This window comes from Nonomuraea sp. NPDC002799 (assembly GCF_053592075.1).
This window is the reverse complement of record NZ_JBSFVA010000059.1, coordinates 1-41,568: the sequence shown is the minus strand read 5'-3', so window position 1 is coordinate 41,568 and position 41,568 is coordinate 1. Positions and strand designations below refer to the sequence as shown.

The following is a 41,568-nucleotide window of genomic DNA, read 5'->3' as shown; positions in this document are numbered from 1 at the left end:
CGCGGCCCCCCTCCCCCCGGGGGGCGGGGGGGGGGCCCCCCCCCCCCCACCCCGCCCCCGGTCCCGGGTGGCCCCGGTCAGCCGCCGGCCGGCCAGTGGCCGTAGCGGCGCAGGCCGTACAGCAGGGGCCGGGCCTCGGTCAGGGTGGAGATGCGGAACGGCTCGCCGAACACCATGCGCTGCGGCCCCACCGGCACACTCTGGGTCACCCGGCAGTCCGCCACCGAGTGCGCCGCCTCGTACAGATGCGGGCCGCCGTACCCGCTCTCGTGCTCCCACGCCACCAGGTCGAAGCGGTCCGGATCCCCGGAGGCGAACAGCTCCGCCGTCTCCCTGGCCCGCTCGTGCAGCAGGTTGACGGCGAAGCGACCGCTGTCGAGCAGCGCCCGCAACGTCGGGCTCGCCGCGCGGACGCCGATGATCAGCGTCGGCGGCTCGACGCTGGCGCTGCACATCGCCGAGCAGGTCATGCCCCAGTGCTTGCCCAGCCGGTCCGTGGCGGTGATGATCGCCACTCCGCTCGGGAAGCCGGCCATGAAGCCGCGGAAGCGGCCAGGGAGACGATCCGCGGCCGGGGCCGTGGCCTCACTCCGGAGTACGGTCATGCCGCGTCACCTCCTCGCGGCCGGTGTGATGTTCGGTTCCATGGGATCGTCCTTCGCGATCGGCACGTATCGGTCGGCCGCGTTCAGCAGCACACCGCTGAGCCCGGTCGTGATCAGGGCCATGAGGAGAAACGCCAGGTACAGCCCCGACGGCAGGAGACCGGCGCTGTAACCGGCCTGGAGGATGACGATCTCCGTCAGGCCCCTCGTGTTCATCAGCACGGCGAGCCGCGCGCCCGAGGCCGGCGACCGGCCCCCGGCGCGGGCCCCCGCGTAGCTGCCGCCCATCTTGGCCGCGATCGCCACGACGGTGACCACCAGCGCCGCCGGCCAGGAGAAGGCGCCACCGGGGGCCGCCGCCAGCGCGGCGCCGGTGCTGACGAAGAGCACCGGCAACATCGTGCGGCCGATCCGCCCCAGCAGCTCCGCCACCCTCGCCCACGGGCCGGGACGCTCCTCGGCGGGCAGCGCCAGGCCGACGAGCACCGCGCCGAAGACCTCGGTGAGCCCGAAGCCGCCGGTCGCGGTGGCCGCCGCCCACGCGACGGCGCCCACCACGACCGGCGCGGCCCGGGGGAACCTGCCCGCCAGCGAGCGCGGCACCAGCCGCCGCAGCAGCAGCGCGGCGCCCGCCCCCGCCACCAGCACGGCCAGCGCGGCGGCCGGGCCGCCGCCGTGCGCCGCCCCGAGAGCGATCGCGAGCAGCACCCACGTCACGACGTCGATGCCCGAGGCGCTCAGCAGCGACAGCCGCCCCTCCTCGGTGTGCTCCATGCGGCGATCCCGCAGGATCCCGGCCAGGACGGGCACCGCGGTGACCGTCAGCGCGACCGCCACCATCAGCGTGAACGCGACGGCGGGCGCGTCGCCGCGCAACATCGGGTCGCCGCCCTCGATCAGCCACCACGCCACCAGGACGCCGGCGGTCAGCGGGATGACGGCCGAGCCGATCGACAGGCCCGTGGCGGCCCGCAGGAGGCGGCGGTCGAGGCCCGCCCGCATCCCGTGCCCCGTGCCCACCAGGAACAGGGCCACGCCCAGATGGCCGGCCTGGCCGAGCAGCCCCCAGGCGGGCGGCCCGCCCCAGGGCAGGCCGCCCCACTCCACGTGCGGCAGCAGGAGCCAGCCGAAGGCCAGGCAGAGCGCGATCTCGACGACCACCGCCGGCTGGCGGGTCAGGCGGGCGAGCAGCCGCGCGACGAGGACGACGACGACGGTGGCCGCGGCCACGAGCAGGGTTGCCACGGCCATCAGCGCATCTGGGAGAGGTATTCGTACTGGCTGGGCAGGCTCTTGACCAGATCCCTGGACTGATCCCTGATCAACTGGAACTCCTTGTCGGCCGCCGTGCCGTCCATGAGCGCCAGCGCCGGCGCCGGCTTGACCGCCTGCCCGCCGAGACCGAGCAGGATCGCCAGGTAGGAGTACGCCTCGAAGCCGTGGTAGTGGGGGAAGATCGAGGACTCCGTGGGCAGCTTCGCCTTCCACTGCTCCATGCGCTCGGCGAACCCGTCCGGGACCGCCCTGGTCTTGGCGTCGCGCCAGTACCGGTTGTCGTTGCGCGCGGCGCCCCGATAGTGCAGGACGAGGAACTCGCGCACCCCCTCGATCGCCCGCGTCACCGACAGGTTGTACGCGTCCCGCAGCGCGGGATCCCAGTCGGCGGCCGGGAAGTGCTTGACGAGCTGCTCGATGCCGTTCTGGATGAAGAAGATCCCGGTGGACTCCAGGGGCTCGACGAACCCGCTGGACAGGCCGATGGCCACGCAGTTGCCCACCCAGGAGCGCCGGGTGCGGCCGATGCGCATCTTGATGTGGTTGGCCTCCATGTCGTCCGCCTCGGGCCCGACGAACTCGCGCAGCGTGCGCTCGGCCTCCTCCGGTGAGCAGTAGTCGCCGGCGTACACGTAGCCGGTGCCGATGCGGCCGTACAGCGGGATGGTCCAGATCCAGCCCGCCTCCTGGGCGGTGGCCGTGGTGCAGGGCCGCAGTCCCCGGCGTTCCATGTCCACCGGCACGCGCAGCGCGACGGCGCTGTCGTTCGGCAGGTTCTCCTGGAAGGAGATGAACGGCTCCTCCAGCGCCTGGTTGATGAGCAGGCCGCGGAAGCCGGTGCAGTCGATGAACAGGTCGCCCTCGACCTGGCCGTGCTCCCGCGTCTGCACGTGGCTGATCCAGCCGCGCTGGTCGCGGCCCACGTCCAGGACGTCGTCGAGGATCTGTACCGCGCCGCGCTCCTTGGCGTGCTCGGCCAGGAAGGCGGCCAGCAGCGCCGCGTCGAAGTGGTAGGCGTAGGGGAACTGGGTGCCCTGCTCCGACAGCGTGGTCCGGATGCCCTCGGGCTCGGGGTTCTCCACGAAGTCCTGCTCGAACAGCCGGCCGTCGAGGTAGCGCGGCGAGCGATCGGCGTCGGCGATGGCCGCCATCAGGAACGCGTCCCGGTCGAAACGGTCGCCGGGCCGCTTGTGCACCCACCAGTCCGTCAGCGGGAAGCCGTCGACGACCCGCAGCCGCTCGAACGGGTGGTAGAAGTGGTGGCCGGGCTCCCGCCAGTTCTCGAACCGGATGCCGAGCTTGTACGTCGCGTTGCAGTGCGGCATCCAATCCTGCTCACGCAGGCCGAGGAAGCCGAAGAAATGCCGAATGGTGCTGAAAGTGGCCTCGCCGACACCGATCGGCGAGATTCTCTTCGACTCGACCACCGTGACCGCGATGTTGCTCCCGAATGCCGCCCGCAAATACGCGGCCGTCATCCAGCCCGCAGTTCCGCCGCCGACGATGACAACTTTCTTGAGCATGGGAATCCATCCGTTCTCGTGAATTGACTTGCGCACCTGAGTGCATGCGTCACGCGCGCCGGTAGAAGCGCGCGACCGACATCGGGGCGAACACCACGAGAATCGCGGTGATCCAGGCGATCGCGCCGGTGATCGACTGCGGGCTGGCGTGGCCGTCGAGCAGTCCGCGCGAGGCGTCCACGACCAGCGTGATGGGGTTGAGATCGGCGAAGACGCGCAGCCACGTGGGCATGCCGTCGGTCGGCACGAGCGCGGAGCTGCCGAACTGGAAGGGCAGCACCCACAGGGAGGTCACCGTCGAGACGGTGGTGATGCTGCGGACGGAGACCCCGATGAAGACCGCGATCCACGACATGGCGATGCCGAAGCCCATGAGCAGCGCGACCGCGCCGAGCGTGCCCGCCATCCCGCCGAGCAGCCGGAACCCGATGAGCGTCGAGCAGCCGATGATGACGACGAGGCTCAGCAACATCCGCATGCTGTCGGCGATGACCCGGCCCGTCAGCACCGCCGACCTGGAGATGGGCAGCGAGCGGAACCGGTCGACGACCCCGGAGTTGAAGTCCACGGACATCCCGACGCCCGTGGTCCTGGAGATGATCATCAGGTTGATGGCCATGATGCCCGGGATGAAATACTGGGCGTAGTCCGTCACGTTGCCCGCGATGGCGGCGCCGAACACGGCGACGAAGATGACCGAGATGACCACCGGGGTCACCGTCGCGTCGAGCAGCAGGCCGGGCTCGCCCTTGATCTGGACGAGGTTGCGCCGGGTCATCACGGCGGCGTCCCTGAACGCGTCCTTCGGCGAGCGGTTCATGAGTCCTCCCTGGTCAGCGCGAGGAAGACCTCGTCGAGGCTGGGCGTGCGGGTGCCGAACCCGGTGACCGTGACATTGGCGCCGGCCAGGGCCCGCAGGGCGGTGGTCAGGTCTTCGTCGCGGGCCAGCGCCATGTGCAGCACGTTCTCCCCGGACGCGTCGGAGGGTGCGGCCACCGGGGTCAGACCGGCGCGGGCCAGCGCGGCCCTGGCCTCGGCCAGGTCTCCCAGCGCGGTCTGCGCGTACAGAAGCTGGCCGCCGACCCGGGAGCGCAGCTCCTTGGGGGTGCCGCGGGCGATGACCCGGCCGTGGTCCACCACGACCACGTCGTCGGCGAGCACCTCCGCCTCCTCCATGTGCTGGGTGGTCAGCAGCAGGGTCATGCCGTCGTCGGTCATGGTGCGGATGACGTCCCACAACTCCTTGCGGCTGCGCGGGTCGAGCCCGGTGGACGGCTCGTCGAGGTAGAGGATCCGCGGGCGGCCGATCAGGCTGGCGGCCAGGTCGAGGCGGCGGCGCATGCCGCCGGAGTAGCCCTTCGCCGTACGGGCGCCGGAGGCGCTCAGGCCGAACAGCTCCAGCATCTCGTCGGCGCGGGCCCTGGCCCGGCGCGGGCTCTCGCCGAGCAGCCGGGCCAGCATGTAGAGGTTCTCGCGGCCCGAGATGCCCTCGTCGATCGTGGCGTACTGGCCGACGACCGCGATCACCTGCCGGACGCCCTGGGGGTCGCGCATGACGTCGTGCCCGGCGACCACGGCGCGGCCCGAGTCCGGGCGCTCCAGGGTGGACAGGATCCTGACGATCGTGGTCTTGCCCGCGCCGTTGGGGCCGAGCAGGCCCAGCACGGTCCCGGCGGGCACGTCGAGGTCGACGCCCTTGAGCGCCGCCACCTCGCCGAAGCGCTTGGTCAGGCCCTCGACGACGATCCCGCCGCCGGTCATCGGGTCACCGCCGTGGGGTGGCCCATGGACACCAGGATCTCGCGCGGGCCCTCATAGGGCTCGCGGCTGTGGGCGGTGCGCAGGTTGTCGACGATCATCAGGTCGCCGTCGCGCCACGGCTCGCGTACCGTGCACGTCTCGTAGACCTTGTTGATCAGCTCGACCTCCTCGGGGCCGATCGGCTCGCCGTCGCCGTAGAAGGTGTTGAACGGCAGGCGGCCGGGGCCGTACACCTCCACGAGGTACTCGCGCACCTCCGGGCTCATCGTCCAGGCGTTCAGGAAGGCGACCTGGTTGAACCAGCAGCGCCGCCCGGTGACCGGGTGGGTGATGACGGCGGGCCTGCGCTGCCGCGTCGACAGCCCGCCGTCCCGCCACTCGGCCTCGATCCCGTGGTCGCGGCAGTACGCTTCCACGCGGGCCGGATCGGTGGTGCCGAAGGCGTCCTGCCAGGGCACCCCGATGTCGTCGTTGTAGTGCCGGGTCAGCACCCAGCCTTCGCGTTCGAACCGCTCGACCAGCTCGCCGGGCAGCCGCTCCAGCACGGCCGCGGCGTCGGCCAGCGCGGTGATCCCGCCGCTCGCGGGCGCCGTGCGGCAGCCGAACAGCAACAACCGGGGCGGCTCGGCCAGGTGGCTCAGCTCGTGGTGCATGCACATCGGCTGGTCCGGCGGCCAGAGCGAGGAGGAGTACACCCCGCCGCCGTGGTCGTGGCGCGGGGCGAAGCCCTCCCGCTCGGGCATCGGCTCGCCGAGCAGCTCGCTCGCCACCCGCCGCATGCCCGCGATCCCGTCCAGGGCGAGCCCCCGGACGAGGACCGCGCCGTGCTCGGCGGCGAGCGCCGCCGGGTCCTGCTCGCGCAGCCAGGCGGCGTCCGCCCCGGCCGGCGCGGCGAGCACGGCCGGCCGGCCAGGGGCCAGGGTCAGCGTGGGCGGGTGGTCGCGGCCGGCCGCCGGCGCGGCCGGCCGGCCGGTGGCCGAGCCCGGCCAGGGCGGCCGGTCGGAGGCGAGGGGCTCAGGAGCGGGCTGCTCGGCGGCGAGTCGTTCGGGGGCGAGTCGGTCAAGGGCGGGCCGCTCGGGGATGAGGGCGGTGTCGGGCATGTCGTGGCTACCTCCGTCGATGAATGATGCGAAGTCGGCGAGCACGGGGTACGCGGCGAGCGTCCTGGGCGTGGCCTGCGCGCCCAGCTTGGCCAGGAAGCCGATCGCCGACAGCGACGTCCCGCCCAGGGCGAAGAAGTCGTCGCCGCGCCCGACGCGGTCCTCGGGAACGCGCAGGACCCGGGCCCAGAGCGCGGCCAGGCGCCGCTCGGTCGCCGTCACGGGCGGCTCGTACGCCGACGACGCCTGCCACGACTCCCGCGCCAGCCCGGCCAGCCGCCTCTTGTCGATCTTCCCGTTCGCGGTCAGCGGCAACGACTCCATCCAGTGCGCCCGCGCGGGCACCATGTACGCCGGCAACGTCTCCGACAGCGCGGCCCGCGCCACGTCCGCTGCGAGGGCCGGGTCGGCCGTGTAGAAGGCGACGAGCTGCCGGCCGCTGTCCGTGGTCTCGGCCACGACCACCGCGCCGTCACGGATCCCCGGCACGTCCGCCAGCGCGCTCTCGACCTCGCCGAGCTCGATCCGGTGCCCGCGGATCTTGACCTGCCCGTCCCTGCGGCCGAGGAAGGCCAGCTTGCCGTCGGGCCGCCAGTATCCGAAGTCGCCCGACCGGTACAGGCGCTCGCCCGGCCGGTGCGGGTCGCCGGCGAACGCCAGCAGCGTGCGCTCCGGGTCGCCGACGTAGCAGCGCGCCACGCAGCGCCCGGAGAAGGCGATCTCGCCCGGCGAGCCGAGCGGGACCGGCCGGTCGCCCTCGTCCAGGACGTAGACGCGCGCGCCGCCGATCGGCGCCCCGATGGGCACGCCGTCCCCGTCCGGGGGCCGGCGCAGCAGCTCGTGGTTGGTGTCGTCGTGCGTCTCGGTCAGCCCGTACGCGTTGAGCACCCCGACCCCCGGGAAGCGGGCGAACCAGCGCGACAGCAGCTCCTTCTTCACCGCCTCCCCGGTCACCGACAGGAAGCGCAGGTCCGGCAGGTCACGCGGCTCGTCGTCGAGGTGGGTGAGCACGGCCTCCAGGTACGACGGGACGAGCTGCGCCACGTTGACCCGGCGCTCGGCCATCGTCGCGGCGAAGCGGCGCACGTCGAGCACGACGTCCTGCTCGACGATCAGCGTGCGCGCCCCGGCCAGCGGGGCGGCCAGGAGTTGCCAGAGCGAGATGTCGAAGCACTGCGGGGCCGTCTGCGCGACCACCTGCCCGGGGCCGATCTCCAGATCGCCGATCTTGGCGTGCAGATGGTTGAGCATGCCCGCGTGCTCGCACAAGGCCCCCTTGGGCAGGCCGGTGGAGCCGGAGGTGAAGTAGATGTAGGCGCCCTGGCCGGCCGCCACCGGGACCTCGGGGTCGTGGTCGCGGGGATGGGCCTGGCAGTCCGCGTACGTGATCGCCGCCCGGCCGCCCGCGACCGGGCCGGGGGCCAGGACGTGACGGCAGGAGGAGCGCTCCAGCATCGTGGCCACCCGCTCGGCCGGGAAGTGCGGCTCGACCGGCAGGTACACCCCGCCCGCCTTGAACACGCCGATGACCGAGGCCATCCAGTCCAGGTCACGCTCGCCGATCACGGCCACGACGTCCTCGGCGGCCAGGCCGCGGTCGAGGAGCGTCCAGGCGATCCGGTTGGCGCGGGCGTTGAGCTCGGCGTACGTCCAGGCGGCCGGACCCTGCTCGGCGGCGATGGCGGCAGGGTGGCGGCGTACCCGCTCCTCGAACAGTTCGTGGAAGCGGCGGTCCGGCAGCGCGCGCGGCGCGCCGGCGAGCACGTCGAGCTGGTGGCGCAGCTCCGCCTCCGACAGCAGGCTCCGCCCGCCGTGGGGGGCGGCCCGATCGCCGGCCAGCAGCTCCAGCGCCCGCCGGTAGTAGCCGGCGATCCTGGTGGCGTGCCCGCCATCCATCGAGTCCCGGCGGTAGCGCAGCCGGATCCGCTCCCCGGGCACGTCCACGCCCACCCGGAGCACGGCCTCGGCGTCGGCGTCGTGGCCGCCGTCAGGGCCGCCATCAGGGCCGCCGTCGTGGCCGCTGTCGGAGTCGTCAGGGCCGTCGCCGGGGCTGTTCAGGTCCAGGACGGTCTCCATGGGCCCGGTCGCCGGGGCGGTGTCCTGGCGCGCGGCGCGGGCCGCCGCGTCGATCAGCTCCGCCCACGAGCCGTCCCGCACGTCGAGGCGGCACGTCACCGCCGCGGCGGCCCCCTCGGGCCGGTAGCCGGTGACCACGCGCGTCTCGCCCGCCAGCGTCGCCAGCACCCTGGCGTGCGCGGCCAGCAGCACCGCGGGCAGCGGGCCGCCGGCCGTGGCGAGCAGGCCGGGAGGCAGCGACACCGTCACCTCGCCCGTTCCGGTCCGTACGGTCTCGCGGCTGTGCCACCGTGGCACACGCGTCGGCGCGGACGCCTCCTGCGGGTTCTCCGGGTCCACCCGAGCCACCTCCTTCGGCTTTACCCGGGAGGCTATGGACGCCGTTTATCCGCGCCATATCGCCGCCATTTCATAAACGGCTGAAAACGCCGCGATAAGGAGCGCCCCTAGCTTTTCCGCCATGGCTAGACTGACGGGCCGGATTGGCGGCGCCCCCGCGACTCTGCTGCACGAGGAAGTGCTTGAGCCGCAGTTCTCCCACGACGTGCGGCACCTGCTCCCGCACTATCTGCACATCGAGAAGGTGCTCCTGGCCGAGTACCGGCGGATGGGCATCCTGACCGCGGACGAGACCCGGGTGATCGCCCGCGTGCTCGACGGGATCGAGCCGGGGGAGCTCACGGCCGATCCGCACGAGAACATGTCCGATCTGTCGTTCGGCGTCGAACGCCTGGTGAGCCGGGCGAACCCGGCGCCCGCCTGGCATGTCGACCGCAGCAGGAACGACGCGCAGGCGTGCGCGCAGCTCATGTTCGGCCGGGAACGGATGGTGCGGATCGCCGAAGAGCTGCTCGCCTGCGCCGCCGCCGCGCACGAGCTGGCGGTCGCGCACACCGACGCGCCGATGCCCGGATACACGCATCTGCAGGCGGCGCAGGTCATCACGCCGGGCTTCTACCTCACCGCACTGGTGGAGCACCTGCTGCACGGCGCGCGCCGGCTGCTGGCGACCTACGACCACGCCGACCGCTCGCCCCTGGGGTCCGGCGCCATGGCCGGGCAGGAACTGCCCTGGGACCGGGACGCCATGGCGGAGCTGCTCGGCTTCGCCGGGCCCGTGACGCACGCCCTGGCCGGCGTCGCCTCCCGCGCGTGGCTGACGGAGCTGGCCGGTGAGTGCGCGACCTTCGCCACCGGACTGAACCGGTTCGTGACCGACCTGATGACGTGGGCGGGCGGGCGGCACGGCCTCGTCGAGCTGCCCGACGAGCTGGCCGGCATCTCCTCGGCGATGCCGCAGAAGAAGAACTATCCGATCTTCGAACGCATCCGCGGCAAGACCGCGCACCTGCTGTCCTGGTACGTCGACGTGTGCGCCGCCCAGCGCGGCACTCCGTACAGCAACACGGTCGAGGCCGCCAAGGAGGGCGGCGCGCAGCTCCTGACCGCGACGCAGTCGCTGGAGAGCGCGCTGCGGCTGCTCGCGCTGGCGCTGCGCCACATGATCTTCCCCGCCGAGCGGGGGCTGGCGGGGTGCACGGGCGAGTTCCTCGGCGGGTTCTCCCTGGCCAACCGGCTGACCCTGGAGGAGGGCGTGCCCTGGCGGACCGCCCAGGTGATCGCCGGCCTCTACATCGCCGGCTCCGGGCCTCCCGAGCAAAGCCGCAACGGTGCCACCGACGCCGGGCCTCCCGAGCAGGGCCGCAACGGTGCCGGGCATCCCGAGCAAATCAGCAACGGTGCCACCGGTGCCGGGCTGCTGGCCGGGATCGCGCGGGAGCACGGCCATCCGCTCCGGGATCCCGGCGCGCTGCTCGCGGACCTGCACGCGCCCGAGGCCGAGCTGCGGCGCAAGCGGTCCGCCGGCTCGGCCTCGCCGGAGTCGGTCCGGCGGATGCTGGCCGGCCAGGAGCTGGAGCTGGAGTCGCTGGACAAGGAGTGGGCGGCCCGCCGCCACGTCGCGCGGACCGCACCGGCCCACGTGAACGAGCTGCTCGGAGCAGGGGAGGGGACGTGATCGGCACCGGCATCGCGTACGGCACCTTCGGCGAGCTCTTGCAGGGCCGGCTGACCGGATCCGTCGACTTCCTCGTCACGCTGCCCATCCCGCGCTTCAGCCGCGCGGTCTTCCACCTCGACCTCGGCACCGACGAGGTCGAGGTCCGGCCGGCGCACAAGCTGAAGTCGCTCAGGGCCGCCAGGAGCATGCTGGAGCTGCGCGACGCGCGCTGCGGCGGCGTGCTGACGGTGGAGAGCGACCTGCCCGAGGGCAAGGGCTTCAGCAGCTCATCGGCCGACCTGGTGGCCACCGCCCGCGCGGTCGGCGAGGCCGTCGGCGCCACGCCGGACCCGGCCGAGATCGAGGCGCTGCTGCGGCCGATCGAGCCCACCGACGGCGTCATGTACGACGGCGTCGTCGCCTTCCTGCACCGCGAGGTCCGCCTGCTGGCCAGGCTGGGCCACCTGCCGCCGATGACGATCGTCAGCGTGGACGAGGGCGGCAAGGTCGACACCATCGCCTTCAACCGGTTGCCCAAGCCGTTCCTCCCGGCCGACCTGCGGGAGTACGAGCGGCTGCTGGACACGCTGGTCGTGGCCGTGTCGGCGGGCGACACCAAGGAGATCGGCCGGGTCGCCACCCGCAGCGCCGTGCTGAACCAGCGGCTCAACCCCAAGCGCACGATCGAGCCGATGCGGGCCGTCTGCGAGGCGGTCGGCGGGCTCGGCATCGCGGTCGCGCACAGCGGCACCGCCGTCGGGCTGCTGCTGGACGACGCCGATCCGCGCTTCCCCGACCAGCTCGACCGTGCCAGGCGGGCCTGCGTCCGGCTGGCCGGCCACGCCCACGTCTATCACTCGCTCGCCGTGCCCGAGGAGGTTCGATGCTTCACCAGGACATGATCGCCGCCATCGGGCACACCCCGCTGGTCAGGCTCGCCCTGCCGGGGACGGGCGCGTACGCCAAGCTGGAGCTGCAGAACCCGTTCGCCATGAAGGACCGCGTCGCGCGGCAGGTCGTCCTGGCCGCGCGCGAGAGCGGGGAGCTGGCCCCGGGCGCGCCCATCGTGGAGAGCTCGTCCGGGACGATGGCGCTGGGCGTCGCCCTGGTCGGCACCGCCCTCGGCCATCCGGTGCACATCGTCACCGACCCGCGGATCGACCCGATCACCCTGACCAAGCTGCGCGCGCTGGGCTGCTACGTGCACATCGTGGAGCGGATGACCGCGCAGGGCTGGCAGAGCGCCCGGCTGGAGCGCCTGGCCGAGCTGCGGGCCACGCTGCCCGGCTCCTTCTGGCCCCGGCAGTACAGCAACCCGGACAACCCGCGGGCCTACCGCACGCTGGCCGAGGAGCTGATCGCCGACCTCGGGCACGTGGACGTGCTGGTCGGCGCGGTGGGCAGCGGCGGGTCGCTGTGCGGCACCGCGAACGCGCTGCGCGAGCGGCTGCCGGAGTTGTGGACGGTGGGGGTGGACTGCGTCGGCAGCGTCATCTTCGGCCAGCCCGACCTGCCCGGCCGGCTGCAGGGCGGGCTGGGCAACAGCCTGGTGCCGGCGAACGTCGACCACTCCGTGATCGACGAGGTGCACTGGCTCAACGACCGCGAGGCGTTCGAGTCGACCCTGGCCCTGGCCGCCGAGCAGCAGATCTTCGGCGGCAACACCTCGGGCTCGGTCTACCGGGTGCTCAGCCACCTGGCGGCCGTCGAGCCGCCCGGAACCAAGATCGTGGCCATCATGGCCGACCGCGGCGACCGCTACGCCGCCACCGTCTACGACGAGACGCACTGGCTGGAGAAGGAACTGCACCGCCTGCCCGCCGCCGCCGCGCCCGTGGAGGTGAGCGCGTCGGAGACGGTGCGCGACTGGTCGTACTGCTTCCCAGGATCGAGACGCAGGGAGTCGAGATGCGCCGCTGCCTTGCCTTCATAGAGGCCAACACCACCGGCACCGGGATGATGGCCCTGCGGACCGCCAGGGACCTCGGGCTGGAGCCGCTGTTCTTCACCGGCCGGCCCGAGCGCTACCGGGGGCTGGCCGGCTCCGGGGCCGAGGTGGTGCGCTGCGACACCAACGACCCGGCGGAGCTGCGCGCGGCCGTGACCCGCTGGGCCGGCCGGTTGTGCGGCGTGACCACGACCAGCGACTTCTACGTGGCCGCCGCCGCCGAGCTGGCGGCCGCCCTGGGCCTGCCCGGCAATCCGCCGGAGGTCGTGCGGCTCTGCCGCGACAAGGGCAGGATGCGCCGGGAGCTGGCCGGGGCGGGGGTGCGGCAGCCCAGGTTCGAGGTGGTCACGGAGCCGGGCCAGATCCCCGCCGCGCTCGCCCGGGTCGGGCTGCCGTGCGTGGCCAAGCCGGTGGACGGCTCGGGGTCTGAGCACGTACGGCTGTGCGAGAGCGAGGAGGAGACGCTCGACCACGCCGGCCGGGTGCTGGCGGTGCGGACGAACGTGCGCGGCCAGCCGTCCGCCGGGGCGGTGCTGCTGGAGGAGTACCTGCGGGGTCCCGAGTTCAGCGTCGAGACCTTCCACGTCCGTGGGGAGCCGACCTGCGTGGGCGTCGTGGCCAAGACGCTGACCGGGCACCCGTACTTCGTGGAGTCCGGGCACGTCTACCCGGCCCCGCTCACCCCGCTGGAGGGCGAGGCGATCGTCGCGACCACGCAGGCGGCGCTCGCGGCGGTCGGCGTCCGGGACGGCCCCACCCACACGGAGGTGAAGCTGCTGCCGGACGGCGTGGCGCTCGTCGAGATCAACCCGCGCCTGGCCGGCGGCATGATCCCGGAGCTGGTCCGCCTCGTGGACGGCCTCGACCTGCTCGAACAGCAGCTCCGCGGCGCGGCCGGCATGCCGGTGACGCTCGCGACCAGGCGACGCGGGTACGCGGGCGTGCGCTTCCTGACCGCCGAACGCCCCGGCGTGCTGCGCACGGGCGCGGGCTGGCGGGAGGCCGAGCTGCTGCCCGGGGTGGAGAGCGTCGTGGTCACCGCCGAGCCGGGGACGCGCGTGTCGCCGCCGCGCAGCGCGTACGACCGGCTCGGACACGTGATCGCGCGCGGCACGACCGTCCGGGAGCTCAGCGCGCGGCTGGAGGCGGCGGTTCCCAGCCTTCTGATGGAAGCGGGTGAACGATCGTGATCAGGCACATCGTGCTCTTCAAGCTGAAGCCGCAGTTCAGCTGGCAGGACGAGTGCGTCGTCCGGGCCGAGCGGACGGCGGCCGAGGTCGGCCGGCAGGTGGGCGACCTCCTTGAATGGCGGGTCGGCAGGAACGTCTCCGACCGCGACATCGCCTACGACTTCGTCGTCATGGGCCTGGTCTCCGACGAGGAGGCCCTGCGGCGGTATCTGGTCCACCCCTTCCATCAGCAGTCCGTGCGGCAGTGGCGGGAAATCAGCGACTGGGTCGTCGCAGATCTTGAGGAGTGAGGGATAACCGATGTTCACCGTCTACCATCCGGAGCTCGCCGACCTGGCGAGATCTCTGTCCGAGCAGCACCGTGACTTCCTGGCGGGCCGCTGGGACGCCGGCCGCCTGGCCGGGCACCAGGCCGAACGGCTGCGGGCGACGCTCGCCTACGCCGGGCGGCGCTCGCCGTTCTACCGGGCCCGGCTGGACGGCCTGGCCGAGGGCGACGACTTCGCGAGTGTGCCGTTCACCACCAAACAGGACCTGCGCGACGCCGGCGTGGACATCTTGTCGCGCCCGATGCACGAGGCGTGGATCTTCTACGAGACCACCGGCACGACCGGGGTCTCCACGCCGTGCCCCCGCGACAACGTCGACACCCTGCACAACAACAGCGTGCTCACCGCCTACTACGGCACCGTGTTCGACCAGTACGGCGACCGTCAGGTGATCGGCGTCTCCGGCCCCTCCGAGCTGCACGCCACGGGCGACACCTTCGGGGACGTCTGCCGTAACCTCGGTCTGGCGGTGGCCAAGATGTGGCCGCACTCGCCGATGATCGGGTTCGGCCGGGCGCTGGAGGTCATGCGCCTGCTGCCGATCACCGGCCTGTTCTGCACACCCGGGATGGCGTTGTCGCTGGCCAAGAAGGCGGTCGAGGCCGGGCTCGACCCGCGCGCCGACTTCTCGCTCGACGTGTTCATGCTCACCGGCGAGCTCGCCTCGCCGAGCCTGCTGGCCAACATCGGCGAGTTGTGGGGCGCCCGCGCCTACAACGCGCTCTACGCCTCCCAGGAGGCGTCGGTGCTGGCCGCGTCGGGAGCCGACGGCGCGCTCTACACGGCGCCGCTGATCAACTACTACGAGGTCATCGACCCGGAGACCACGCTGCCGGCCCCGGCGGGCCCGGACGGCGTGCGGCAGGGCGAGCTGGTGATCACGAACCTGTACCAGGGGGCCAAGCCGCTGATCCGCTACCGGACCGGCGACATGGTGCGGATGAGCCCCGAGGCGCCGGGCGCGAGCGTGCCCGCGCCCCGGGTGGAGGTGCTCGGCCGCGTCGGCGACCAGCTGGAGGTCAACGGCCGCCGCATCACCGGCTACGACCTGGAGGACCTGCTGCTGCGGCACGTCCGCGGCTACCTCGACTACCAGGTCGTGCTGGCGGACGAGCACATCGGCCTGGTGCTGCACGGCGACGTCGCCCCCGGCGACCCCGGGCTGCTCCTGGCCCGCGAGGAGTGCCGCGACACCCTCGGCGCCGAGCTGGTCGTCTCCTTCGGCGACCCCGGCGCCATCACGAGCACCGGCGCCATGGTGAGCTGGAAGGCCGCCAGAGTGGTCGACCGCCGCTCCGGCCGCCGGGACTCCGCCCGGGACGAGCGTGAGGCGCGCGCCGCCCACGCCCTCGCCGCCCGGAGGCGGTGATGCGGCCCCTGCCCGGCCGCTGGGTCTACCACGACGGCGCGTTCACGCCGTTCGCGGAGGTAGGGCTGCCGCCGACGACCCAGGGCCTGCACTACGGCACCGGCGTGTTCGAGGGGATCAGGGCGTACGCCACGCCCGGGGGCGAGGACGCCCATCTGTTCCGCGCGCAGGACCACTACCGGCGCTTCCTGCGCTCGTGCCGGCTGCTGCGCATCGATCCCGGCCTGACGGCCGGCGAGCTGACGGACGTGACCGTCGAGCTGCTGCGGCGCAACGGCGACCAGGGCGACGTGTACGTCCGGCCGCTGGCGTACAAGCTGGGCCTGCTGCCGGGCACTCCGCCGGGCGTGAACCTGAGCGGCGTGTCCGGCGCCGTGACCATCGTGGCCTCCCGGCTCGGCGCCTACGCCCCGCCCGGCGGCGTGCGGTGCCTGATCAGCTCGTGGCGGCGGCCCAGCCGCGCCGCGCTGCCCGTACAGGCCAAGATCACCGGCGCGTACGTCAACAACGCGCTGGCCGTCGACGACGCCCGCGCCGCCGGCTTCGACGACGCCATCCTGCTGAACGAGGCGGGACAGGTCGCCGAGGCGAGCACGGCCAACGTGTTCGTGGTGCGGGGAGGACGGCTGGCCACCCCGCCGGCCGACGCCGACATCCTGCCCGGGATCACCAGGGACACCGTGCTCACGCTGGCCGCCGAGCTGGGGCTGCCCGCCGCGGAGTCGCCGCTGCATCCGGCGGACCTGCTGCTGGCCGATGAGGTCTTCCTCACCGGCACCGGGATCGGCGTCACCCCCGTGATCGAGATCAACGGGCGGCCCATCGGCGCCGGCGCGCCGGGGCCCGTCACCACCCACCTCGCCCGCCGGTACGGCCAGGCCGTCCGCGCCGAGCGGGAGGACACCCACGGATGGCTCACCCCGGTGCGAACCGGCGTTGCGGAAGCGGTGGCGAACGCATGAACCGGTCCGACACGGAACCACTCGGCTGGATGGACCTCGAAGCGCACGACCGCGTGACGCTTGAGGCGATCGCGACGCTCGGCCCCGCGGGCACGAGCAGCGAGACGGCGGCCACCCTGCTGTGGGACCGCCTCTCCCCGGCACCGGGGGAGCCGGAGATCCGCCTGCTCGACACCTACGAGGAGGCCGCCCAGGCCCTGCTCGACAGGCGCGTCAGCCACTTCGTCGTGGCCAACGCCTACCGGTCCGTCAACGAGTTCTACATGGACACCCGGATGGCCCTGGGCGGGGCTTTCATCATGGACACCCCGCTGTACGGGCTGGCCAAGTCCCGCGGGCACGACATGGTGCCGCCCGAGCCGACGATCGCCACGCATCCGGCCCCCGCCCCGCTCATCGCGCAGCTCCTGCCGGCGCACTACCGGCCGGGCAAGGTGCTGATCATGAACTCGACGAGCGCCGCGGCCATGGCGGTCAGCGGCGGCTCCATCGATCTCGCGCTCACCACCGCGCCGTCCGTGGAGACGTACGGCCTGGAGTTCATCTCGCGGACCCGGCCGATCCGCATGTTGTGGTCCGTGTTCGTCGCGGCCGACTAGCCCCCGCTCACCGGAAGGAGAGGACCATGTTGTTCCTCGACGGCCAGGCCGTGCGCAAGGCCCTGCCCATCGACGAGGCGATCGGCCTGATGGCCGGCGTCATGCGCGCCTACAGCGCGGGGGAGGTGACGCAACCGCTCCGCGCCGTCCTGCGGCCCGAGTCGGACGACGGTGTCTTCGCCGCGATGCCCAGCCACGTCCCCGGCTTCGGGTACGCCATCAAGGCCATCTCGTTGCGGCCCGGCAACCCCGCCAGGGGACTGCCCGCCCACGTCGGCGTGGTCATCGTGTTCGACCCGGAGACCGGCTACCCGATGGCCCTGCTGGACGCCGCCGAGCTGACCGCCGTGCGCACCGCCGCCGTGTCGGCCGCGGCCACCGACGCCCTGGCGCGGCCGGAGGCGGGCGACCTGGCCCTCATCGGCGCCGGGGTGCAGGCCCGCAGCCACCTGGAGGCCCTGGCGGCGGTGCGGCCGCTGCGCCGGGTCCGCGTGTACAGCCCCAGCACCGCGGCGGACCTGCGGAGCTGGGCCGGCACCTGGCTCGGCGTGCCGGTCGAGGTCATGCCCTCGGCCGCGGCCGCCCTGGAGGGCGCGGACCTGGTCTGCACCGTCACCTCCGCGAGCGAGCCGGTCGTGGTGGGCCGCGACCTCGCGCCCGGCGCGCACGTCAACGCGGTCGGGGCGTCCGTGCCGGGAGCCAGGGAGCTGGACTCGGCGGCGGTCGCGCGGTGCGCGGTGTTCGTCGACAGCAGGCAGTCGGCCTTCGCCGAGTCGACCGACCTGCGGGCGCCCATGGACGAGGGCCTGATCGGGCCCGATCACGTACGCGCTGAGCTGGGCGAGGTGCTGCTCGGCCGGCACCCGGGCCGCGGCGACGACCGGGAGATCACCCTCTACAAGTCCCTCGGCATGGCCGCGCAGGACGTCGTCGCGGGCTTCGCGGCGGCCAAGGCCGCGCGGGAGTCGGGGCTCGGACTCCACGTCGCCTTCCCCGCGTCATGAAGATCTTCGTGGTGGACGCCTTCGCGTCGCGGGCGTTCGGCGGCAACCCGGCGGGGGTGTGCCTGCTCGACCGGCCGCGCGACCCCCGCTGGATGCAGTCGGTGGCCTCGGAGCTGAACCTGTCGGAGACCGCGTTCGTCGACCGGTCGGCCGGCGGCGACGGCATCGGCCTGCGCTGGTTCACCCCCGGCGGGGAGGTGGACCTGTGCGGGCACGCCACCCTGGCCGCGGCCCACGTGCTCTGGGAGCGCGAAGGGGAGCCGCGGGCCCGGCTGCGCTTCCGTACCCGCAGCGGCGTGCTGGAGACCGAGCGGGGCGCGGACGGGATCAGGCTCGACCTGCCCGCCGAGCCGCCCGAGCCGATCGAGGAGCCCGCAGGGCTGGCCGCCGCGCTGGGCGCGCGGCCGGTCTGGACCGGCCGCAACCGGTTCGACTACCTCGTCGAGCTGGCCGGGGAGGCGGAGGTGGCCGCGCTGGAGCCGGACTTCGCCGCGCTCGCGGCCTTCCCGGTCCGCGGCGTCATCGTGACAGCGGGCCGGAGCAGTGGCGAGCCCGGCGGGCACGACTTCGTGTCGCGGTTCTTCGCGCCGCGCCACGGCGTGAACGAGGACCCCGTGACCGGCTCGGCGCACTGCTGCCTGGGCCCGTTCTGGGGCGCCCGGCTGGGGCGGAGCGACCTCCTCGGCCACCAGATCTCGCCCAGGGGCGGACGCGTGCGCGTGACGCTCCTCGGCGACCGCGTCGCCCTCGACGGCCGCGCGGTGATCTTCATGAGCGGCGAACTCCACGACCAGGAGGAACAATGACCACGTTCGTCATCGGCAACGTCGCCGTCATCCCCGACAAGGAGAAGATGGCGGAGTACCGCGCGAAGGTGCTGGCCACCCTCCAGGCGTACGGCGGCGGCTTCGCCATCCGCGGCGGCGCGTTCGACGTGCTCGAAGGGGACTGGCGGCCCACCCATCTGTCGGTGATGCGCTTCCCCAGCGCGGAGCAGGCCAGACGCTGGTACGACTCGCCCGAGTACGCCGAGATCGTGCCGCTGCGCGAAGGCGTCCACATGGACCTGATCCTCGTGGACGGCCCCGATGCCTGAGCTGCCCCGCGATCTGCGCGAGCTGGACCTGGCCGACCCGCGCACGTTCAGCGACCACGACCAGTACGAGATCTGGCGCCGCCTGCGCCGCGAGGCGCCCGTCTTCTGGAACGCCCCCCGCGGCGGGAACGCCGGCTTCTGGGCGCTGACCAAGTACGACGACGTCGTGGCCGTCTACAAGGACGGCGAGACCTACACCTCCGAACGCGGCAACGTGCTGACCACCCTGCTGGCGGGCGGTGACTCGGCGGTCGGGCGGATGCTGGCGGTGACGGACGGCAAACGCCACCAGGACCTGCGCAACGTCCTGCTCAAAGCGTTCTCGCCACGCGCCCTCGCGTACGTGGCCGAGCGCGTGCGGAGCAACACCCGCGACCGCGTCCGCGCCGGGCTCGAGCTGGGCACCTGCGACTTCGCCGCGGACGTGGCCGAGAAGATCCCGATCAACACGATCTCCGACCTGCTGGGCGTCCCGGACGGCGACCGCGACCTCCTGCTGCGCCTCACCAAGACGGCGCTCAGCAGCGACACCGAGAGCGACGACCCCGAGGAGGCCGCCGAGGAGTCGCTGATGGCGCGCAACGAGATCCTCCTCTACTTCGACGACCTGGTGACCGAGCGCCGCGCCAGGCCGCGCGAGGACGTCATCTCCACGCTGGTCCAGGCCGTCGTGGACGGCCGGCCGGTCTCGCCCGACGACGTCGTCTTCAACTGCTACAGCCTGATCATCGGCGGCGACGAGACCAGCCGCCTCACCATGATCGGCATGGTGCCGGCGCTGTCCGGCAACCCCGATCAGTGGGCCGCGCTCAAGAGCGGCGAGGTGAGCGTCCAGAGCGCCGTCGAGGAGATCCTGCGCTGGGTCAGCCCCGCCATGCACTTCGGCAGGGCGGCCGTGCGCGACGTCACCATCAGGGGGCAGGACATCGCCGCGGGCGACATCGTCACGCTCTGGAACTCCGCCGCCAACCGCGACGAGGACGTCTTCACCGACCCCGAGGGCCTGAACCTGGCCCGCACCCCCAACCGGCACGCCAGCTTCGGGTACGGGCCGCACTTCTGCCTCGGCGCCTACCTGGGCCGCACCGAGATCGGCGCGATGCTGGAGGCGCTGCGCGACCTCGTGGACGAGATGCACATCACCGCCGAGCCCGAGCGCCTGCGTTCCAACCTGCTGAGCGGAATAACGAGCCTGCAGGTGAAATTGACGCCCCGCTCCCGGAATTAAGCCGCCGATATCCCGGCGAAAAGTTGTCTTTCTACGCTCAGCTCGATATTTCGCCCGAAAGCATAAGGAGTCAATCGATGGCCGTCACGATGGTAGAGCGAGACCCGCTGAACGCCGCCGAAACGGGTCAGTGGCTTCCCGGGCTGATCGCCGCCCAGACGCGGCGCGCGCCGGACGCGCCCGCGGTCAGGTGCGGGGACGACGAGCTGACCTACGCCGACCTCGACCGGCGGGCCGCCCGGCTGGCCCGCCGCCTGGCCGCTCGCGGCGCCGGACCGGAGTCGATCGTCGCCGTCGCGCTGCCCCGGTCGGCCGACCTGGTGGTGGCGTTGCTGGCCGTGCTCAAGTGCGGGGCGGCGTACCTGCCGATCGACCTTGACTACCCGCGCGAGCGGATCGCGCTCATGCTGTCCGGCGCCCGGCCGGTCTGCCTGCTCACCGACGCCGCGACCGGAGCGGCGCTGGCCGGGACCGGCGTCGACCAGTTGCTCGCGCACGATGCGGACCCTGGTGCGGACTTCGAGCTGCCGGACGTCGTTCCCGGCGCGCACCCCGCCTACGTCGTCTACACCTCCGGCTCCACCGGCACGCCGAAGGGCGTGGTCGTCGAGCACCGGGCCCTCACCGACTACCTGCTCTGGTCGCTGCGGACCTACCCGGGCCTGCGCGGCGAGTCGTTGTGGCACTCGTCGGTCTCCTTCGACATGACCGTGACCTCGCTGTGGGCCGCGCTGGCGGCGGGCGGCTGCGTGCGCGTCGCCGCACTGGACGACGACCCGCAGAGCGGCTCACAGGACGACCTGCCGAACGGCTCGCATCGCGGCGCGCAGGGCGGCCCGGCGCACGGCGGCTGCACCTTCCTCAAGGCCACGCCCAGCCACCTGCCCCTTCTGGAGGTGCTGCCGGAGCGCTTCTCCCCGACCCGCGAGCTGATGTTCGGCGGCGAGGCCCTGCGCGGCGAGGCGCTGCGCGCGTGGCGGCAGCGGCATCCCGACGTCACGGTGCTCAACGTGTACGGCCCCACCGAGGCGACCGTCAACGTGGCGGAACACCGCATCGAGCCCGGGGCCGAGGTGCCCGACGGCGTCCTGCCCCTGGGACTGCCCATGGACAACACCCGCATCCACGTCCTGGACGAGGCCCTGCGCCCGCTGCCGCCGGGCGAGGTGGGCGAGCTCTACATCGCCGGCGCGGGTCTGGCCAGGGGATACCTCGGCCGGTCCGGGCTGACCGCAGAGCGGTTCGTGCCGGACCCGTCCGGTGCTCCGGGCGAGCGCATGTACCGCACGGGCGACCTCGGACGCCGCCGCCCCGACGGGGTGCTGGAGTTCGCCGGCCGCGCCGACGGCCAGGTGAAGATCCGCGGTCACCGGGTCGAACTCGGCGAGATCGAGGCCGTGCTGGGCGCCTGCCCGGAGGTCGGGCAGGTCGCGGCGGTCGTGCGGGAGGACCGGCCGGGCGACCAGCGGATCGTCGCCTACGTGACGCCCCGCTCGGTGGACCCGCCCGGCCTGCTCGCGCACGCCGGGCGGCGGCTGCCCGCGTACATGACGCCCTCCGCCGTGGTCGGGCTCGACGCCCTGCCGCTGACCGCGCACGGCAAGCTCGACCGGCGCGCACTGCCCGCGCCGGCGTGGCAGGCGACCTCCGGCGGCGCACCCCGCACCGCGCGCGAGGAGGCGCTGTGCCGCCTGTTCGCCGAGATCCTCGGCGTGCCCGGCGTCGGGATCGACGACAACTTCTTCGAGCTCGGCGGGCACTCGGTCCTCGCCACCCGCCTCATCGGCCGGGTCAGGGCCGAGCTGGGCGCCGAGCTGGCGCTGCGGGCCCTGTTCGAGTCACCCACGCCCGCCGAGCTGGCCGAGCGCTGCGCCGAAACTTTGAAAGCGGGCGTGCCCGTGTTCGCCGCCCGGCCCAGGCCGGAGCGGGTGCCGCTGTCGGCCGGGCAGCGTGGCCTGTGGTTCCTGCATCATCTCGAAGGGGCGTCCGCGACCTACAACCTGCCGCTCGCGCTGCGCCTGCGCGGCCCGCTCGACGTGGCCGCGCTGCGCCTCGCGGTGGCCGACCTGGTGGCCCGCCACGAGCCGCTGCGCACGATCTACCCCGGCATCGGCGGCGAGCCCTGCCAGCGGCCGCTCGACGCCGGCCAGGCCGCGCCCGAGTTGCGCGTCGTCGACGTCGCCCCCGCCGAGCTGGCCGCCGCGCTCGACGCCGAGGCCGCCGTCCCCTTCTCGTTCACGGTCGAGCCGCCCTTCCGCGCGACCCTCTTCCGCGCCGGGCCGGACGAGCACGTGCTGCTGCTGGTCACCCACCACATCGCCAGCGACGGCATGTCGGAGCAGCCGATGGTGGACGACCTGGCCGCCGCCTACGCCCACCGCGCCGGCGTGGGGCCGGTGCCGGCGCCGCCGGTCCTGCAGCACATCGACCACACCTTGTGGCAGCGCGAGCTGCTCGGCGACCCCGCCGACCCCGGCAGCCGGGCCGGCACGCAGGTGGCGTTCTGGCGCGAGGCGCTGGCCGGCGCCCCCGCCCTGCTCGACCTGCCGCTCGACCGGCCGCGCCCCGCCGTGCGCGCCGGCCGCGCAGGCCGCGTCGGCTTCCGCCTGGACGAGGACCTGCACCACGGCCTGGTACGCCTGGCCAGGGCGTCGGGATCCACCGTGTTCATGGTGATCCATGCCGCGCTGGCCGCCCTGCTCACCCGGCTCGGCGCGGGCACCGACATCGTCATCGGCGCCCCCACGGCCGGCCGGGGCGACCAGGCGCTCGACGGGCTCGTCGGCAAGTTCCTCAACACGCTGGCGCTGCGGGCCGACACCTCCGGCGACCCTGCCTTCGCCGGCCTCATGGCCCGGGTGACCGACGCCGACCTGGCAGCCCAGGCACACGCCGAGGTGCCGTACGAGAACGTCGTCGAGGCCGTCAACCCGGCCCGCTCGCTGACCTACCACCCGGTCTTCCAGGTCATGCTGACCTTCGAGAGCACCCTGCGCGTCCCCGACCTCGCGCCCGGGCTCGCGACCGGTACGCAGCCGGGCGTGCACACCGGCGCGGCCAAGGTGGACCTCAGCTTCTTCGTCAGGGAGCCCGCACGGTGGGGCGCGCCCGGCGAGGTGGAGTGCGCGCTTGAGTACGCCGCCGACGTGTTCGACCCCGGCACCGCCGAGGACCTGTCGGCCCGTCTCGTGCGGCTGCTGGTCCACGCCGTGCGCGAGCCGAGCCGCACGATCGCCGAGCTCGACCTGCTGGCCCCCGGCGAGCGCGAGCGGCTGCTCGGGGACGACACCGCGCGCCACGTGCCCGAGGCGACGCTGACCGAGCTGTTCGAGCGCCAGGCCCGCCGCACCCCGGGCGCGGCGGCCGTGGAGTGCGACGGCGAGGTGCTCGGTTACGCCGAGCTCGACGCCCGGGCCAACCGGCTGGCCAGGCTGCTGGCCGGCCGTGGTGTCGGACCGGAGCGGTTCGTCGCCGTGGCGCTGCCGAAGTCGGCCGCGCTGGTCGTCGCCCTGCTCGCCATCGTGAAGGCGGGCGGCGCGTACCTGCCGGTGGACCCCGGCCTGCCCGCCGAGCGGATCCGCTTCATGCTCGACGACGTCGGCCCGGTGCTGACCCTGGCCGCGCCCGAGGACCTCGCGGCCCTGGAGGCCGAGGCGGCCGTGCTGCCCGCCACCCCGCCCGAGGTCACCTGCGGCCCCGGCAACGCCGCCTTCGTCATCTACACCTCCGGCTCCACCGGCCGTCCCAAGGGCGTCGTGGTCGAGCACCGCTCGCTCAACGTCTACCTGGCCTGGGCCGCACACGCCTACGGCGGCCTGACCGGGCGTGCCCTGGTGCACTCGCCGGTCTCGTTCGACCTGACGGTCACCGGCCTGTTCGGGCCGCTGACCTGCGGCGGCTGCGTCCACCTCGCCGACCTGGACGCCGACCTGGACGCCGACCTGGAATCCGGCCGTGAGGCCGCTCTGGACGCCGGTCTGGAGTCCACCGCCCCGACAGGGCCGGAGTCGCCCGACTTCGTGAAGGCCACGCCCAGCCACCTGCCCCTGCTCGCCGTACTGCCGGACACCTGCTCGCCCACCGGCCAGCTCGTGCTCGGCGGCGAGTCCCTCATGGGCGAGGCGCTGGACGAGTGGCGCCGCCGCCACCCGGCCGCCACCGTGATCAACGAGTACGGTCCGACGGAGACCACCGTCGGCTGCACGGAGTACCGCATCGAGCCCGGCGACCAGGTGCCCGCCGGCGTGATCACCATCGGCACGCCCGTCTGGAACACCCGCGTCCACGTCCTCGACGAGCGGCTGCGGCCGCTGCCGCCCGGCGTCGTCGGCGAGTTGTACATCGCCGGCGACCTGGTGACCCGCGGTTACCACCACCGCCCCGGGCTGACCGCCGGGCGGTTCGTGGCCGACCCCTTCCGCGCGGGACAGCGGATGTACCGCTCCGGCGACCTGGCCCGGCGCCGGGCCGACGGGCTGCTGGAGTTCGCCGGCCGCGTCGACCACCAGGTGAAGGTACGCGGGTTCCGCATCGAGCTGGGCGAGATCGAGTCGGTGCTGCGCGAGCATCCCGCCGTGGAGCACGCCGCGGTGATCGTCCGCGAGGACCGGCCCGGCGACCAGCGCATCGTCGCCTACGTCACCCCCGGCTCGGCCGCCATCGGCGACGTGCTCGACCATGCGGGGCGCGCGCTGCCCGCGTACATGACGCCCTACGCCGTCGTGGCGCTCGACGTGCTGCCGCTCACCCCCAACGGCAAGCTGGACCGCGCGGCGCTGCCGGCGGCCGGACCCGTCGCCCCGGCCGACGGCTCGCGCCCGCGCACGCCGCAGGAGGAGATCGTCTGCGGGCTCTTCGCCGAGCTGCTCGGCCTCGCCGGCGTCGGGCGCGACGCCAACTTCTTCGAGCTCGGCGGCCACTCCCTGCTCGCCACCCGGCTCGTCAGCCGCCTCCGCTCGGTGTTCGGCGTCGAGGTGGGCGTGCGCGAGGCGTTCGAGGCGCCCACCCCGGCCGAGCTGGCCGGGCGCATCGACCTGGCCGGCCTCGGCCGCTCCAGGCCCGTGCCCGAGGAGCGGCCCGACCGCGTCCCCCTCTCCTACGCCCAGCGCGGCGTCTGGTTCATCAACCGGCTCGACGAGGACAACCCGCAGTACAACATCCCCTCCGTGCTCCGCCTCACCGGCCTGGTGAACAAGGACGCGCTGCGTGCCGCCGTGAACGACGTCGTGGCCAGGCACGAGGTGTTGCGGACGGTCATCAGGAGCGAGGACGGCGAGCCGTACCAGGTGGTGCTCGACGGGGCCACGGCCGAGACGACGTTCGCCGACGTCGAGCCGGAGCGGCTCAAGGAGACGCTCACCGCGTTCGGCCACCGCGCCTTCAAGCTGGCCGACGAGATCCCCATCCGGGCCGGCCTGTTCTCCACCGGCCCCGAGGAGCACGTGCTGCACCTGGTCATCCACCACGTGGCCTGCGACGGCTGGTCGTGGGCGGCGCTGCTGCGCGACCTGGCCGAGGCCTACACCGCCCGCTGCGCCGGCGCGACGCCCTCCTGGCAGCCCCTGCCCGTCCAGTACGCCGACTACACGCTCTGGCAGACGCGCATGCTCGGCGACGAGCACGACCCGGACAGCCCCCTGGCCGGGCAGCTCGCCTACTGGCGGGAACGCCTGGCCGGCATGCCCGAGCTGATCGAGCTCCCCCTCGACCGGCCGCGCCCCGCCATCGCGAGCAACCGCGGCGACATGGTCACCCTGAACCTCGACGCCGCCGCGCACCGCGAGATCGTCGCCGCCGCGCGCGAAGCGGGCGTCACGGTCTTCATGATGGCCCACGCCGCCTTCGCCGCGTTGTTGTCCCGGCTCGGCGCGGGCACCGACCTGCCCATCGGCACCGGTCTGGCCGGCCGCAGCCACGAGGCGCTGGACGATCTCGTGGGCTTCTTCGTCAACACCATGGTGCTGCGCACCGACACCTCGGGCGACCCCACGTTCCGCGAGCTGCTCGACCGGGTACGCGAGGTGGACCTGTCGGCCTACGCCAACCAGAACATCCCCTTCGAGCGGCTGGTCGACGTCGTCAACCCGGCCCGCTCCCTGGCCTACCACCCGCTGTTCCAGGTCAGCATCGTGCTGCAGAACTACGCGGGCGCCCAGGCCCGCATGCCGGGCCTCACCGTCAGCCCGCCCGAGGTGGAGCTGGAGGCGGCCAAGTTCGACCTGATGTTCTTCCTGGAGGAGGCGCACGGCGAGGGCCGCGACCCCGGCGGCATGCGGATCAACCTCAAGTACGCCACCGACATCTTCGACCGGGGCACGGCCGAGCGGATCGCGGAGTGGTTCTGCCGGTTCCTGCGCTCGGCCGCGGCGGACGCCGGCCAGCGGCTGGGCGCGGTGGAGCTGCTGTCCGGCGGTGAGCGGCACCGGATGCTGGAGCAGTGGGGCGACGGCGGCGCCGTGGACGGCCGGGCGACGTTGCCCGAGCTGTTCGAGGAGCGGGTGCGGGCGTGCCCGGACGCGGTGGCCGTGGTGGACGGGCCGGTGACCTGGTCGTACCGGGAGGTCAACGAGCGGGCCAACCGGCTGGCGCGCTCGCTCGTCGAGCGGCACGGCGCCGGGCCCGAGTCGATCGTCGCCGTCGCCCTGCCCCGGTCGGCCGACCTGGTGGTGGCGCTGCTCGGCATCGCCAAGTCGGGCGCGGCTTACCTGCCGATCGACCCCGACTACCCGGCCGAGCGCGTCACCCTCATGCTGGAGGACGCCCGGCCGCTGCTGGTCGTCGGCGACCTCGACGTGCCCGTCCCCCGGCTCGCCATCGCCGACGGCGTCCTCTCCGGCGGCCTTCCTTCCGGCGATCTGGCCGGCCCTTCCGGCGATCTGGCCGACCCTTCTGGCGATCTGACCGACGCCGAGCGGCGTGCGCCGCTCACTCCGCGGTCGCCCGCCTACGTGATCTACACCTCGGGCTCGACCGGCCGCCCCAAGGGCGTCGTGGTCACCCACCACGGGCTGGCCGCCACCGTCGCCTCCATGCGCGAGCGCCTGCGAACCGGCCCCGACTCCCGCGTGCTGCAGCTGGCCTCCCCGAGCTTCGACGTCTCCGTCATGGAGCTGCTCATGGCCTTGACCTTCGGCGGCGCGCTCGTCATCGCACCCTCGCACGTACGCGGCGGCGACGACCTGGCCACGCTGCTCGCCGAGCAGCGGATCAGCCACGCCGTCATCCCGTCCGCCACGCTGGCCAGCGTCCCCGAGACGCCGCTGCCGGACCTGCGCACCCTGCTCGTCGGCGGTGACGTGGTCGGCCCCGAGCTGGTCGAACGCTGGGGCGACGGCCGGCGCATGCTCAACGGGTACGGCCCCACCGAGGCCACCATCTGGGCCTCGGCCAGCGACGCCCTCGTCCCCGGCGAGAACCCGCCCATCGGCTCGCCGCTCCGCGGCACCCGCGTCCACGTCCTGGACGCCGGGCTGCGGCCCGTGCCGCCCGGCGTGGCCGGAGAGCTGTACGTCGCCGGCGACGGCCTGGCCCGCGGCTACCTGGGCCGCCCCGCGCTGAGCGCGGAGCGGTTCGTGGCCGACCCCTTCGGCGCTCCGGGCGAGCGCATGTACCGCACCGGCGACCTGGCCCGCTGGCGGCCCGACGGCTCGCTCGACTTCGCCGGCCGGGTCGACCACCAGGTCAAGATCCGCGGGTTCCGGATCGAGCTGGGCGAGATCGAGGCCGTGCTGGCCCGCCACCCCGACGTGGAGCGGGCGGTCGTGATCGTGCGCGAGGACCGGCCGGGCGACAAGCGCATCGTCGCCTACCTCGTGGCCGCCAAGGCCCCCGAGTCCGGCCAGGTGCGTGCCCACGTGGCCGCGCACCTGCCCGAGTACATGGTGCCCGCGGCCTTCGTGGTCCTCGACGAGCTGCCCGCGACGGCCAACGGCAAGCTCGACAGGAAGCTGCTGCCCGCCCCCGAGTTCGCCACCCGATCGGGCGGCCGCACCCCGCGCACCGCCCGCGAGGAGATCATGTGCGGGCTGTTCGCCGAGATCCTCGGCGTGCCCGTCGGGATCGACGACAACTTCTTCGAGCTCGGCGGCCACTCTCTGCTCGCCACCCGCCTGGTCGGCCGCCTGAGGTCCACCCTCGGCGCCGAGGTACGCGTGCGCGACCTGTTCCGCGCCCCCACGGTGGCCACGCTCGCCGGCCGTCTGGAGCCCGCCCGCGAGGCCCGGCCCCCGCTGGTGGCCCGCCCCAGGCCGGAGCGGATCCCGCTGTCCATGGCCCAGCAGCGCCTGTGGTTCCTGCACCGGCTCGAAGGACCGAGCCCGGCCTTCAACGTGCCGCTGGCGCTGCACCTGTCCGGCGCGCTGGACGTCGAGGCCCTGCGCCAGGCGCTCACCGACCTGGTGGACCGGCACGAGGCGCTGCGCACGGTCTACCCCGACGACGGCGGGCGGCCGTACCAGCTCATCCACCCCGAGGGCCAGGTACGGCCGGTGCTGGACGTCGTCTCCGGCGGCTCGATCGGCGACGCGCTCACCTACACCTTCGACCTGGCCGCCGAGGCGCCCATCAGGGCGACCCTGTTCACCCGGCCCGAGCCGGGCGAGTACTGCCTGCTCCTGCTGCTGCACCACATCGCCACCGACGGCGTGTCGATGAGCACGCTCAGCCGCGACCTGTCGGCCGCCTACGCCGCCCGCCTGAGCGGCCGCGCGCCCGGCTGGGAGCCGCTACCCGTCCAGTACGCCGACTTCACGCTCTGGCAGGCCGAGACGCTCGGCAGCGACGAGGACCCGGCCAGCGTGCTGTCCAGCCAGCGCGACTACTGGAAGAACCAGCTCGCCGGCGCCCCCGAGCCGCTCGAACTGCCCGCCGACCGGCCGCGCCCCGTCCGGCGCGGCAGCCTGGCCGAGCGGGTCACCTTCGACGTCGACGCCGGGCTGCACTGGGACCTCATCGGCCTGGCCAGGCGGAGCAACGCCACGCTGTTCATGGTGATGCACGCCGCGCTGGCCGGGCTGCTCACCAGGCTCGGCTCCGGCCAGGACATCCCGATCGGGACCGGCGTGGCCGGGCGCGGCGACCCCGCGCTCGACGACGTGGTCGGCTTCTTCATCAACATGGTCGTGCTGCGTGCCGACACCTCCGGCGACCCCACCTTCCGCGAGCTGCTGGGGCGGGTCCGCGAAACCGACCTGGCCGCCTACGCCAACTCCGACGTGCCCTTCGACCGGGTCGTCGACGCCGTCAACCCCGTCAGGTCGATGAGCCACGCCCCGCTGTACCAGGTCACGCTCACCGTGGACCGGGACGTCATCGACGGCAACCTGCGCCTGCCCGGCCTGTCGGTGCGCGCCGACAGCCCCGACCCCGGCTCCGCCAAGTTCGACCTGTGGGTCGGGCTGACCGAGACCTACGCCCCCGACGGCACCCCGGCGGGCATGGAAGGCGTGGTCAAGTTCGCCACCGACATCTTCGACCGGGACACGGCCGAGCGGATCGCGGGCTGGTTCTGCCGGTTGTTGCGGTCGGTGGCGGCCGACGCCGATCAGCGCCTCGGCGCGGTGGAGCTGCTGTCCGGCGGTGAACGGCGGCAGTTGCTGAGCCAATGGGGCGACGGCGGCTCGGCCGGGCCGCGCATGACGCTGCCGGCGCTGTTCGAGGAGCGGGTGCGCGAGTGCCCCGACGCGGTGGCGGTGGTGGACGGGTCCGTGTCGTGGTCGTACCGGGAGGTCAACGAGCGGGCCAACCGGCTGGCGCGGTTCCTCATCGACCGCTACGGGGCCGGGCCCGAGTCGCTGGTGGCGGTCGCGCTGCCGCGATCGGCCCAGGCGGCGGTCGCCATGCTCGGCATCGCCAAGGCCGGGGCGGCGTACCTGCCGATCGACCCGGACTACCCGGCCGAGCGCGTCAACCTCATCCTCCGCGAAAGCGACCCCCTGGTCACCGTGACCGCCGACCTCCTCGACGACCTCCTTGACGATCAAGGCCGCCTTCCTGGGCACGACGTCACCGACGGCGAGCGGAGCGCGCCTCTCACGCCCGCCGCGCCCGCGTACGTCATCTACACCTCGGGCTCGACCGGCCGTCCCAAGGGCGTCGTGGTCACCCACCAGGGGCTCGCCGCGAGCGCGGCGTCGCAGCGGCACCGGCTCGGCACCGCGCCGGGCAGCCGCGTGCTGCAGTTCGCGCCGCTCAGCACGGACACGTCCGTGTTCGAGATGTTGTACGCCTTCGGCGCCGGCGCCACCCTCGTCGTCGTGCCGCCCGGCGTGCGCGGCGGCGACGAGCTGGCCGCGCTGCTCGCCGGGCAGCGGATCACCCACGCCGTGCTGCCGCCGGCCGCGCTGGCCAGCCTGCCCGTCGTGCCGCTGCCGGACCTGCGCACCCTGCTCGTCGGCACCGACGTGCTCGGCGCCGAGCTGGTCGGACGCTGGGGCGAGGGGCGCCTCATGCTCAACGGCTACGGCCCCACCGAGGCCACCATGTGGGCCTCCGCCAGCGACGCCCTGATCGCCGGCGAGAAGCCGCCCATCGGCTCGCCCCTGTACGGCCACCGCTTCCACGTCCTCGACCACGGGTTGCGGCCGGTGCCGCCGGGTGTGGTGGGGGAGTTGTACGTGGCCGGTGACGGGGTGGCGCGCGGGTATCTGGGGCGGCCGTCGTTGACGGCGGAGCGGTTCGTGGCTTGTCCGTGGTCGGCGGGGGAGCGGATGTATCGGACGGGGGATGCGGTGCGCTGGCGTGCTGATGGCCGGCTGGATTTCGTGGGCCGGGTGGATGAGCAGGTGAAGGTGCGTGGGTTCCGGATCGAGCTGGGGGAGATCGAGGCGGTGCTGGCCCGGCATCCGGAGGTGGAGCAGGCGGTCGTCATCGTGCGGGAGGACCGGCCGGGGGATCGGCGGATCGTGGCTTACGTGGTGGGCGGCGGGGTCGAGGCGGCGCGGTTGCGGGAGTTCGTGGCGGGGGTGTTGCCGGGGTACATGGTGCCGTCGGCGTTCGTGGTGCTGGCGGCGTTGCCGTTGTCGCCGAACCGGAAGGTGGATCGGCGGGGTTTGCCCGCGCCGGTGTACACCGTCGAGCCGGGGCGGGCGGCGCGGGGGCCGCGTGAGGAGATCGTGTGTGGTCTGTTCGCGGAGGTGCTCGGGGTGGCGCGGGTGGGGGTGGACGACAACTTCTTCGAGCTCGGCGGGCACTCGCTGCTGGCCACCCAGCTCGTCAGCCGCGTCCGCGCCGTGCTCGGCGCCGAGCTCCCGCTGCGCGAGCTGTTCGACCATCCGACCGTCGCCGCCCTGGCCGCCCGGCTCGACGACGCCGCCGAGGCCCGCGTCCCCGTCAGCGTCAGGCCGCGGCCCGAGCGGATCCCGCTGTCCACCGCCCAGCAGCGGTTGTGGTTCCTGCACCGGCTGGAGGGACCCAGCCCGACCTACAACATCCCGCTGCCCATCCGCCTGTCCGGCGAGCTCGACCGCGAGGCGCTCCAGGCCGCCGTGGACGACCTGGCGGACCGGCACGAGGTGCTGCGCACGGTGTTCCGCGAAAGCGACGGGCAGGCGTACCAGCATGTCCTGCCCGCCTCGCGCATCCCCGTCGAGCTCGTCGCCACCACCGAGGAGGAGCTGCCCGACCTGCTCGCGGAGGACATCCGCGTCCCCTTCGACCTGGCCGAGGAGCCGCCCGTGCGGTGCCGGCTCTACCGCACCGGGCCCGCCGAGCACGTGCTGCTGCTGCTCGTGCACCACATCGCGGGCGACGGCATGTCGATGATGCCGCTCTCGGCCGACTTCGCCACCGCGTACGCGGCCCGTCTTGAGGGCCGGGCACCCGGCTGGGAGCCGCTGCCCGTGCAGTACGCCGACTACACGCTCTGGCAGGCCGAGAACGCCGTCGGCGAGGACCAGGTCGGCTACTGGCGCGACACCCTCGCCGGCGCCCCCGAGCTGCTCGAACTGCCGGCCGACCGGCCGCGGCCGTCGGTCGCCAGCCACCGGGGCGCGACCGTTCCGGTGGACATCCCGGCCGAGACGCACCGCCGGGTGGCCGCGCTGGCCCGCGAGCGCGGCGCCACCGTGTTCATGGTGCTGCAGGCCGCGGTCGCCGCGCTGCTGGGCCGGCTCGGCGCGGGCACCGACATCCCGCTCGGCACCGTCGTCGCCGGACGCCACGACGCCGCGCTCGACCAGCTCGTCGGCTTCTTCGTCAACTCCCTGGTCCTGCGGACCGACCTGTCCGGCGACCCCGGCTTCCACGAGCTGATCGACCGGGTCAGGGAGACGGACCTGGCCGCCTACGCCCACGCCGAGGCGCCCTTCGAGCGGGTCGTCGAGGCCGTCAACCCCGCCCGATCCCTGGGTCACACCCCCCTCTACCAGGTCATGTTCAGCCTGATGAGCGACGGTCACCCCCGGCTCGACCTGCCGGGGCTGCGGGGCTCCTTCGAGCCCGTGCGGGGCAGCGTCGCCAAGTTCGACCTGGCCTTCGGGCTGCGCGAGAACCACGGCGGCGACGGCCTGCCCGCGGGCATCTGCGGCTCGCTGGAGTACGCCACCGACCTGTTCGACCGGGACACGGCCGTCTCGCTCGCCGACCGGCTGACCCGTCTGGTGACCGTGCTCTCCGCCGACCCGGCCCTGCGGCCGGGCCAGGTGGACCTGCTGTCGCAGGACGAGCACCGCCTGCTGGCCGCCGGCAACGCGACCGGCGCGCCCATCCCCGCCCCGGCCTTCCAGGAGCTGTTCGAGGCCCAGGCCGCCCGCACGCCGCAGGCCACCGCCGTGGTGGACGACACGACCACGCTGACCTACCGGGAGCTGAACGAGCGGGCCAACCGGCTGGCTCACCTGCTCATCGAACGGCACGGCCGCGGCCGCTTCTTCGCCGTCGGGCTGCCGCCGGGCGCGGACGTCGTCGTCACCCTGCTGGCCGTGCTCAAGGCGGGCGGCGTGTACGTGCCCTTCGACCCCGCCCATCCGGCCGACCGCGTCCGCGGCACGATCCACAGCGCCCGCCCGGCCGTGCTCATCGGCTCGGCGGCGCCCGCGGAGATCCCCGGCGTGGACACCCCGTGGCTGCTCCTCGACTCCCCGCAGGTCGCCGCCGGCCTCGCGGGCCGGCCGCACGGCAACCCGCCGCCGGCCGCCGGGGCCGACCGCCTCATGTACGTGATCTACACCTCCGGCTCCACCGGCCGCCCCAAGGGCGCCATGGTGCACCAGCACGGCATGGTCAACCACCTGCTGGCCAAGGTCGAGGAGCTGGGCATCGGGGAGGGTGACGCGGTGGTGTTCAACGCGCCGCTCACGTTCGACGTCTCGGTGTGGCAGATGTTGTCGGCCCTGCTGGCCGGCGGCCGGACCCACATCGTCACCAAGGACGTCGCCAGGGACCCGCTCGAACTGTTCGCCGAGGTCGAACGGCACGGGCTCACCGTCCTGGAGGTCGTACCCTCCTTCATGCGGGCCGGGCTCGACGCCTACGACGCCGGCCTCCCGTCGCCGGACATGCCGTCGCTGCGCTGGTTCATCGTCAACGGCGAGGTGCTCTCCCCGGAGATCTGCAAGCGCTGGTACGCCCGCTTCCCGCAGGCCGGCCTGATCAACGCGTACGGGCTGACCGAGTGCTCCGACGACAACACCCACGCCTTCATCGGGCACGACATCGACGCCCAGGTCGAGCAGGGCCGGCTGCCCGTGGGCCGCCCGCTGCGCAACAACCGGCTGCACATCCTCGACGCGGGACTCCTCCCGGTGCCGCCCGGCCTGCCCGGCGACCTCTACATCGCCGGCACCGGCGTCGGTCTCGGCTACCTGGGCGACCCGTCGCGCAGCGCCGAACGGTACGTCCCCGACCCGTTCGCCCCCGAGCCCGGCGCGCGCATGTACCGCACCGGCGACCGGGTGCGGCTGCGCGCCGACGGGCAGCTCGACTTCCTGACCCGGGTGGACCACCAGGTCAAGATCCGCGGCAACCGGATCGAGCTGGGCGAGGTCGAGGCCGCGCTGCGCGCGCTGCCCGACGTCAGCGACGCCGTGGTCATCGCCGACGAGCCGGCCGGCGGCCCCAAGCGGCTCCTCGGGTACGCCGTCACCCGCCTCTCCCCGGCCGCCCTGCGGGAGCGCCTGGAGGCGGTGCTGCCGGACTACATGGTGCCCGCGGCCCTCGTACCGCTGGACGACCTGCCGCTCACCCCGAACGGCAAGGTCGACAGGAAGGCGCTGCCCGACCCGTCCTACGCCGGGGTCACCGGCGGCCGCGAGCCGCGCACCGAGCGGGAGCGCATCTTCCGCGACCTGTTCGCCGAGGTGATCGGCGTCGAGGACGTCTCCGTCGACGCCGGGTTCTTCCAGCTCGGCGGCGACAGCATCATGTCGCTCCAGCTGGTCTCGCGCGCCCGGCGCGCCGGGCTGACCATCACCGCGCGCGACGTGTTCCAGCAGCAGACCGTGGAGGCGCTCGCGGCCGTCGCGCAGGAGGCCGCGGCCGGGCCCGCGCCCGTGGACGCCGGGGTCGGCGACCTCCCGGCCACACCGATCATGCACTGGCTCCGGGAGCTGGACGGGCCGTACGCCGGGTTCAACCAGTCGATGGCGCTCACCGTGCCCTCCGGGCTGGGCGAGCACCTCGTACCCGCCGTCCAGGCGCTGCTCGACCGGCACGACATGTTGCGGGCCCGGCTGGACCCGGACACCTGGACGCTCCAGGTGCGCACGCCCGGCTCGGTGCCGGCGGGCGGCCTCGTCCGCCGGGTGGACGTCGCCGGGCTGACCGGCGGCGCGCTGGCCGGCGCCGTCGCCCGCGAGGGTGAGCGGGCCAGGTCGGAGTTGTCGCCAGGCGAGGGCGCGATGGTGCGGGCCGTCTGGTTCGACGCGGGCGCGCGGCCGGGCGTGCTGCTCCTGGTGGCGCACCACCTCGTCGTGGACGGCGTCTCCTGGCGCATCATCGTCCCCGACCTGCGCGCCGCCTGGCAGGCCCTGGCCGGCGGCGGCACGCCGGAGCTCGACCCGGTGCCCACCTCGTTCCGGGCCTGGGCGCACACGCTGGCCGCGCTCGCCCGCGAGCCCCGGCCCGACCGCGCCGTATGGGAGGCGCTGCCGGCCGGCGAGCCGCCGCTCGGCGCCCGCCCGCTCGACCCCGCCAGGGACACCGCGGCCACGGCCCGCGACCTGACCGTGACGCTGCCCGCCGGCGTCACCGAGGCGCTGCTGACGCGGGTGCCCGCCGTCTACCACGCCTCCGTCAACGACGTGCTGCTGACCGGCCTGGCCATCGCGGTCGCCCGGCAGGCGAACCGGCACGGCCTGCTGGTGGACGTCGAGGCGCACGGACGCGAGGAGCTGACCGACGGGCTCGACCTGTCGCGCACGGTCGGCTGGTTCACCAGCATGTACCCGGTCAGCCTCGACGCGGGCCCCGTGAGCGACCAGGACCTGTCCGAAGGCGGCCCCGCCGTGGGCGCCGCGCTCAAGCGGATCAAGGAGAGCCTGCGGGTGATCCCCGACAACGGCGTCGGCTTCGGCCTCTGGCGCCACCTCGCCGGCGAGCCGCGGGTGTCGCCGGTCCCGCAGATCGGCTTCAACTACCTGGGCCGGTTCGGCGGCGGGAACGACTCCGGCCACTGGGCGCCCGCCGCGAACCTGCCCACGCCGGTGGCCCGCGATCCCGAGATGCCCGCCGCGCACGCCCTGGAGGTGATCGCCACCGCCGTGGACGGCGCCGGCGGCCCGGCCCTGTCCGTCACCTGGTCCTGGCCGCGCGAGCTGTTCACCGAGCAGGAGGTCCGCGACCTCGCCGAGGGCTGGTTCGCCGCGCTGCGCGGCATCGTCCGGCACGCCGACCGGCCGGACGCGGGCGGCCACACGCCGTCGGACCTGTCGCTGGCGCTCAGCCAGGACGAGATCGACGACCTGGAGAACGAGCTGATGGAGGAGTGGGCGTGATGACCGCGATGACCACGACTACCCGGACGACCCGGACGGCCACCTCGGCCTTCGAGGATGTGCTGCCGCTGGCGCCGATGCAGGAAGGGCTGCTCTTCCACGCGCTGGCCGACCCCGACGGCGTGGACGCCTACACCGTCACGATGGTCCTGCGGCTGGAGGGCCGTCTGGACCCCGCCGCCCTGCGCTCGGCCGCGCGGGCGCTGCTGCGCCGGCACGCCGGGCTGCGGGCGGGCTTCCGCCAGCGCAAGAACGGCCAGTCCATGCAGGTCATCCACCACGACGTCGAGCTGCCCTGGAGCGAGACCGACCTGAGCGGCACAGGCGGCACAGGCGGCGTGGGCGTCGGCGAGGCCGAGCGTGAGGCCGACTTCGCCGCGTTGTTCGCGGCCGAGCAGGCGCGCCGGTTCGACCTCACCAGACCGCCCGCCCTCCGGTTCACGCTGGTCAGGATGGCCGCCGAGGATCACCGGCTGATCGTCGCCAACCACCACATCCTGTACGACGGCTGGTCGCTGCCCATCCTGCTGCGCGAACTGGTCGCGCTCTACCACTCCCGGGGCGACGCCTCGGCGCTGCCCCGCGTCACGCCCTTCCGCGACTACCTCGCCTGGCTGGGCCGGCAGGACGCCGGGGAGACGGAGGCGGAGTGGCGGCGGGCCCTCGACGGGCTGTCGCGACCGACCCGGCTGTTCCCGGACGCCCCGGAACGGGTGCCCGAGCTGCCGGGACGGCTCATCCTCGACCTGCCGGACGCGGTGGCGCGCGGTCTGGTGGAGTCCATGCGCGCCCGCGACATCACCGCGAACACCGTCGTCCAGGGCGCCTGGGCGCTGCTGCTCGGTGAGCTCACCGGCGCGCGGGACGTCGTGTTCGGGGCGGTGGTCTCCGGCCGGCCGCCCGATCTGCCCGGCGTCGAGTCCATGGTCGGGATGTTCATGAACACCGTCCCGGTCCGCGTCCGGCTCGACCCGTTGGAGCCGTACGCTGCCCTGCTCGCCCGGCTGCAGGACGAGCAGGCCGCGCTCCTGGCCCACCAGCACATGAGCCTCGGGAGCATCCACCGGATGTGCGGGCTCGGCGAGCTGTTCGACACCGTCGTCACCGTGGAGAACTACCCCTCCGGCCCGGCCACCGGCCAGGACGCCGAGCTCCGGGTGAGCGTCGGGGGGCGCGACTCCGCCCACTACCCGCTCCGGCTCATCGCGGGCCTGGCGGGCGGGCGGCTGCAGATGGAGCTGGAGTACCGGACGGACCTGCTCGACGAGGCCGCCGCCCGCGCGCTGGGCGGCTGGCTGTCCGAGGCGCTCGCCCTGCTCGCGGCCTCCCCGGAGGTCCCGGTCACCCTTCCGCCGGTCCCCTTTCCGAGCGCAGTGCCCAGCCCGTTGTCCGTGCCCGTCCCGGCGCCCGCCCGGCGGGCGGCGGGGCCCGTCGCGGAGATCCTGTGCGGGCTGTTCGCCGAGGTGCTCGGCGTGCCCGACGTGCGGCCCGACGACGACTTCTTCGCGCTCGGCGGCCGGTCGCTGACCGCCGTCAAGCTGCTGAGCAGGGTCCGGGCCGTGTTCAAGGCCGGGCTGCAGGTCCGGGCCATCTTCGACGCGCCGACTCCCGTCCTGCTGGCCCGGCGCGTCGAGGCCGCGGGAGAGGCCGGGCCGCCGCCGGCGCCGCTGCCCCGCCCGGAGCGGATCCCGCTGTCGTGGGCCCAGCATCGGTTGTGGTTCATGTTCCGCCTGGAGGGGCCGAGCGCCACGTACAACATCCCCGGCGCGCTGCGGTTGCGCGGCCCGCTCGACGCCGGCGCGCTGCGCCGGGCCCTGCACGACGTGGTGACCAGGCACGAGTCCCTGCGCACCGTCTTCCCGGAGCATGACGGCGTGCCCGAGCAGCGCGTTCTCCCGTCCGGTGCGGCCCGCGTGCCGCTGGAGGTCCGTGACGTGGACCCGGCGGAGCTGGACGCGGCGCTCACCGCCGCCTGCGGGCACGCCTTCGACCTGACCCGGGAGCCGCCCCTGCGCGTCACGCTGTTCCGGCTCGGCCCGCAGGATCACTGCCTGCTGGTGCTGCTGCACCACATCGCCGGCGACGGCTGGTCGATGGGGCCGCTGGCCAGAGACCTGTCCACCGCGTACGCCGCCCGCCTGAGCGGCGCCGCGCCCACCTGGGAGCCGCTGCCCCTCCAGTACGCCGACCACGCCCTGTGGCAGCAGCGCGCGGACCTCGGCCCGGACCTCGACCACTGGCGGCGGGCCCTGAACGGCCTGCCCGAATGCCTGGAGCTGCCCGGCGACCGGCCGCGCCCCGCCCGGGCGAGCCACCGCGGCGACCTGGTGCCCATCGACTGGGGCTCCGGCCTGCGGGACGGCGTCGCCAAGCTGGCCAGGGAGACGGGTACGACCGTGTTCATGGTGCTCCAGGCTGGTTTGGCGGCCCTGCTGACCAGGCTCGGCGCGGGCGCCGACATCCCGATCGGCACTCCGGAGGCGGGCCGTGGCGACGAGGCGCTCGACGACCTCGTCGGCTTCTTCGTCAACACCCTGGTGCTGCGTACGGACACCTCGGGCGACCCCTCCGTACGCGACCTGCTGAGCCGGGTCCGTGAGACCGACCTGGCCGCGTACGCGTACGCCGGCGTGCCGTTCGAGCGGCTCGTCGAGGTCGTCAACCCGCCGCGCTCGCTCGGCCATCACCCGTTGTTCCAGGTCATGCTCGCGATGCAGGACGCGGACGGCGAGCCGCTCGGGCTGGCCGGTCTGACGGCCGAGCCGGCGGGTGTGCGGGCCGGCGTGGCCAAGTTCGACCTGGCGTTCAGCGTGGACGCCGGGTTGCGCGGCGTCCTGGAGTATGCGACGGACCTGTTCGACCGGCGTACCGCCGAGGCGCTGGTGCGGCGGCTCGGCGGGCTGCTCGCGGCGGCCGTCGCGGACCCGGACGCACCGCTCAGCGCGCTGCCCGTGCTGCTGCCGGGGGAGGACGCATGGGGCGACGGCGGTCCGGCCACCCCGGCCGCGACCCTGACGGAGCTGTTCGAGGAGCAGGTCCTGCGCACCCCCGGCGAGCCCGCGCTCGCGCTCGGCGCGGAACGGCTCACCTACGCCGAGCTCAACGGCCGGGCCAACCGGCTGGCCCACCAGCTCATCGCGCAAGGCGTCGGCCCCGAGCGGATCGTCGCGCTGAAGCTGCCCAGGGGCGCCGACCTCGTGATCACCGGGCTCGCCGTCCTGAAGGCGGGCGGCGCCTGCCTGCCCGTCGACCCCGCCTACCCCGAGGCCCGCATCGAGGCGATGCTCGCCGACGCGCGGCCCGCCTTGGTCGTCTCCGAGCCGCTGCCGGACCCCCGCTACCCCTCGCGCAACCCCACGAACGCGGACCGCGTCGCGCCCCTGTCGGCGGCCTCACCCGCGTACGTGATCTACACCTCGGGCTCGACCGGCCGTCCCAAGGGCGTCGTGGTCACCCACCACGGCTTCGCCGCCCTGCGGGACAACCAGGCCAGCGCCTACCCGGCCGGTCCGGGTGACCGGGTGCTCCAGTACGTCTCGCCCAGTTTCGACGTCTCGGTGGCCGAGTTGTGCCTGAGCCTGCTGACCGGCGCCTGCCTGGTCGGCCCCGGCGACGGGCTGACCGGCGACGAGCTCGCCGGCCTGCTCGCCGCCGAGCGGGTCAGCCACGCGTTCCTGCCCCCGGCGGTGCTGGCCGGGCTGCCCGCGGACGGGCCCTGGCCGGGCACCGTCCTCACCGGCGGCGAGACGCTCGCCGCCGAGACGCTCGCGCGCTGGAGCGCGGGCCGCCGGCTCATCAACGAGTACGGCCCCACCGAGGTCACCGTCGCCGCCGCCGTCAGCGCGCCGCTGTCGGACGCCGAGCCGCCCCCCATCGGCCGGCCGGTGCCCGGCGCTCGGATCCACGTCCTCGACCACGGGTTGCGGCCGGTGCCGCCGGGTGTGGTGGGGGAGTTGTACGTGGCCGGTGACGGGGTGGCTCGTGGGTATCTGGGGCGGCCGTCGTTGACGGCGGAGCGGTTCGTGGCTTGTCCGTGGTCGGCGGGGGAGCGGATGTATCGGACGGGGGATGCGGTGCGCTGGCGTGCTGATGGCCGGCTGGATTTCGTGGGCCGGGTGGATGAGCAGGTGAAGGTGCGTGGGTTCCGGATCGAGCTGGGGGAGATCGAGGCGGTGCTGGCCCGGCATCCGGAGGTGGAGCAGGCGGTCGTCATCGTGCGGGAGGACCGGCCGGGGGATCGGCGGATCGTGGCTTACGTGGTGGGCGGCGGGGTCGAGGCGGCGCGGTTGCGGGAGTTCGTGGCGGGGGTGTTGCCGGGGTACATGGTGCCGTCGGCGTTCGTGGTGCTGGCGGCGTTGCCGTTGTCGCCGAACCGGAAGGTGGATCGGCGGGGTTTGCCCGCGCCGGTGTACACCGTCGAGGCGGGGCGGGCGGCGCGGGGGCCGCGTGAGGAGATCGTGTGTGGTCTGTTCGCGGAGGTGCTCGGGGTGGCGCGGGTGGGGGTGGACGACAACTTCTTCGAGCTCGGCGGGCACTCGCTGCTGGCCACCCAGCTCGTCAGCCGTATCCGCGCCGTGCTCGGCGCCGACCTGCGGGTGGGCGACGTGTTCGAACAGCCCACCCCGGCCAGGCTGAGCGCCCGGTTCGACGGCGGCTCGCGCGGCGCGTTCGACGTCCTGCTGCCGCTGCGCGAGAGCGGCGGCGCGGCGCCGCTGTTCTGCCTGCACCCCCTGGCCGGCCTGAGCTGGCGGTACGCGGGACTGCTCCGTCACCTCGGCCCCGACCGGCCGGTGTACGGCCTGCAGGCCCGCGGGCTCGACGGCCGCGACCCGCTCCCGGCCACCCTGGACGACCTCACCGCCGACTACGCCGCCCAGATCCGCAAGGTACAGCCCGAGGGCCCGTACCACCTGCTGGGCTGGTCGCTGGGCGGCAACTTCGCCCAGGCGCTCGCGGCCCGGCTGCGGGCGGAGGGCGAGCGGGTGGGCCTGCTGGCCGTGCTCGACGCGTACCCGACGCCGCCGGACGAGAAGGACTACTCCGACCGGCACGTCCTGCTCGCCGACATGTGCGAGCACTACGCGGAGGCGTACGGCGCCGGCCCGGTGGACGTCACCACGATGAGCACCGGCGAGCTGCGCGACCGGGTGATCGAGCTGCTCGGCGGCAGCCAGGGCGAGCTGGGCAGCCTCGACGCCGGGGAGCGCGGCCACGCCCTGGAGGTCATGGTCAACAGCATCCGCGTCACCGCCGGGCCCGCCCCGCGCTTCGACGGCGACCTGCTGCTCGTCACCTCCTCGAAGCCGTCCTCCCCGCCCGAGGCGTGGCACCCGTACGTCACCGGGGCCGTCGAGGTGCGCGGCGCCGGCTGCGAGCACCACCGCATGCTGGAGCCCGAGCCCCTCGCCGGGATCGCCGAGCTGATCGAGGACCGCCTGCGGTGACCGCATGACGGAACCGTCCGTGGCCGGGCAGGCCACGGACGGTTGGGTATTCGGGCAAGTCCGAGGAGGGCGGGGTGCACGGGGTGGGTGGAGTAATATTACACCGAGATAGGAATTGCGCACGTGTGTAG

20 protein-coding genes are annotated in these 41,568 nt (G+C 73.9%); 14 read left to right on the top strand and 6 right to left on the bottom strand.

Annotated features, from left to right (window positions below):
* Positions 1-77 precede the first annotated feature (77 nt).
* Genes ACWD0F_RS48730 through ACWD0F_RS48705 form a run of 6 tightly spaced genes read right to left on the bottom strand, consistent with a single transcriptional unit; the run spans position 78 to position 8,679 of the window.
* The gene (locus ACWD0F_RS48730; RefSeq protein WP_449889498.1) at positions 78-605 is read right to left on the bottom strand and encodes a flavin reductase family protein; all 528 of its coding nucleotides are present in this window, start codon (positions 603-605) and stop codon (positions 78-80) included.
* 6 nt (positions 606-611) lie between these two features.
* The gene (locus tag ACWD0F_RS48725; RefSeq protein WP_449889497.1) at positions 612-1,856 is read right to left on the bottom strand and encodes a cation:proton antiporter; all 1,245 of its coding nucleotides are present in this window, start codon (positions 1,854-1,856) and stop codon (positions 612-614) included.
* The gene (locus ACWD0F_RS48720) at positions 1,856-3,403 is read right to left on the bottom strand and encodes a tryptophan halogenase family protein (RefSeq protein ID WP_449889495.1); all 1,548 of its coding nucleotides are present in this window, start codon (positions 3,401-3,403) and stop codon (positions 1,856-1,858) included. Before ACWD0F_RS48720 ends, ACWD0F_RS48725 begins: the two co-directional genes overlap by 1 nt.
* Before the next feature lie 49 nt (positions 3,404-3,452).
* A complete protein-coding gene (locus ACWD0F_RS48715) occupies positions 3,453-4,223 on the bottom strand; it encodes an ABC transporter permease (RefSeq protein WP_449889493.1) in 771 nt (256 codons plus the stop codon).
* Complete coding sequence (locus tag ACWD0F_RS48710; RefSeq protein ID WP_449889491.1) at positions 4,220-5,164, bottom strand: ATP-binding cassette domain-containing protein; 945 nt, start codon at positions 5,162-5,164, stop codon at positions 4,220-4,222. The genes ACWD0F_RS48715 and ACWD0F_RS48710 overlap by 4 nt, the downstream gene beginning before the upstream one ends.
* Positions 5,161-8,679 carry a non-ribosomal peptide synthetase gene (locus ACWD0F_RS48705; protein ID WP_449889489.1) on the bottom strand — a complete coding sequence of 1,173 codons (3,519 nt, stop codon included), beginning with the start codon at positions 8,677-8,679 and terminating at the stop codon, positions 5,161-5,163. Before ACWD0F_RS48705 ends, ACWD0F_RS48710 begins: the two co-directional genes overlap by 4 nt.
* Before the next feature lie 121 nt (positions 8,680-8,800).
* On the opposite strand from ACWD0F_RS48705, the gene ACWD0F_RS48700 reads away from it, so the two are divergent.
* From ACWD0F_RS48700 to ACWD0F_RS48635, 14 genes are all read left to right on the top strand, one after another.
* The gene (locus tag ACWD0F_RS48700; protein WP_449889487.1) at positions 8,801-10,357 is read left to right on the top strand and encodes a lyase family protein; all 1,557 of its coding nucleotides are present in this window, start codon (positions 8,801-8,803) and stop codon (positions 10,355-10,357) included.
* Positions 10,354-11,241, top strand: a complete 888-nt coding sequence (locus ACWD0F_RS48695) for a GHMP family kinase ATP-binding protein (RefSeq protein ID WP_449889485.1) — start codon at positions 10,354-10,356, stop codon at positions 11,239-11,241. The genes ACWD0F_RS48700 and ACWD0F_RS48695 overlap by 4 nt, the downstream gene beginning before the upstream one ends.
* Positions 11,223-12,272, top strand: coding sequence for a PLP-dependent cysteine synthase family protein (locus ACWD0F_RS48690; RefSeq protein WP_449889483.1), 1,050 nt, complete (start codon positions 11,223-11,225; stop codon positions 12,270-12,272). Before ACWD0F_RS48695 ends, ACWD0F_RS48690 begins: the two co-directional genes overlap by 19 nt.
* Entirely contained in the window at positions 12,248-13,477 is a 1,230-nt protein-coding gene (locus ACWD0F_RS48685; protein WP_449889481.1) for an ATP-grasp domain-containing protein, read from the top strand. The genes ACWD0F_RS48690 and ACWD0F_RS48685 overlap by 25 nt, the downstream gene beginning before the upstream one ends.
* Positions 13,474-13,767 (top strand): Dabb family protein, encoded by a 294-nt coding sequence (locus tag ACWD0F_RS48680; RefSeq protein WP_449889479.1) that lies wholly within the window; start codon positions 13,474-13,476, stop codon positions 13,765-13,767. The genes ACWD0F_RS48685 and ACWD0F_RS48680 overlap by 4 nt, the downstream gene beginning before the upstream one ends.
* A 10-nt stretch (positions 13,768-13,777) precedes the next feature.
* The gene (locus ACWD0F_RS48675) at positions 13,778-15,175 is read left to right on the top strand and encodes a phenylacetate--CoA ligase family protein (protein ID WP_449889476.1); all 1,398 of its coding nucleotides are present in this window, start codon (positions 13,778-13,780) and stop codon (positions 15,173-15,175) included.
* A complete protein-coding gene (locus tag ACWD0F_RS48670) occupies positions 15,175-16,137 on the top strand; it encodes a branched-chain amino acid transaminase (RefSeq protein ID WP_449889474.1) in 963 nt (320 codons plus the stop codon). Before ACWD0F_RS48675 ends, ACWD0F_RS48670 begins: the two co-directional genes overlap by 1 nt.
* On the top strand, positions 16,134-16,736 hold the full coding sequence (locus tag ACWD0F_RS48665; RefSeq protein WP_449889473.1) for a hypothetical protein: 603 nt from the start codon (positions 16,134-16,136) through the stop codon (positions 16,734-16,736). Before ACWD0F_RS48670 ends, ACWD0F_RS48665 begins: the two co-directional genes overlap by 4 nt.
* 26 nt (positions 16,737-16,762) lie before the next feature.
* Entirely contained in the window at positions 16,763-17,740 is a 978-nt protein-coding gene (locus tag ACWD0F_RS48660; protein ID WP_449889472.1) for an ornithine cyclodeaminase family protein, read from the top strand.
* Positions 17,737-18,546 carry a PhzF family phenazine biosynthesis protein gene (locus ACWD0F_RS48655; protein WP_449889470.1) on the top strand — a complete coding sequence of 270 codons (810 nt, stop codon included), beginning with the start codon at positions 17,737-17,739 and terminating at the stop codon, positions 18,544-18,546. Before ACWD0F_RS48660 ends, ACWD0F_RS48655 begins: the two co-directional genes overlap by 4 nt.
* Positions 18,543-18,836 carry a DUF1330 domain-containing protein gene (locus ACWD0F_RS48650; protein WP_449889468.1) on the top strand — a complete coding sequence of 98 codons (294 nt, stop codon included), beginning with the start codon at positions 18,543-18,545 and terminating at the stop codon, positions 18,834-18,836. Before ACWD0F_RS48655 ends, ACWD0F_RS48650 begins: the two co-directional genes overlap by 4 nt.
* Positions 18,829-20,064, top strand: a complete 1,236-nt coding sequence (locus ACWD0F_RS48645; protein WP_449889466.1) for a cytochrome P450 — start codon at positions 18,829-18,831, stop codon at positions 20,062-20,064. The genes ACWD0F_RS48650 and ACWD0F_RS48645 overlap by 8 nt, the downstream gene beginning before the upstream one ends.
* Before the next feature lie 77 nt (positions 20,065-20,141).
* The gene (locus ACWD0F_RS48640; RefSeq protein ID WP_449889464.1) at positions 20,142-35,993 is read left to right on the top strand and encodes a non-ribosomal peptide synthase/polyketide synthase; all 15,852 of its coding nucleotides are present in this window, start codon (positions 20,142-20,144) and stop codon (positions 35,991-35,993) included.
* Positions 35,994-36,001: 8 nt separating this feature from the next.
* Positions 36,002-41,437, top strand: a complete 5,436-nt coding sequence (locus ACWD0F_RS48635) for an amino acid adenylation domain-containing protein (protein WP_449889463.1) — start codon at positions 36,002-36,004, stop codon at positions 41,435-41,437.
* The last annotated feature ends 131 nt before the right edge of the window (positions 41,438-41,568 follow it).

Bases quoted from the DNA above. Each gene is read 5' to 3' on its own strand.
- ACWD0F_RS48685 (WP_449889481.1), top strand. From the start codon at position 12,248: ATGCGCCGCTGCCTTGCCTTCATAGAGGCCAACACCACCGGCACCGGG.
- ACWD0F_RS48650 (WP_449889468.1), top strand. From the start codon at position 18,543: ATGACCACGTTCGTCATCGGCAACGTCGCCGTCATCCCCGACAAGGAG.
- ACWD0F_RS48655 (WP_449889470.1), top strand. From the start codon at position 17,737: ATGAAGATCTTCGTGGTGGACGCCTTCGCGTCGCGGGCGTTCGGCGGC.
- ACWD0F_RS48710 (WP_449889491.1), bottom strand. From the start codon at position 5,164: ATGACCGGCGGCGGGATCGTCGTCGAGGGCCTGACCAAGCGCTTCGGC.
- ACWD0F_RS48640 (WP_449889464.1), top strand. From the start codon at position 20,142: ATGGCCGTCACGATGGTAGAGCGAGACCCGCTGAACGCCGCCGAAACG.
- ACWD0F_RS48700 (WP_449889487.1), top strand. From the start codon at position 8,801: ATGGCTAGACTGACGGGCCGGATTGGCGGCGCCCCCGCGACTCTGCTG.
- ACWD0F_RS48665 (WP_449889473.1), top strand. From the start codon at position 16,134: ATGAACCGGTCCGACACGGAACCACTCGGCTGGATGGACCTCGAAGCG.
- ACWD0F_RS48660 (WP_449889472.1), top strand. From the start codon at position 16,763: ATGTTGTTCCTCGACGGCCAGGCCGTGCGCAAGGCCCTGCCCATCGAC.
- ACWD0F_RS48675 (WP_449889476.1), top strand. From the start codon at position 13,778: ATGTTCACCGTCTACCATCCGGAGCTCGCCGACCTGGCGAGATCTCTG.
- ACWD0F_RS48720 (WP_449889495.1), bottom strand. From the start codon at position 3,403: ATGCTCAAGAAAGTTGTCATCGTCGGCGGCGGAACTGCGGGCTGGATG.
- ACWD0F_RS48730 (WP_449889498.1), bottom strand. From the start codon at position 605: ATGACCGTACTCCGGAGTGAGGCCACGGCCCCGGCCGCGGATCGTCTC.
- ACWD0F_RS48645 (WP_449889466.1), top strand. From the start codon at position 18,829: ATGCCTGAGCTGCCCCGCGATCTGCGCGAGCTGGACCTGGCCGACCCG.
- ACWD0F_RS48670 (WP_449889474.1), top strand. From the start codon at position 15,175: ATGCGGCCCCTGCCCGGCCGCTGGGTCTACCACGACGGCGCGTTCACG.
- ACWD0F_RS48715 (WP_449889493.1), bottom strand. From the start codon at position 4,223: ATGAACCGCTCGCCGAAGGACGCGTTCAGGGACGCCGCCGTGATGACC.
- ACWD0F_RS48635 (WP_449889463.1), top strand. From the start codon at position 36,002: ATGACCACGACTACCCGGACGACCCGGACGGCCACCTCGGCCTTCGAG.
- ACWD0F_RS48725 (WP_449889497.1), bottom strand. From the start codon at position 1,856: ATGGCCGTGGCAACCCTGCTCGTGGCCGCGGCCACCGTCGTCGTCGTC.
- ACWD0F_RS48690 (WP_449889483.1), top strand. From the start codon at position 11,223: ATGCTTCACCAGGACATGATCGCCGCCATCGGGCACACCCCGCTGGTC.